This is a genomic window from Plastoroseomonas hellenica (assembly GCF_018129085.1).
Taxonomy (GTDB): Bacteria; Pseudomonadota; Alphaproteobacteria; order Acetobacterales; family Acetobacteraceae; genus Plastoroseomonas; species Plastoroseomonas hellenica.
Map to the genome: position 1 here is coordinate 55535 of NZ_JAAGBB010000023.1, position 55305 is coordinate 110839.

Below are 55305 nucleotides of genomic sequence, written 5' to 3' on the forward strand. Positions count from 1 at the left end.
CCGCGCTTGCCGCGGTTGAGGTTGTAGAACATCGCCCCGAGCCCAGGCGCGGGGGAGACCGGTAGTTGCCGCGTGGTGTCGCCCTCCGGCCCTTCCACCTTGATCACCTCGGCGCCGTGATCGGCCAGGATCTGCGTGCAGAAGGGGCCCATCAGCACCGCGGTCAGGTCCAGCACGCGGATGCCCGCGAGCGTGCCATGGCTGGCCCTGGTCTGCGTGGCGTCCTGCATCAACCCGCTCCCTCTTCCCGCGCGGCGCGCTCCAGCCCTTCGCGCGCCGCCGGGGCTGCAATGGCGATGAGGCGCCGGCGGCGTTCCGTCAAGCCGCAGCCCCGCAGATCGGCGCTGCCATGCTCGGTCACCACGAGGTCGACATCGGCGCGTGGCGTGGTCACCGGGCCGGAGAGCCGCGCGACGATGCGGCTTGCGCCGGTCGAGGCCACGGCGGGCAGGGCAATGATCGAGCAGCCGCCGGGCGAGCGGGAGGCGGCGCGCGCGAAATCCGCTTGGCCGCCGATGCCGCCGAGGATCGTCCGGCCCGCCTGCTCGGCATTGACCTGGCCGGTCAGATCGACCTCGAGCGCGGTGTTCACCGCGACCAGCTTCGGCAATTGCCCGAGCACTGCATCGGCATGGGTATAGCCACAGGGGCGCAGCAGCACCGCGGGATTGCGATGCGCGAAAGCATAGAGCCTTTCGCTGCCGATCAGGGTGGTGGTGACGCTGCATCCTGGATCGATCGGCTTCCGGGCATTGGTCAGTACGCCGCATTCGATCAGGCGCATCGCGGCATCGCCGAGAATGCCGGAATGCAGCCCGAGGTCGCGGTGGTGGGTCAGCCCATCCAGGATCGCTTCCGGCAATTCGCCGAGGCCGATCTGGATCGTGCTGCCATCCGCGACGAAGGCTGCGACATGCCGGGCGATGGCGCGGCCGGCGGCACCGATCCTGGGCGGCGGCGCGGCATAGGGCGCGCGATCGGTCTCCAGCACCGCATCCAGCCGTGATGCCGGAACAGCGTCATGGCCAAAGGTGAAGGGGATGCGCGGGCTCACCTCCGCGATCACGGTGCGCGCGGCGCCGATCGCGGCATCCATGTAGTCGACCGCGCAGCCGAGGCTGTGGGTGCCGTCCGGCCCTGCCGGGCTCAGCATCAGCAGCGCGACGTCGCAGCGGATGCGGCCGGATGCCAGCAGCCGGCCGACCTGGCCGCCATGCAGGGGCAGCACCTCCAGCACGCCCGCATTCGCGAGCGCGCGCGTGGTGCCGAGGCCGCCGAGGCCCTGCATGCGGAACTGGTCGGCATGCTCCGGCCGCAGCGCGTGCCCGAGGCCGGTGCCGAGGAAGACCGAGAGCGGGCCAAGCGCGGCCCGCTGCGCCACCAGGGCTTCCACCAGCGACGGCGGCTCACCCGTCACCTGGCCCCATAGGACGTGGTCGCCCGGCCGCACCAGGTCAGCGAGATCGGGGGCCGCCGGGTCGAGCCGGCGCGGCACCTAATAGGACTTCGGCAGGCCGAGCACACGCTCGGCGATGAAGCTCAGGATCAGCTCGCGGCTGACCGGTGCGATGCGCGGGATAAGGCTTTCCCGGAGGTAGCGCTCGACATGGTATTCCTGGGCATAGCCCATGCCGCCATGCGTCATGACAGCGGTCTCGGCGGCGGTGAAGCCGGCCTCGGCCGCCAGGTATTTGGCGGCATTCGCTTCGGCGCCGCATTCGCGGCCGGTGTCGTAGAGCGAAGCCGCCTTCATCACCATCAGGTCGGCGGCCTGAAGATGTGCCCAGCAGCGCGCGAGCGGATGCTGGATGCCTTGGTTCTGCCCAATGGCGCGGCCGAAGACGCGGCGTTCCCTGGCGTAGTCGGTCGCCTTCGTCAGCGCCGCGCGGCCGATGCCGACGGCCTCGGCGGCGATCAGGATGCGCTCGGGGTTCATGCCATGCAGGATGTAGCGGAAGCCCTTGCCTTCCTCGCCGATGCGGTCCTCGGCCGGGATTTCCACCCCGTCGAAGAACACCATGTTCGAATCCACCGCATGGCGACCCATCTTCTCGATCAGCCGCACCTCGACCTTGCTGCGGTCGAGATCGGTGTAGAAGAGGGAGAGGCCGTCGGTCTTGCGCTTCACCTGGTCGAGCGGCGTGGTGCGCGCCAGCAGCAGCATCTTGTTGGCGACCTGCGCCGTGCTGATCCACATCTTCTGGCCGTTCACGACGTAGCGGTCGCCCTGCCGCTCGGCGCGCGTCTTGAGCTCCGTGGTGTTGAGGCCGACATCGGGTTCGGTCACCGCGAAGCAGGGCTTGTCCCGGCCCGCGATCAGGGGCGGCAAGGCGCGCCGCTTCTGCGCCTCCGTCCCGAACACCACCACGGGGTTGAGCCCGAAGATGTTCATGTGGATGGCGGAAGCGCCGCTCATGCAGGCGCCGCTTTCGGCCACCGCCTGCATCATGACAGCGGCTTCGGTGATGCCGAGGCCGGCGCCGCCATAGGCTTCCGGCATCGCGATGCCGAGCCAGCCGCCCTCGGCCACCGCCGCGTGGAACTCCTCGGGGAAGCTCGCCTCGCGTTCCTTGCGCAGCCAGTACGCGTCACCGAAGCCGGCGCAGAGCCGGAGGATCTGCTCACGGATATCGGCCTGCTCGGGCGTCAGCGAGAAGTCCAACCTCGTCTCCTCCGTCGCCGGTCCGCCGGCTGTGCCTCGATGGCCAGCATGCCGATCCACCGCTGCCTGTCAATCTCCGCATTGACGGCGGTGTTCGTATTTGCAAGCCTATGTTCGAATATTCGAACGGCACCAAGGCCGCACGTAAGGAGGCAATCCATGTCCAGGCACGAGGGTGAGTTCGGGAACACATGGCTGCGGACGCTGCCCCGGCGCGCGGCCCTCGCCGCGCCGGCGCTGCTGCTGGCGGGGCGTGCGGCGCGCGCCGATTGGCCGATGCGGCCGATCCGCCTGATCGTCGCCTTTCCCGCGGGCAGTGCGACCGATGTGCTGGCGCGCGTGCTGTCGGAGCCGCTGTCGCAGGAGCTCGGCCGTCCCGTCGTTGTCGATAACCGCGCCGGCGGCAACGGCATCATCGGCACCCAGGCCGCGGTGCAGGCGGTACCGGACGGCTATACCTTCGTCGTCATCAGTACGAGCGCGGCCTCGATCAATCCGCACACGCTCCGGCAGATGCCCTTCGATCCCGTGCGCGACCTCGTGCATGTCGGCGCGCTGGCCGAGGCGCCCTACATGTTCGTGGTGCCGCCCGGGGCACCCGACACCGATCTCGGCGGCTTCTTCCAACGCGCGCGGCAGCGCCCGGGCGGGCTGACCTACAGCCACGGCAATGCCAGCAGCATGATCATGACGGAGGTGCTGGCGCGCGGCGCCGGCGCGCAACTCACGGCCGTGCCCTATCGCGGTGGCGCGGAAGCGCTGACCGATGTCGCGGCCGGGCGCATCGACTGCACCTTCACCGATATGGCGAATGGCGTGACGCAATCCCAGACCGGGCGCGTCCGTGCGCTGGCGCATTCGGGCAAGGACCCGACGCCGCTGGCGCCGGGCCTGCCTGCGGCGGCGAGCGTGGTGCCCGGCTATGACATCAAGGTCTGGTTCGGCATCTCCGCCCCGGCCGCGACGCCGGTGCCGATCGTCGCCCGCGCCAACCAGGCGATCAACGCCGTGCTGCAGCAGACGGGCGTGGTGGACCGGCTCCGCCAGCTCGGCTTCCTGCCGTTCCGCCAGACGCCGGAGCAGTTCGGGCAATATCTGCGCGAGCAGCTCCGGGTCTGGGGCGAGCATGTGCGCGTCGCCGGCGTCGAGCCGCAATGATGGATGGCGGTGCAGGCAACGCCATCCTGGATCGCGGCCACGGGCCGCGGTCCGTCGCGCGCGTGCTGCAATTGCTGGATCGCCTGGCGGGGGCGCCGCAGGGCGCATCGCTCGCCGCACTTGCCCAGGCGATGGATGCGCCGAAGACCACATTGCTGGGGCTGCTGCGGGGACTGGCCGCGGAGGGCTACGCGGTACAGGCGAATGGCGTCTGGTGCCTGGGGCCGGAGGCCTATGGGCTTGCGCGCGCCATCCTGGCGGGCCAGCAGGATGGCGGGCTCGGGGCGGCCGGCCGGCCGCTGCTCGAACGGCTGGCGGAGGAGACCGGTGAATCCGCGATGCTCTCCGTGCTGGCGCCCGATCGCAGCGCGATGGTCTATACCGAGAAGGTGGAGAGCCGGACCGCGCTGCGCTTCAGCGCCTCGGTCGGGGATCACCGGCCGATCCATTGCACCGCGTCCGGGCGCGTGATGCTGGCCTATCTGCCACCGCCCTGGCCCGAGGAATTCCTCGGCAAGGCGCGACTCACGCCCCTGACCCGCACCAGCGTGACCGATCGCCGCAGCCTCCGTCGCATCGTCGCCGAGGTGCGGGCGCTGGGCTACGCGGTGACGCTCGGCGAGGCGACGGAAGGCGTGGTCGGCATCGCGGCCCCGGTGTTCGACGCCCGCGGCGAGGTGGCCGCGGCGATCGTGCTGGCGGCGCCGCTCGTGCGGGCGCAGCCGAAGCTCGCTGGCCTGGCACGGCAGGTGCGCCGCGCCGGCCGCGAGCTCTCGCATCAGATGGGCTACCGGCCGGCGCGCCGCGACAAGAAGGAGGAATGAGATGGCAGGGTTGTATTTCGAGGAGTTCGGCGAAGGCCAGGTGTTCGAGCACGCGCTGACGCGCACGGTCACCGAGATGGACAACACCATGTTCAGCCTGATGACCATGAACCCGCAGCCGCTGCACATCGACGCGCATTTCGCGGCGGAGAGCGAATGGGGGCAGCGGCTGTTCAACAGCCTCTATACGCTCGGCATCATGATCGGCATGTCGGTCGCCGACACCACGCTCGGCACCACCATCGGCAATCTCGGCATGACCGATGTGCGCTTCCCGAAGCCGGTCTTCCACGGCGACACGCTGCGCGCGCGGACCCGGATCATCGCCAAGCGGGAGAGCAAGTCGCGTCCCACCGCCGGCTTGGTCGAGTTCGAACATGAATGCCTGAACCAGCGCGGCGAAGTGGTGGCGATCTGCCGCCGCACCGGGCTGATGCACAAGCGCCCGGTGGCCGCGTGATGCGATCCTTCCTCTTCGTCCCGGGCGACAGCGAACGCAAGTTTGCGCGCGCCGCGGCAGGGGCCGCGGACGCGCTGATCCTCGACCTCGAGGACAGCGTCGGCATGGCAGGCAAGCCAGCGGCGCGGCAGATCACCGCCGGCATGCTGGCGGCGCCGCGCGGGCGGCAGCAACGCTATGTGCGGGTGAACGCGCTCGACACCGGCATGACGCTCGCGGACCTCGCGGCGGTGATGCCGGCGCGGCCCGACGGCATCGTGCTGCCGAAATGCGCGGATGCCGGGCAGGTACGGCAGGTCTCGCTCTGGCTCGACGCCTTCGAGGCGGCGGCGGGCAGCACGCTCGGGGCCACGCGCATCCTGGCGATCGCGACGGAGACGGCGGGGTCGCTCTTCGGCCTCGGCGGCTATGCCGAAGCCGGGCCGCGGCTCTCGGGGCTGATGTGGGGTGCGGAAGACCTCTCGGCCTCGCTTGGCGCCTCCGCCAACCGGCTGGATGGGCAGTGGCTCGCGCCCTTCCGCCTGGCGCGCAACCTGTGCCTCGCCGGCGCCGCGGCGGCGGGGGTGCCGGCGATCGACACGGTGCATGTGGATATCGATGATCTGGCAGGGCTCGAGGCCGATGCGCGCGAGGCGCGGCGGGACGGCTTCGGGGCCAAGGCGGTGATCCATCCGAAGCATGTCGATGTGGTGAATGCCGTCTTCACGCCGGCGCCGGCGGAGCTCGACTGGGCCCGGCGCGTGGTGGCCGCCTTCGCCGAGGCGGGCGATGTCGGCGTGCTGCGCATGGACGGCAAGATGCTGGACCGCCCGCATCTGCGCCTGGCGGAGCGGCTGCTGGCGGCGGCGGGCGAATGACGGGGGAGGGGCCCTGGCCGGGCGGGGCCGCGCCGGCCCACGGCCCGGTCGACGCCGCCATCGCCTCGCGCCGGAGCGTGCGCGGCTTCACCTCCGAGCCGGTCCCGGCCGCGACGGTGCGGGAGATCCTGGCGCTCGCCAGCCGGGCGCCGAGCATGACGAACACCCAGCCCTGGCGTGTGCATGTGCTGCTCGGCGCGACGCGAGATGCGTTGTGCCGGGAGATCGCGGCCGCCCATGCCGCCGGCGAGCACCCCGAGCCCGAATACGCCTACTACCCGCGCGAATGGGTCAGCCCCTATCTGGACCGGCGCCGGCAGATCGGCTGGGCGCTGTACGGGCTGCTCGGTATCGCCAAGGGCGATCGGGAAGCGACGGCGCGCCAGCACCGCCGCAACTATGATTTCTTCGGCGCGCCGGTCGGCATGATCTTCACCCTGCACCGGGCGATGGACTACGGCAGCTTCCTGGACCTCGGCATGTTCCTGCAGACCATCATGGTGGCGGCGCGGGCGCGCGGGTTCGACACCTGCGCGCAGGCCGCCTTCATGAACTGGCATGGCATCATCCGCCGGCACCTGGCGATTCCGGCGGAGGAGATGGTGATCTGCGGCATGGCGCTCGGCCATGCCGACGTGGCGGAGCCGGCGAATGCCCTGGTGTCACCGCGCGCGCCGGTGGAGGCCTTCTGCACCTTCCACGGTCCGTGACGGGCTTTTTGATCTCGGCTGCAAGTCCGCAGGACCGCCTTCGCCGAACCTATACGTACTCGGCGTCGTCGGCACTATACCGCGTACGGTATCGCTACCATAGCCGGGCGAACCCTGGTCGGGGCGATTGGCCGCGGTCAAGAAGACGGCGACGCGGGATTGCGAATGCGAATCATCGCTATTGTAGCAACAACGAGCCGATCAACATTTACGTGACAATCTCCGCCGGGAGTGGTGGTTTCAATATCACGGCCGCTCGATCACTTGCCTGGCCGTTGCGGAGCAGGTCCTGCCCCGTGATGCCAGGCATTTGCCGCTGGAAGGAGGGCAGGATGAACCAGCAGCGTTCGAACCTCGGGCCCGGGCTGCGCGATGTCAGGACGCTTCTGCTGACGCCGGAGCAATGCCGCGCGGCGCGCGGGTTGCTCGACATGACCCGCAACCAGCTCGCGGCGGAAGCGCATGTCTCGCTGGCCACCCTGCTGCAGTTCGAGAACAACGAACGCCCGGTCAAGACCAGCACCCAGGCCCTGATTCGCATGGCCCTCGAAGCCAGCGGCGTCCTCTTCATCCCCGAAGGCGATGCTGGCGTCGGCGTCCGGTTCCGCGACCGCGGCGCCCAGGGCGACACGCCCGAGCACCCTGACGCCGCGGCAGAGGAGGGGCGGGACCCCGAGGCACCCGATGCGGCCGGATATGGCACATCGCCCTGGCCGGCCGGGCCGTTGCCGCGGGCGTAGCGCCGCAGCCGCCGCGCCGGCCCGCCGGAACCGGCACGGCGACAGCCTACCGGAACTCCCAGCGCTCGACCCGGAACTCGCTCTCCTCGCCATGGCGGTTCCAGCGCAGGATGTCGCCGGTGGCCTGCAGGTCGATCACCGTGCCGCTGCCCTCGTGATGCCCCGCGGGCGCGTGGGAAGGGTTCGTATGAACGATGTCGAGACACTTCTGGGCCAGCGGATCGAGGCGCTTGCCGCCCGCTTGAAGCCGCGCCATCCCGTGATCGAGCGGGTCGGTGACCAGAGCTATCTGCGCATCCCCGAGGACGGCCTTTCCCTCGTGCTGCCCGACCATGCGCATGTGGGCGCGGTGCAGCTCCATGCAGAGGGGCATGAAGGCTACGCCGGCTTCCCGCATCGGATCCCGTGCGGCCTGGCATTCGCCATGTCGCGTGACCGGGTGCGGCAGCTCCTTGGACCGCCCGAGGCTTCGGGTGAGGCGGCGCTGGTGCCGATCCTCGGCAGCAAGCCCGCCTGGGACCGCTTCGCGCTCGGCGCGACAACCCTGCATGCCGAATATGCCGATGATCTGCAGGCGGTCCAGATGTTCACCATCACGGCGTCGCAGGCAGCATGAGACTGTGCCTCGAGCACGTACGGCCGCGCGGCGATCGCTCTAATGCGACGCGGCGAGCCGCAGCAGCAGTGCGGTCAGCTCCGGTTCGCTGACCAGCGCTGCGGCCCGCTTCAGGCTGAACCATTGTCGGCGGCGCTGATGGCGTTCCGGCCAGTCCTTCAGCTCGCGGTCGACGCGCATGGCGAAGACCGCGACCGTGCAACGCATGGTCCGCTCCCGCGGCAGGCGCTTCGCGTAAACGTAGGCACCGGCCGGCTCCGCCGCCACCGCGCCGCGGATGCCGGCTTCCTCGAAGGCTTCCTTGGCCGCGAGCTCCGGCCCGGTGAGGCCCGTCTCCGCCCAGCCCTTGGGCAGGACCCAGCGCCCGGTATCCCGGCTGGTGACCAGCAGCAGCCGCGTGTCGCCACCACGCCCGCGCAGCGGCAGCGCCGCATATTGCTGCCCGGAACGGTCGGCATGGCGTTTCGCCATGCCGCGATCCGTCATCTCTCCGATGTCTGGCAGCCCAGCCATGCCGGTATTCCTTGTCCGCTGACGCGCAAGCGCCGCAGGCCGGACGGCCGGCTGCGGGTTGGTGGAGTCATAGCGCGGGCCGCGGTGGTGGCTCCGTGATCCGGCGCACAGCGGCATCGACGGCCCCCGGGTCAGACGGTGATCCCGGCGGCCGTATCCACTGGCGGGCCGGCCATGCTCTCGAACTCGCAATCGGGCGCCGTGCAGCGGTAATACCGCCGGGCCGGCTGGCCTGGCGCCGCGGCGGGCACTTCCCGGTCGAAGCGGAGGTGGCCATGGCCGCATTTCGGACAGCGCTCGGCCGCCGGGCGCTCGCGGCGCGCCTCCGGCTGCGCCCGCTTCGCGTCGGGCAAGCCCCCCAGCACCTTGGTGATGCCTGCGATGCCGACCATTCCCGCCTCCCGGCCGGAGCTGCGACCCTTGCCTCTATCCCCGGCCAGGGTCGAGCTTCACCGGAACGGCGTTAAATTTCCCTCTTCGGGCGGCCGGGCGGGGCAGGTGCGGTCGATGGCGTACCGGCCCCGGATCACTCTGCTGCCGCCAATAGGTTGGCGTCGCGCGCCAGGCGCCACTGCCCGTCACCCTCCTTGCGCAGGATCGTCAGGGTATGGCCGGCGCGTCGGATCGGCGCGTCGCCGGGCGGCGTCACCGTCACCTCGATCCGGTTCCTGATCCAGGCCCAGTCGCCCAGGATCCGGATCTCCTGGATCTCGCTGCTGCCATCCATCCGGACCCCCTTCATGCTCTCGGCCGCGGCGGCGAAGCCTTCCTTGCCGAAGGGTTCCCGGCCCGGAACCATGAAGACGACGTCGTCGGTCATCAGGCTGAGCACCGCCGCGGTATCGCCGGCCTTGCTGGCGGCGAGCCAGAAATCGATCATCGCGCGAATGGCGCGCTCGTCATCGCTCATGCCGATGCCTTTCGTCCGTCGCGCGGTGCTGTCTACACCGCCCAGGCCCGGCCGATCACCTGACGTCAGCGCGGCAGCCGGTACAGCACCTCCGCCAGGCCGAGGCAGAGCAGCCCGAGTGCCGCGAAGCCGATCGCGGCAATGACGTACATCTCGGCACTGATCCAGATCGTGTGGCCCTGCATGCGATCGGGCGCGATCTCCAGCGCCGTGGTCCAGAAGGTCACACCCCAGACGGCGGCGCCGAGTGCCAGCAGCATCAGCACCCACCCGGCGGCCAGCAGCACGCCTCGCATCATCCTGGACTCCGCGTTGCTCCCCCGCATGTTGGGCGGGCGGGGGAGGGCCGTCTAACGCTTTCGCGCCGGGATCGGTGGCGCGCGGCCGGGCCTGCGACAAAAAGCACCCGCCGCGGCGATGGCCGCGGCGGGTAAAGTGGGGAGGAAACGGGATGCCCCGGGCAGCCACCGCGGCTCGCCCAAGGGCACCCGCGGCCCGAACGTTGGGCCACGCGGGCAGTTGCCGCGCCCGGTCCGCCCCGCCATCGGTACCGGCTGAGAAAGGCGTGACAAGCTGGGCCGTGCCGCCACGCTTCCGATCCCCTCCCGGCGCGGGCCTATTTCTTCAGCGCGTCGCGGATGACTTCCTTGGTGTTGCCGGCGCCCTGCTTCGCCGCACCCGCGACCTGATCCTTGTTCATCGTCACGCCTCCGTGCTGGTCCGCGCCGCCCGAGAGAACAATGCGGATGCCGCTCCGGTTGCGGGACGATCGGGGCGATCGCGATCGTCAAAGCTCGCGCCGCACCTCCCCCGGGCGATCCGCAGCCGCGCCAGGCGCTGCCGATCGCGTGATGCCGAGCTTCGTGAAGCCTTCGGCGCGCCCACCGGGGATGCATGCGGGTCGCGACCGACTAGGTTGTAAAGACATCGCGGGCACGCAGCCGGCGCGCCGGGCCTCCGGCGGCAGGCGTGAGGAGCATGAATTGCGGCACGGTCGATTGCAGGGCGCTCTCGTCCTGGTGTTAGAGAATGAGTGGGACGTCGCCGAGGAGACCACCGGCATCCTGAGGCGGGCCGGATGCCGGGTGCTGGGACCGGCCCCGAGCGTCGCCTCGGCACTCGATCTTCTGGAAGGCGAGACGCCGGACGCGGCCCTGCTGGAAGCGGGGCTCGGGGCGCAGATGTATGTCGCGGTCGCCGACCGGCTGCAGGAACACGGCGTGCCGTTTGCCTTTCTCGGCGGCCGCGATCACGCGGCACCGGTCGGCTATGACGCGCATCGGGTCCTGGGCACGCCGGTTTCGGCAGCGACCCTGCGGGCAGAGGTGCTGGCGTTGCTGACCGATCCGGCGGTCTGACGCGGCATCCCCTACCGCTCCGCCGCGACCAGCAGGAACATCGGCCGCTCGCGCTCCTCCGCCCAGTCGGGATGGGCAGCGAGATCCGCGTCGGATGGGCTCCACTCCTCGACATGGCGGATCGCGAAGCCGGCGCCGATCAGCGTGTTGAGCGTCGTCCCCAGCATGCGGTGCTGCTTGATCACCCCCTCCGCCAGCCAGTCGGTCCGGCGCGGCCCCTCGATCCCATAGCCGTCGAGCGGCCAGGTCCGACGGCCGGTGGCAGCATCGGTCGCCCAGCCCGGCTCCGAGGGCGCCATGTAGATCGGATGCTCGATCGTGAAGACGAAGCGGCCGCCCGGCACCAGCGCGCGGTGCACGGCCGCGACCAGGCCCGCGAAATCGGCGACGTAGTGCAGTGCGAGCGAGCTGTAGGCGAGGTCGAACGCCGCCGGCAGCTCCGGCCGTTCCAGGTCGGCGATGGCGTAGGTGACGTTCGGCGCGCTGGTGTCCCGCCGCGCGCGGGCGATCATGCTGTGCGACAGGTCGAGCCCGAGCACCTGCCGCGCCCCGGCGGCCGCTGCCCAGCGGGCGAACCAGCCGAAGCCGCAGCCGAGATCGAGGATCTTGAGGCCGGTGAGGTCGGGCAGCAGCGCGCGGACCGCCGGCCACTCCGCGGCGCCATCCAGCCCCTCGACGGAGCGCGGCAGCCGGCTGTAGCCGGCGAAGAAGCCGGGATCGTCATAGATGTTCTGCGCCATGCTGCCTCGCGCCGCCTGCCATCCTTCGCGTCGCCATCATGGCGCGGGGCTGCACCCGGCGCGAGATGCGGGCCGCGCCTTCACGCCATTGCTCCGCCATGACAGGCTGGGCGTACTCGCTGGCGCAGAGCGCCGCCGTCTGAAGGAGAGTGCAGGAATGTCCGTGCCGATGTCGCCCGGGACGCTCGACATCGGCATCGATATCGGCGGCACCTTTACGGACGCGGTCTGCCGCGGCGCGGATGGCAGCGCGCGCCTGCTCAAGGTGCCGAGCACGCCGGACGATCCGTCCCGCGCGGTCGCGGAGGCGCTCCGCCGCCTGCTTGGGGATGCGGGCGGTGGCGCCGTCCGCCGTTTCCTGCACGGCACCACGGTGGCGACCAACGCCATCCTGGAAGGCACCGCCGCCCGCGTCGGCCTGATCACCACCGCGGGCTTCGCCGACGTGCTCGAGATCGGGCGGATGACCCGCGCTTCCAACTACGACCTGATCTTCGGCCCGCAGACCCCGGTCGATGTCGCCCCCTCGGCGCGGCGACTGGAGGTCCGTGAGCGGATCGATGCCGAGGGCCTGGTCGTCGAGCCGCTCGACGAGGCCGGCGTCGCCGCGGCCGCCCGGCAGCTCGCCGGCGATGGCGTGCAGGCGATCGCCATCTGCTTCCTCTTCGCCTTCCTCAACCCGGCGCATGAGCGGCGCGCGCGGGAGATCGTCGAAGCCACCTGTCCCGGCATCGCGGTGTCGCTGTCGAGCGAGGTCGATCCCGGCATCCGCGAGTATGAACGCTGCTGCGCGACGGTGTTCGACGCGGCGCTGAAGCCGGTGATGGATCTCTATCTCGGCCGCATCGAAGGCATCCTGGCCGAGAGCGGCGTGCCGGCGGCGCTCCGCATCATGCATTCCCGCGGCGGGCTGCTCGGCGCCGGCGCGGCGCGCGGAAGGCCGATCCGGCTCACGCTCTCTGGCCCATCGGCGGCGGCGATCGGCGCCGCCTCCGTGCTGCGCGATGCGGGCTTCGGGCAGGGTGTCTCGATCGATGTCGGCGGCACCAGCGCCGATGTCGCGCTGATCGAGAATGGCACGCCCGCGCTCCGCAACGACGGGCGCATCGGCCGCTTCCCGGTGCGCGTGCCCACGGCCGATGTCCTCGCCATCGCCGCGGGCGGCGGCAGCATCGCCTGGATCGACGCGACCGGCGGGCTGCGCGTCGGTCCCCGCTCGGCCGGCGCCGATCCGGGGCCCGCCTGCTACCGGCGCGGCGGCACGCGCCCGACCGTGCTCGACGCCTCGGTCGTGCTCGGCCTGGTCGATCCGGCGCGCTTCGCCAATGGCGAGCTGCGCCTCGACGCGGATGCGGCGGCGGAGGCCATCGCCCGCGACATCGCGGGGCCGCTCGGCATGGGGTTGGAAGCGGCGGCGAGCGCGATCCATCGCGTCATCAACGCGACCATGGCGGAGGCGGTGCGGCAGATGACCGTCGCGCGCGGCATCGATCCGCGCGACTTCCCGCTGCTGCCGGCCGGCGGCGGCGGCGGGTTGCACGCCGCCTGGATCGCTGAGGAGCTCGGCATGACCAAGGTCGTGGTGCCCGCGGCACCCGGAGTCCTGGCAGCCGCCGGCCTGCTGGAGGCGCCGCTGGAGCATGATGCGGCGCATGGCTTCTACCGTCCGCTCGAGCGCCTGACGGAAGACGATTTGCGGGCCGCGATCGACGCGCTGACGGCCCGCTGCGCCGCCGCGATGGCCGGCGACGGCGTCGCATCGGGCAGCGCCGTGACCGAGATTGCGGCGGCGGCGAGCTTCATGGGGCAGGGGCACAGCCTCGACGTCCAGGTGCCCCCTGGCAGCGCGCGGCCCGGCGAGGTGATCCGGACCGGCTTCATCGAGGCGCATCGCCGCGCCTATGGCCATACCCGGGACGCGCCGGTGCGGCTCGTCTCGCTGCGCGTGGTGCAGCGCCTGCCGGCCGAGACCGCGGCCACGCAATGGCGGGGCGACGACGGCCGGGACATGCGAGCACGGCGCGCCATCCTCGACGGCGTCGCGGCCGAGGTCGCCGTGCGGCACCGTGCAACCATGGCCGAAGGCGAGGTCGTCACCGGCCCGGTCATTATGGAACAGGCGGATTCCACGCTCGTCGTGCCGGCGGGCTGGCGTCTCGTGGCGCATGCGCGGCACCTGGTGATGGAAAGGATCGCCGCATGAACGCGGAGCGGATCGACCCCGCGACGCTGGAGATCGTCCGGCGCCGCCTCGAAGGCATCGCCGAGGAGATGCAGGGCATCCTGCTGCGCAGCGCCGTCTCGCCCATCGTGCGCGAGGCGAATGATGCCTCCGCCAGCATCTTCCTGCCTGATGGCACCGTGATGGCGCAGTCCGTGTCGCTGCCGCTGCTGCTCGGTTGCCTGATCCCGGCCGTGTCGCGTCTGCTCGCGGGTTTCCCGATCGCGCAGATGCAGCCGGATGACATCTACCTGATGAACGACCCCTATGATGGCGGCACCCATATCCCCGACCTCACGCTGATGATGCCGGTCTTCGCGGAGGGCCGGGTCGTGGCGCTGGCCGGCACGATCTTCCACCACCAGGACATGGGCGGCCTGACGCCGGGCTCGGTGCCCACCAACGCGACCGAGATCTATCACGAAGGTCTCCGCCTGCCGCCGCTCCGCCTCGCGCGCGGCGGTGTGGTGGACGTGCAGATCATGCGCATCATCGCCTGCAACATCCGCACCCCCGACGCCTTCGAATGGGACCTGAACGCGCAGATCTCGGCCTGCCGCACCGGCGCCGCGCGTGTCGCTGACATGGTCGCGCGCCACGGTGCCGCGCCGCTCACCGCGATGATGGAGGAGCTGGTGCGCCGCGCCGAGGCCGCGACCCGGGCCGCGATCGCCGCGATCCCCGATGGCGCCTGGCGCTACAGCGACGCCCTCGACAATGACGGTGTCGATCTCGACGTCCCGTGCCGATCGAGGTCGAGGTCAGGGTGCAAGGGGAGGAGATCACCATCGACTTCACCGGCACCGCGCCCCAGGTGCGCGGGCCGGTGAACGCGGTGCCGGCCGGCGTCATGGCAGGCGCCTTCTTCGCGATCCGCGCGGTCACCGGCCCGGAGATCCCGAACAATGGCGGCTGTTTCCGGCCGCTGCACCTGGTGCTGCCGGAAGGATCGCTGCTCAATCCGCGGCCGCCCGCCGCGGTGAATGCGCGCACCGCGACGGTGAAGATCCTGACCAATGCGATCCTCGGCGCCCTGGCTCAGGCGCTGCCGGAGCGCATTCCGGCGGCGAATGCGGGGGCCAGCGTGATCATGGCGCTCAGCGGCCGGAACCCCGATGGCAGCACCTATGTGGTGACGGAGGCGATGCAGGGCGGCAGCGGTGCATCCGCCATCGGACCCGGCGTCGCCGCCGTCTCGACCGATGTCGGCAACACCATGAACCAGCCGGTGGAGGCGATGGAGACCGATGCGCCGGTGCGCGTGCACCGCCTCGGCATCCGGCGCGGCTCGGGCGGCGCCGGCCGTAACCGCGGCGGCGACGGCGCGGTCCGGGACTATGAGGTGCTGCGCGGCCCGCTGACCCTGACCTTCCGCGGCGAGCGGCACATGCACGCCGCCCGCGGCGCGGCGGGCGGCGGCGACGGCGCGATGGCGCAAGCCTGGATCCAGCGCCGGGACGGCAGCCGGGAGGAGATCCGCTCCAAGCTCAGCACGGTCCTGCAGACCGGCGACCGGCTGGTGATGGCGACCGCCGGCGGCGGCGGATGGGGAGAGGCGGAATGAAGCGGGTTCTCGCGGCGCTGGCGCTGCTGCTGGCGGGTGCGCTGCCGGCGGCGGCGCAGCCCTGGGATGCGACGCGCACCGTCAGGCTGGTGGTGGGCTATACGCCCGGCGGGTCCTTCGACGTGGTCGCCCGCGCGCTGGCTGATGGGCTGCAGGCCCGGCTCGGCAATCCGGTGGTGGTCGAGAACCGGCCGGGGGCAGGCGGATCGATCGGCAGCGAGTTCGTCGCCCGTGCCACGCCGGACGGCTATACGCTGCTGGTCGGCGGTGCCGGCACCCATGGCGTGACGCCGGCGATCCGGCGGAACCTGCCCTTCGACACGGCGCGTGACTTCACCGCGGTCGCCCGCATCGCCGAATTCGCCAATGTCATGGTGGTGAACGCGTCCAATCCGGCGCGGGACCTCAGGGCCTTCATCGACTGGGCGAAGGCGCAGCGCCAGGGCGCCACCTTCGGCTCGCAGGGGGCGGGGACCTCGATCCACCTGACCGGGGAGATGTTCAGGCTGCGCACCGGCCTCGACATGACGCATGTGCCCTATCGCGGCGCCGCCCAGGTCCATGCCGACATGCTCGCCGGGCGGGTCGACGTGATGTTCGACAACCTGCCCTCCGTCATGGGGCAGATCGAGGCCAGGGCGATGCGGGCACTCGCGGTCACCTCCGCGCGGCGCGTACCGGGGCTTCCCGACGTTCCGACCATGGCCGAAGCCGGCATGGCCGATTTCGTGGTGACGAGCTGGGTCGGCGTCTTCGGTCCTGCGAGGATGGATCCCGCGGTGGTCGAGCGTCTCTCGCGCGCTGTCCAGGCCGCGACGGAAGCGCCGCAGGGCAGGGAACGGCTGCTGGCGATGGGCGCGCAGCTTGCCCCGGCCGGACCGGCGGAATTCGATGCGGCCTGGCGCGCCGACATGCGGCGCTGGCAGGAGGTGGTCGTGGCGGCGCGGGTCGAGTTGCTGGACTGACGGCGCGGGCGTCAGGCTCCTGTGAACGGACGCCGCGGCGAGGTGCTTCAGTTCATCATCCTTAGACGTCAGGATCCAGCCGATCTCTGTCCCAGCAATTCTTCCCGGCAGGCTTGGCTGAAGGCGCAGAGCGGGTCGAGTTCACCGGCGCGGGTGATGTCGGCGAAGAGACGCAGGTCCTTGTTCGGCTCGAAATAGACGGCGCCGATGCGGCTCATCACCCGCTCCGCTTCGTGCAGCGTGCGCGACTGGCCAAAAAGCCGCAGCGTGCTGACCATCGCGTAGAGATTGACGAGCTTCGCCGGATCGTCGAGCTCGTGCTCGAAGGCGTCGCCGAAGACGCGCGATGCCTCCCGGATGAAGTCGCAATAGAGCGCTTCGCGGCGCGCCCTGTCCTGCGCGCGTTGCGCCGCCCGCGCCTGCGACGCCTGATTCAGCCACGTCGTCGCAAGCGAGGCCAGTGCGCCGATTGCGGACCCGGCCAGGGCTGAAAGCGCGGAAAGATAGGCCGTATCCATCAATCACCTCCGACCCATCCCGATGCTTCCCGGCCCGTTAGGCCCAACTCCGCTCTCGTCCTGACAGAATCAGGCTCGGATGAACGCGAGCAGGTCGGCGTTGAAGCGGTCCTGATGCGTCGCCGTCAGACCGTGCGGCGCACCGGGGTAGTAGATTTCCGTGGCACCCCGGATGAGCCGTGCCGATTTCCTCGCCGACTCCCTCACCGGGACGATCTGATCGTCCTCGCCGTGGAGAACGAGCGTCGGGACGTCGAACTTTCTGAGATCCTCGCTGAAGTCCGTCTCCGAGAACGCCTTGACGCATTCATAGGCGTTCAGGGCGCCGGCCTGCATGCTCCAGAGCCAGAACTGATCGAGCGTGCCTTGCGGGACCGATGCATCGGGCCGGTTGGCGCCATAGAAGGCGACCGCCAGCTCCCTGTAGAACTGGGAGCGGTTGCCTGCGACTCCAGCCCGGATCGCGTCGAAGACTTCCATCGGCAGCCCTTCCGGATTGGCCGAGGTCCTCAGCATGATCGGCGGGACCGCCGCGACGAGGACCGCCTTCTTCACGCGCCGGGTGCCGTGGCGCCCGATGTAGCGCGCGACCTCGCCGCCGCCGGTGGAGTGGCCGACCAGCGTCGCGTCCCTGAGGTTGAGCGCGTCGATGACCGCGGCGAGGTCATCGGCGTAGCCATCCATGTCGTTCCGCGTCGACACTTGGCTGGAGCGCCCGTGGCCGCGCCGGTCGATGGCGATGCAGCGGTAGCCGCTCCTCACGAGGAAGAGCATCTGGGCGTCCCAGGCATCGGCGTTCAACGGCCAGCCATGGGAGAAGGTCACGACCGGGCCGGTGCCCCAGTCCTTGTAGTGGATCTGTGCACCATCCGGGGTGGTGACCATGCCCGTCGTGCCGTTCCCCCGCGGGGCATGCGTGGTCGTGGCGGGCGGGCGGGCGGCAGTCTGGGCCGCGGCAGGCTCTGCTGCGGTCATGGCGGTTGCGGCGCCGAGCCCACCCAGAAGGAGGGTGCGGCGCGCGGCTTCGCCGAGCGGGGTTCGGGCGTCGGTCATTGTCGTAGCCTTGCTTGGGAGTGGCGGAGGAAAGCCGGCGATCAGAGGTCGGTGACGCGCTCGGGATTCGCCGAGGTCAGCGCCGCGGCACGGTCGGCGCGTGGCGGGTAGATCCACACCGTGTTGATCTCGTGCTTCGTCTTCTTCGCTTCGGCGCCGACCATCTCGACTTTCCGGTCCCAGCCCCGGGTGAAGACGGCGCCCGCCGCCCCGAGATCCAGACAGGTCACATAGGCCTTCTGGTGGTAGGGCGTGGTCGGAACCCCGAGCAGTTCGGCCGCGGCGTTGTTGCCGGCGAAGGCACCCATCCGCGTCGCGTGCTGGCAGGACATCAGCGCGAAGTTCCCGAAATCATCGATCGCCGCCTTCGCGGCATCGCCGGTTGCGAAGACCCCCGGCACGCCGGGGATGCGCAGATCCCGATCGACGACCAGGCGACCGAAATTGTCGCGCTCGGCCGGGATCTGCGCGGTCAGCGGCGCGGCGCGCATGCCCGCCGCCCAGATGACGGTCTCGCTGTCGATGCGATCGCCATTGGCCAGGGTGACACCGCCTGCATCCACCGCCGCCACACCCACACCGAGCCGGGTTTCGATCCCGAGGTCCCGCAACGCGGTTTCGATGATCGGGCGCGGGCCGGGCCCCATGTCGGGAGCGATCGCATCATTGCGTTCGACGATCACGACGCGCAGCTTCGCATCCTTGCCGAGCACGGCGCGCAGCCGCGCGGGCATCTCCGTTGCGGCCTCGATGCCGGTGAAGCCGCCGCCGGCGACGACGACCGTGTTCCGCGCATCCGATTTCGGCCGCTGCGCCAAGCCCTGCAGGTGGTGGTCGAGCGTGATCGCATCCTCGAGCTGATCGACGCTGAACGCGTGCTCCGCCAGGCCGGGGATGTTGGGGCGGAACAGCCGGCTGCCTGTGGCCACCACCAGCCGGTCATAGGTCATGCTGTGAGGATGGCCATCGGCGGGAATGATCTCGACGAGGCGGGACACGGTTTCGATCGCTTCAACGCGGCCCTGCACGTACTCGACATCGATGGCCTTCAGCACGGGGCCGAGCGGCGCGGTCAGGGTCTCGGGCTTCGGCTCGTAGAGGCGCGGGCGGACCACCAGCGTCGGCTCCGGCGACACCAGCGCGATCTGCAGCTTGTCAGGCGGGACACCATGGGCTTCGCGCAGGCGGGCTGCGGAGAGCGCGGCATACATGCCCGCGAAGCCGGCGCCGATGATGATGAGTCGCTGTTGCATGGGTCGGGCTTCCGTCCGTTGACATTGAGCACCCGCTTTCAGGTCGCGTTCGGGCACCAGACGCGATGGCAGATCGCTGCTGCGACCGTGTTGCCTGGGACGGAGAATGGCCCGTCACCGCACGCGGCCGATATTGTCCGAGCGGATAGGTTGCCTTCTCCAGATGGTGGGTGCGCCTATCCGTTCCCGCGATCGCTCACGCCAAGCCGCCCGCTGCGTCGGCTCGCGGCGGAGCAGCCAGTCATCCTGCAAGTGGGCGGGATCGTGGAGAAGCGCGACGGGTGTCGAAGCCGGGGCATCCGGCTTTCAGTCGCGCGCCTCGTGGGGCTGGGCCGGAAGCGAGAAGCGAAAAATGGCACCACCTCGAGGGTGATTCTCGGCCTCGATGCTGCCGCCATGGGCGGTGATGATGGAGTGGCAGACCGAGAGCCCGATCCCCATCCCGTCGACCTTGGTCGTGAAGAAGCTCTCGAAGACACGGTCCAGGATATCCGGCGCAATCCCCGGTCCACTGTCATGGATCGAAAATCCGAGGGCGCCTGGCGGGCCGGACCCGATGCAGATCCGAATGCGACGCTCCGTCGACTCCGCCTGTGCGATGGCCTGTACGCTGTTGATGATGAGATTGACGATGACCTGCTGGAGTTGAATGCGATCCCCAAGGATACGTGGGCACGACGGGGCGGCGGTGATGGCGAGGTCGATGCGCCTGGCTTCGATTTCATGACGCACGAAGAGCAGCGCTTCCTCGACGATCTCGCTCATGTGGAGTGACGTCCGTTCCCGTTCCCCCCTTTGGGCCATGGAGCGAACGTGCTGGATGATGTCGTTCGCGCGGCTGGCGCTCGATATGATCCGGCCCGTCAGTTGCCGCAGCTTCTCGACGTTGACGTCATCGCGGGACAGCCATCGCAAGCTCGTCTCCGCATTGGTGACGATGGCCGCAAGCGGCTGCTTCACCTCATGGGCGATGGAAGTCGCCAGCTCGCCCAGCGTCGAGATGCGGGCCGCATGGGCGTGATCGGCCTGGAGCTGTCTGAGCTGCGTTTCGGTCCGCAGCCGCTCCGTGATGTCCTCGATGGTGATGAAGGTGGTGTCCATCTGTTCGGGCGGCATTGGATAGGTGACGTGGAAGAGAACGTCGCGCATCCGCCCATTGAGGGTGAGAATCCGGCCTTGCTCGGCATGGTTCCGACGCCCTTCGAAATGCGCGATCATGATCCGCTTGGCGGTATCGGGCGTGCCAGTGAAGAGATAGCGAACCGGCCTGATGAGATCGGCCGCACACCGTCCACCAAGAAGGCTGATGGCCCCGCTGTTGACTTCCGTGACGCAAACGACGTCCTTGCCGAGCTCGACGATCTCCGGGTGCTCTGTCAGGAAGCTCGCGATGTCGGTCACGCCCTCGGCCCTGAGGCGATCGAGTATCTCCCCCATGCCGCGCGCATCGACCTGCCACAGGGCCGTCGGCATATAGTGGATGAGCTTGCGGTAGCGGTCCTCGCTGGCCTGCAGCTCCCACGCGGTCCGGTCACCCGCCGCAGCGCCGTGAACCATGAGGAACGCGGTGTTGCGGCCACCGGCCACGGAGCGCCATGCCGTCAACGTGGCATCGCGCAGGACGCACTGGGCTTGATCCAGGCGCCGCCGAATGATCTGGGAGGGGCCGCACGCCGCAACCTCGGCAAGAAGCCTGGTGAGGACGCTGCGGGTTTCCGCCGGCCAGAAGTTGGCCATGGGCTGACCCACCATCTGCTTGCGATCCGCATTTCCTCCAAACAGGCGGACCGTTCTATCGTTGACGTCGACGATGCGCGCGAGGGACAGCAGGCGCTCCAGGGCATCCTCCTGGTCCGGACCGAGGGCATCGTGCGGGTGTTCGGGTGCGCTGGCAGGGCTGAGAAGCGCGTGCGCGCCGGAGATATCCAGCTCCCAACAGGCCGCGCCGCCGCCCTGCGGCTCGGCGGCGGCATGCGTGCCGATTTCGGCGACGCCGATGGAGGCGCCGCGCCCATACTCGACGACATCAAGCGCTTCGCCGAGTTCATTGTAGCGAACGGTACGCCTGACGGAGACCGTGATCTGCGATCCCGTCGCGGTACAGCGGCGCACCGGGCCATGCCAGCGCCCCTCCCGCAGCAACTGCTGCCAATGCTCCGAATCGAGGGGGATGCTTGCGGAGATCTCGCCGAGCCGGCGTCCCAGCATGGCCATCGCAGGCCAGCCGTAGAGGGCCTCTGAGGCAGGATTCCAGTACTGTATGAAGCCCTTGAGGTCGCACGCAATCACGCTCTCAGAGGCCAGATCGGCCAGTTCCGCGCCAGCGGCAGGGCATGCGCCGCGTTCAGCAACAATGCGAAGTTTTTCGGCCATGCTACGCCCCCTCTGCTGCACGTCGTCTCGACCAGCTCCGCGGCGGCCGACCCTGGAGTGATGCAAAGCGCGTCGTCCCGCGGTGGATCTGGACAGGAGTGCCGATCGCACCCTGCGGGAAGGCGGCCAAGCTGCGCGCTCTCAGCGTCCGCCACCTCGTCCTTTATCGCAGTCGTACCCCAGGGCCCTCAGGTGATGGATGAGCTCCTCGCCCCTGATCGGCTTCGTCAGGCAGGCCATCGCGCCATTCTCCATGACGTCCCGATGGGTAGAGTGATCGGTGGAAGATGTGATGACGATGACCGGCATCGGGCCGCCAAGCGCCTTCATCCGCCGCAGAAGCTCCACCCCTCCGATGCCGGGCATCCGGAGATCGGTGATGAGGCAGGTGAACGCACCGGAGGCATAGGCCGTCAGGAAGGCTTCTGCGCGGTCGAAGGAACGGCACGGAAGGTCAAGCACCTGGAGAAGGTCGGAGAGAGACTCGCGAACGGCTTCGTCGTCGTCGACGACCGCGATGCGTGGTGAATTCGACAAGCACTGGGTCCTTGCTGACGTGGCCCGTTCAGGTCGCCTGCCTCAGGTCTCTGTGAGATCGCGTTGCCCTCCGACCACGCCATTGGCTAGGCCGCTTCCGCCTCGCGCACGCTGGTCGGGATTGCCTCCCAGGCACGCACCAGGTCGCCGATATTGGTCGCCCTCATCTTCCGCATTACATTGCTGCGGTGAAGCTTTACCGTGACGTCGCTGATGCCGAGGTTGAATGCGATCTGCTTGTTGAGCTGGCCATGTGCCAGTTGGCGCAGCACCTGGCGCTCGCGCGACGTGAGCGTGGTGAGGCGCTCGGTATGCTGCTTGGCGATCCGCGCCGAAACCCTCTGCGCGATGTCCCTCTCGATTCCGATTGCGATCGCGTCGAGCAGGGCCTGGTCGCGGAACGGCTTGGTAAGAAAATCGACCGCACCTGCTTTCATCGCCTGAACGGACATCGGGATGTCACCATGCGCCGTGAGAAAGACGATGGGCTTGGTGCTGCCGCTCGACGCAAGGTGGCGTTGGAGATCAAGGCCGCTCAAGCCTGGCATGCGGACATCCAGGACCAGACATCCCGGCCTGTCCTGTGGCTCGGCAGCCAGCAATTCGCGCGTGCAGGCGAAGCACACGGCGTCTATGTCCACAGAACGCATGAGCTCCTGAAGGGCACATCGGATTGCCGCATCATCGTCCACGATCAAAACCACCGGGCGTTCCGATTCAGGTTCCCTTGTCTTCATAACAGGCCTCGCAATGCCGCCAGCTCGCCAATGGGGTGCGTGGCTTTGGCGGTTGCGTTGGCTTCGCATCCCTTGCGCTGGATGTCCCGGACCCTACCGGGGAGGACCGCCAAGGTCGTTGGTGGATTTCCTAAATCTCGCTAAGCCGACTGGCATGGCCGAGTGGGATGACCTGCAAGGGGCTGCCTGTCGCGTCAGTGCTCCGCGACACCGATCAGGCGCAGACCTCGGTAAAGGCGCTCATGTCCGGCAAGATAGGTCGGGTGGTCCGAGAAGACCTGCGCGCGCAGATGGTCGATGGTGAGATGAAACCCGCCCATCGCCTCGCACCAGGCATCGAGTGTCCTTCGCGCCTCCGCAATCCGGCCTGCATGGGCCAGTGCGCTGGCGAGGAAACTCGGGGGATAGACCAGGCTTGGTGAGAAATCGGTGGCACGCACGAAATGCGGGATCGCGAGTTCGTCACGCTCATGCCAGAACTCGCACAGGCCCAGCCAGTGGTGCCAGAGGCCGACGCCGCGGTCGCGCGGGCTGAGGGCAATCGCATACTGGACTGGTGCCTGCATCGCTTCTGGGCGCCCCGCCAGGAACTGGACATGGCCGGCATAGGCGTGCGCTTCGGCATCGCAGGGATCGAGCGCCAGGGCCCGCTCGAAGGCTGTCAGCGCCGCATCGAAGCGGCGTTGCCAGAGCCTCACATAGCCGCGGCAGAACCATGCCCGCGGCCAGGCCGGCGCCCGTGCGACCGCCCGCGTTGCCAGTTCATCGGCCCGCCGCAGCTCGGCGCGCGCCGCGTCGCCCCGTGCGGAGTCGCGAAACTGCACGGTGGCCCGTATGTTCTCAGCGACGATCGCATAGGCTGAGCCGGCCAAAGCGGGCGCATGCGATGGATCGGCGCGGAGCGCGCGGTCGAACCACCGCCGTGCCTCGGCCAGATCCTGGGGCACCGACAGCTCGCGATTGAGGGCGCTCCAGCCGCGCAGGGCGGCGTGCTGCGCGCCGATGGTGAGCGGCGCGTCTTCAGCCGGCCCCTGGGCTGCTTCCCGATCCATGAGCGCGGTGACCACCGTATGCGCCAGCCGGCTTGCGATCTCGTTCTCCACCGAGCTCACGCCGATATGCCGGTGCTCCAGCCTGTCCGCCCAGATGGTCACCCCGCTGGCGGCGTCGTCGACCATGGCGATGATGTGGGTGGAGCCATCATCCGGCCGGACGGAGGTCCGCAGGATGTACCGGGCTCCAGCCTCCCCTTGGAGGCGTTGGATTCCAGCGGATCCCGGCGTGCCGATCACGAGCAGATCGGGCACGCGGGACAGCTGCACCATGAGATGCCGCCCGATCTCCACGGCAAGCGATTGGGGGGTCTCGTCATTCATCAGGCTCTGGACAGGCGAGACCAGGACCGACGGGCGACGCATATCCGATCGGAGGCTGGAAGCTGCCGTCGCCGCGCCAGGGGCGCCACCCTGCTCGCGACCTCCGATCGTGACGGGCGTGACGAAGCGGTAGCCTCGGCCATGCTCGGTCCGGATATGGCTGTCGGCTTCTCCACCGTCGCGAAGCACGCGGCGAAGTGCTGCCATGTGCACGGTCAGATTGTTCTCCGCGACGATTCGGCCGCCCCAGCCAGCATGCAGCAGATCGTCCTTGGGCACGAGTTCACCCGCGCGCCTCAACAGCAGCAACAGGAGTTCCGTTGCGCGGGAGTTGAGCAGTACCAACTCGCCTTGTTTTTCGAGACGACGGCTGAGCGTGTGAAACACGTAAGGTCCGAAGGCGAAACTCGAAGGTGCCCCCATAACTCCCGATCCATTGCGTGGGTGTTTAGTAATTCATAGCAGCGTCAGTTCGTTGCGTCCTGGAAATCGGGGCCGCTAAGCTGGGCCTCCTGAGACGCTGCCGAGGGGATGATGAACCGTATCGGAACCGCCTATTTCGAACGGAACGAGAAGGCGCGCCTCTTCGCCGACCTCGCTTGTGCAGGCGAGCCCAACCAGGCTCGGCGGGATGAGCTGCTGGGGCGGGGATCGTGAGGGGTGACGTGCGGATCAGGTCCATGGCGCGGGAGGACGTACCCGAGTTGCTGCGGCTGATGGAGGGCGTCGTCACCTACGAGCGGGGCAGCGGCTTCCGGCTGACGGAGGCCGAGCTGCTGAATCGCGGCTTCGGAGAGCGTCCGGAGTTCGGCGCCTTCGTCGCCGACCGGGGCGACGGCAGGCTCGCCGGCATGGCCGTGCATTACGAGATCCCCTTCATGCACACGCTGCATCCGCTGCTCATGATGAAGTGGCTCTTCGTGGACCCGGATCAGCGTGGCCAAGGGGTCGGGCGACGACTGATGCAGCGCATGGCCCGCCATGCGGTGGATACGGGACACCAGAAATTCTCCTGGTTCGTCTTGAAGGACAATGCAGCGGCCCGGGCTTTCTACGGCGGGATCGGCGCCACACCCGATCCGGACTGGGACCGCTGGTTGCTGGGGGCGGAGGCGATCGGCGCCCTGACGGCGGGTGGCTGATGTCCGCGATCCGCTTTCAGGATCGCGCTCGCCGCACGCGCTGCATCTGATCGACGCCCTGCAACCTGAATAGCAGGACCTATCCGGTGGTATGCCTCGCCCTCTCCCTCGAGCCAATCGACCGCCAACACGCCTCTCCGTAGCGTTGGCGATGCCGTGTGTAAGGCGGCTGTCAGCAGGAGGCGAACATGAGCCTGGATTACACCTCACACTCCCATAGACCCGAGCCCGACGAGTTGGTTCCGTCGCGCTACGCGCTGCGGATCGGCGAGATTGACGTGCTGGTGATCAGCGATGGCGTGCTGCCGCTCCCAACCGCGATGTTGGCACACAACGTCGACCCGGCCGTCCGGGCGGCCTGGCTGAACGACATGTTCCTGCCGCCGGACGCGTTCGACTGGGCGCTGAACGTGGTCGTGGCACGGAGCGGCGGGCAGACCATACTCATCGATGCCGGGCTGGGGTTGGACCCGGACCTGAACCTGCCGCGGGCCGGGCAGTTGGTCAGGCGACTGGAGGCCGCCGGCATCGATCTTGGGTCGGTGACCGACGTGGTGCTGACCCACATGCATATGGACCACATTGGTGGGCTGCTCGTCGACGGGGTGAAGGACCGGCTGCGTCCGGACCTGCGGATCCACGTGGCGGCCGCCGAGGTCGAATTCTGGGCGTCGCCCGATTTCTCTCACGTCTCCATGCCGCCGGGGTTCCCGGACGCGCTTCGGTCGGCCGCCAAGCGGTTCGTGAAAGAGTACCGCAGTCAGCTCCGGACCTTCGAGGAGGAGCACGAGGTGGCGCCGGGCGTGGTCGTCCGTCGCACCGGCGGCCACACCCCCGGGCACAGCGTGGTCCGCTTGGCGTCCGGCGGCGACCGGCTGACATTCGCCGGCGATCTCGTGTTCGCCGTCGGGTTCGACCATCCCGACTGGTACAACGGGTTCGAACACGACCCCGAGGAGTCGGCCCAGGTTCGGGTTCGTCTTCTGCGGGAGCTGGCCGCGAACGGTGAGCTGCTGGTGGCCACGCACCTGCCGTTCCCATCCATCGGCCGGGTGGCGCTCGACGGCGACGTCTTTCGCTGGGTACCGACCTTCTGGGACTACTGACCGCTTGTAGCGGTCAGGGCCGAACTGGGGCGCGTACTCATGGCGTTCGATGAGTCCGTACCCTGCAGCATGATGCGTTCGCATCCGCTCACGCATCATGCTCCGGCTCCTTGTTTGATCGCGTGATTCGGACTTTTCGGCCGAACCGGCCTCAAGTCATCACGCTCAGTTCGCCGTCACGTTGCCCGCCCGCACCACCTCCGCCCAGCGCCGCGTCTCGACGGCGACGAAACCCGCGAATTCCGCGGGCGGCGTCGCTTCGATGATGAAGCCCTGGCTGGCGAAGCTGCCGCGGATATCCTCCGAGAGCATCGCGGCCCTGACCTCGGTGTGGAGCCTCTGCACGATCGCATCCGGCGTGCCGGCGGGCGCGAAGAGGCCTTGCCAGGAGGTCGCCTCGAAGCCCGGCAGCCCGGCCTCGGCCATGGTCGGCACCTCCGGCAGCAGCGGGTGGCGGGCCGCCGATGTGACCGCCAGCGGCCGGATGGCGCCGGCCCGGATCTGCGGCAGCATGACCAGGAAGTCGCCGAAGCTCGATTGCACCTGCCCGCCCATCAGATCGGTGAGCGCGCCGGCCGATCCGCGATAGGGGACGTGCACCAGGCTGACGCCCGCCATCTGCTCGAACAGCACCCCGGTCAGATGCATCGAGGTGCCGTTACCCGGCGTCGCGTAGGTGATGCTGCTGGGGGCCGCCTTCGCCGCGGCGATGTAGCCAGCCAGGTCCCGCACCGGCATCGCGGGCGTCACCACCAGCACCAGCGGCGCGGACACAAGGCGCGAGATTGGCGCGAAGGACGCCACGGGATCATAGGGCAGGCCGCGGAACAGGCTGCCGGCGATGGCATTGCTGCCGGTGACGCCCATCAGCAGCACCAGCCCATCGGGCGGCGCCTTCGCGACGTAGTCGGCGCCCGCGGTGCCGCCGGCGCCGGGCCGGTTCTCGACCAGCACGGTCTGGCCGAGGCTGGTGGTGAGCCGCTCGGCCAGGCGCCGCGCCAGCAGGTCGGTGCTGCCCCCCGGTGGAAACGGCACCACGATGCGGACCGGCCGGGCCGGCCAGGGCTGCGCCAGGGCGGGGGCGGCGAGGCCGGTCGCGGCCAGTCCGACGCAAAGCGCGCGGCGGGTGAGGACAGGTGTCATCTCGGCTCTCCCTGGGGGATGTCGCAAGCGGGTGCCACGCTCATCGCCCGAAGCGCGTCGGCGCAAAGGGCGTGAGGTCGATCTGCGGCGCGCGGCCCGCTATCAGGTTGGCGATCTCGCGCCCGGTGCTCGCCGCGCCGCACATGCCGACATGGCCATGGCCAAAGGCGAACCAGGCATTGTCGGCGCGCGGCGCACGGCCGATCACCGGCAGGCTGTCTGGCAGGCAGGGCCGGTGGCCCATCCAGTCGCTGGTCTCCGACACATCGAGGTGCGGGAACATCGCCTGCCCGTGCCGCAGCAGCACCTGCGCGCGCCGGTAGTCCGGCGCCGCGCGCAGCCCCGCGAATTCCACCGACCCCGCGAGCCGGAGCCCCATGCTCATGGGGTTCACCATCAGATTGTGCTCGACCGCCATCACCGTGTGGCGGAGTGCCAGGTTGTTGCTGCGGACGGTGACATGGTAGCCGCGCTGCGTCTCGAGCGGGATGCGCGCGCCGAGCTCGGCCGCGAGGCCGGCGGACCAGGCGCCGCCGGCCAGCACCGCGGCGTCGCAATCGAGCGTCTCGCCGCCCGCGAGGCGCAGCCCGGTCACACCGCCGCCCGCCTGGCGGAAGCCGGTGACGCGATGGCGCACAACTGCCGCGCCGTCGCGCTCGCATTGCGCGAAGATCGCCCGCGTCAGCGCCGCCGGATCTGTGGTGGAGCCGTTCTCCGGCGCCAGGATGCCGAAGCGGAAGCGGCCCTTCAGGTCGGGCTCCAGCGCGACCAGCTCATCCTCGGCGATATCGCGCAGATCGACCCCGAGCGAGCGCCTGAGCCCCATCCCCCAGGCCCATTGCCGCGCCGCCTCGGGCCCTGAATAGACATAGAGGCAGCCGCTGCGGGTCATCAGTCCCATCGCCCCGGCGCGCTGCAGCAAGGGCTCATAGCAATCGAAGATCGGCGCCAGCAGCCCGCGCAGTGCGGTCGCGATACGCACCACCTCCTCGCGCGAGGAATGTTTTAGGAAGCGCCATAGCCAGGGTGCGACGACCGGCGCGTACCACCATCGCACCGCCAGCGGCCCCAGCGGATCCAGCAGCCATTGCGGCGCCTTCTTCCACATCCCCGGCATGCCGACGGGCAGGCAGGCGGAGGGCGAGAGCGAGCCGGCATTGCCGAAGGAGGTCGCCTCGGCGGGGCCGAGCGGATCGACGAAACTCACCCGGTGCCCATCGCGCTGCAGCCAGGCCGCGGTCGCGGTGCCGACGATGCCATTGCCGATGACCGCGACATGCATGCCCTGTTTCCTCTCAGCCTTCGGCCTGGCGCCCGAGCGCGAACCACCAATGGATCGCGCGGCGCTCCAGCGCGAGAAAGCCGCGGTTCAGCGCATAGCCGAGCAGCGCGAGCGCCACCACGGCCGCGTAGATCTCGGGCGCCCGTCCCGCGAATTGCATCATCACCAGGTAATGGCCGAGGCCCTGCTCGCCGGCGATCATCTCGGCCACGACGGCGACGACGAGTGCCAGCGCCAGGGACACGCGGAGCCCCGCGAGGATATAGGGCAGCGCGGCAGGCAGCGTGATGCGCAGCGCGCGCCGCAAGGGCCCGATGCCGAAGGTGCGGCCCATGGCCAGTGTCTCGGCCTCCACCGCGGCAATCCCCTGCATCGTGTTGGTCAGCACCGGGAAGAACGCCGTCAGCGCCACGACCGTGACCTTCATGGCGTCATCGAGGCCGAGGAAGAGCACCAGCGGCGGCACTACCGCGGGGATCGGGATCGGCCGGATCAGCTCGACCGTCGGGCCGAACAGCCGCGCCGTCAGCGGCAGGGTCGCGAAGAGCAGCCCCACCATGACCCCGGCGGTGCCGCCGGCCGCGAGCCCCGCCGCCATCCTGAGCAGCGTGCCGCCGGCGAGCTCCGGCAATTCGCCGCTCAGTATGTCGCGGGCCAGCGCCGCCAGCACCTGGCTGAGTGGCGGCCAGTTCGGCGTCTGCATCCAGTCGAGCCGCGCGGAGACCTCCCACAGGGCAAGCAGCCCCGCCACCAACACCACGCCGGAGGAAAACCGCACCGGGCGCCGCATCAGACCGCGGCGGTACGATGGATGAGCGAGGCGGTCGCGGGATAGCGCCCGCCCAGGCCGAAATGCGTCATGGTCGTCAGCAGCGCATCGAGCTCGGCAGGCGTGACGCCCTTCGGATAGGCCGGCAGCGCGACCTGCCGCAGCCGTTCGACCGGCACGCGGGAGAAGCCGGCGATCAGCTCGAGCAGCGCCGGATCGGTCAGCCGTGCGTTGACCCAGTCGACCCCGCGGTGCAGCGCGCGCGCAAAGCGGTCGAAGAGCTCGGCATTGGCGTCCAGATCCTCCTTCATCGCCACGTACTGCGCATTGGTGCCGCCGGGCGTGGTCTCGCTGATCGGCCAGCCGATCCGCTCCAGCCGGTCGCCATGGGTCGCGAGCGCACCGGCGACGAAGGGCTCGCTGAAGATCGCCGCGTCGATCTGCCCGCCGGCCAGCGCATCGGCCATCTGCGGGAACGGCACCTCGACGGTGGTGACGCGGCGCCAGTCGCCGCCGGTCTTCTCGACCCAGGCCATGCCGCGGAGCCAGACGATGTTGTTGCGGGTGTTGGAGGCGATGCGCTTGCCTTCCAGATCCTTGCCCGAGCGGATGTCCGATCCCTTCTTCACCAGTACCGCGAAGATGTCGGGCGGCGTCTCGGTCCCGCGCGTGGCGCCCGAGACGAAGCGGAAATCGAGGCCTTCGCGGATGCCGAGCATGATCGACACGGCATTGGAGAAGGTGACGCGGAACTGCCGTGCGACTAGGCCCGGCAGGCCGGTGGCGCCGCCGGTGGTGGTGGAGGTGTCGATTTCGAGCCCTTCGGCGGCGAAATAGCCTTCGCGGATCGCTGCATGCAGCGGTGCCACGTCCAGCACCGGGATGACGCTGACGCGCATCCGGGTGAGTGTCTGGCCGAGCAGCGGGGGTGCTGCCAGCGGCAGGGCGGCGAGGGAGAGCGCGAGGCGGCGGCTGACCGGTGCCATTGGCGGGGTCCTTCGGGAGGAGGTCACGGACGGAGTGCCGGCTGCCAATGCAGCGCGCGGCGTTCGACGAGGAGAAAGAGCGCATTCAAGGCAAGGCCGAGCACGGCCAGGATGACCAGCCAGGCATACATCTGCCGGACCAGGAAGCTCCGCTGCATGTCGAGGATGAGAAAGCCGAGCCCGCCCTGGCCCGCCAGCATCTCGGCGAGCACCGCCAGCACCAGCGCGAGGCCGAGGCTGATCCGCATGCCCGCGAGGATGAAGGGCAGCGCCGCGGGCAGCACCAGATGCAGCAGGGTATGCGCCCGACCCCAGCCATGGGTGCGTGCCGCATCCAGCATGACCCGATCGACGCCGCGCACGCCCTGCAAGGTGTTCACCAGCACCGGGAACAGCACGGCCAGCGCGACCGAGGTGATCTTCATCGTCTCGCCGATGCCGAGGAAGAGCATCAGCGCCGGCACCAGCGCAGCCTTGGGGATCGGGCGCAGCAGCTCGACCACCGGCTCCAGCAGGCGGAAGACCGGCGGAAACCAGCCCATGGCGAGGCCCGCGGCGACGCCGATGGCGCTGCCGATGAAGAAGCCCGCGAAGACCAGTCGGAGGGTCGCGAGCAGCGGCGGCAGCACCGCGCCGCTGGCCAGCATGTCCCAGAGCACCGGTGCGATCGCGGAGGGCGGCGGCAGCAGCGCGCGGCGGATCAGCCCGGCATCGACAGCCGCCTCCAGCCCGCCGAGAATCAGCGCCAGCACGCAGAGGCCAGGCAGCGGGCGAAGCAGGCGCTCAGCCGTCATGGCGCAGCAGCAGGCGGTCGAGCAGGCGGCGGCGCAGCGCCAGGAACTGCGGCGCCTCGCGCGTGGCGACGGCGTCGCGCGGGCGCGGCAGCCCGACCTCCACCATTTCGGCCATCCTGGCCGGGCGCCGGGTCAGCACCGCGATGCGGTCGGCCAAGGTGATCGCCTCGTCCACGTCATGCGTGACCAGCAGCACGGTCAGGCGCCTGCGCGCCCAGATCTCGAGGATCAGCGCCTGCAGATCGAGCCGGGTCAGCGCATCCACTGCGCTGAAAGGCTCGTCCATCAGCAGCATGGCGGGCTCCGCCGCCAGGGCGCGCGCGATCGCCACGCGCTGCTGCATGCCGCCCGATAATTGCCAGGGGAAGTGATCGCCGAAGCCCTCGAGCCCGACCTGGTCGAGCTGTGCCTCCGCGACTTCCCGCGCGCGGCGGCGGCCGAGGCGATGCTCGATCGCGAAACCCACATTGTCGCGCACGTTGCGCCAGGGCAGCAGCGAGCGCGTGTATTGCTGGAAGACATAGACCGCCTCGGGCGGCGGCGCGATGATGCGGCGGCCGGCGATGCGCACCGTGCCGTCGCTCACCGGCAGCAGCCCCGCGGCCATCTGCAGCAAGGTCGATTTCCCGCAGCCGGAAGGGCCGAGCACGGCCATGAACTCGCCCTGCCGCACCGAGAGCGAGACCTGGTCCATCACCCGCGCCGGCGGGCCGGAGCGGTTGGGATACTCCTTGGTGACGGCGTCCAGTTCCAGGAAATCCACGATCGCTCCTGTCCTGCTGGCCGTAGGCTGCGTCCCCGTGTCCGGGCCGGGTCTGCCGCCCGGGCCCGCCCTTCAGAACAGCTCGAAATACTCGCGGTGTTCCCACGCCGTCACCTCGGCCTCGAAGCGCGCGATCTCGGCGCGCTTGATGCGGAGGAGGTAGTCGATGAAGCCGCTACCGAAGATCCGGCGCGCGGCTTCGCTCGCATCGAGCGCTTCCACCGCCTCGGCCAGGCTCCGCGGCAGCATCGGCGCCGCGGCCTCATAGGGCGTATCGGCCGAGGGGCCGGGGTCGCGCTTCGCGCTGATGCCGTCGAGCCCGAAGGCAAGTTGCGAGGCCAGGTAGAGATAGGGGTTCGCGGCCGGCTCGCCGACGCGGTTCTCGAGCCGCGTCGCGGCATCGCCGGGCGTGCCGAGCGCCCTGACCATCACCCCGCGATTGTCGATGCCCCAGATCGCGCGATCCGGCGCCAGCGAATAAGGCCGATAGCGGCGATAGCCGTTGATGGTCGGCGTCGAGAACACCGCCGCCGCCCGCGCGTGATGCAGAAGCCCGCCGAGGTAATGGAGCGCGGTGTCCGAGAGCAGCGCGCCGTCCCCACCGATGAAGGTATTGCGCCCGGTCACGCGGTCGACCAGCGACTGGTGCAGATGCCAGCCGCTCGACATCACATTCGGGATCTTCGGCCGGCACATGAAGCTCGCATGGTAGCCATGGCGCCGCGCGACCTGCTTCACCGCCGAGCGGAACAGCATCATCAGATCGGCCGAGGCGAGGCCGCCCTGCGCCTGGAAGGTGAATTCGACTTGGCTCGGTCCGTATTCGACCTCCATGGACCGCAGCGGCAGGCCGAGTGCCTGGATCTCCCGCCTGATGATCTCGAGCGCGGGGTCGAGCTGATCGTAGCGGAGCTCGGTCAGGTAGTTGTAGCCCTGGGTCAGCAGCGCGACCTCGGGCGGCGTGCCCGGCTGTCCCGAATCCTCGGGCGCGAGCCGCGGGTCGAGCAGCTTGAAGAGATGGAACTCGACCTCAATGCCGGCGATGAAATCGAAGCCGGCCTCGGCGGCCTCGGCGAGCACCCGCTGCAGCAGCCCGCGGGTGGAATAGGGCGCGACGCGGCCATCCGGGAAATGCGCCTCGCACAGCATCCAGCCGCTATGCGGCGCCCAGGGCAGCACCTGGAAGGTGGCGGGATCCGGGATCAGCAGGACATCGGCCCCGCCTTCCAGCGCGGGCTCGCCGATGCCGCCGCCGGCCGTGAAGACCGGGAAGACGGTGCGGTGGGAGCTGTCCTTCAGCAGCAGGGTCGTCGTCATCGCGACCCCCTCGCGCAGCGCGCGCCGTGCCTCTGAGGTGACGATGGTCTTGCCGCGCAGGATGCCGTGCTGGTCGGGAAAGACCAGGCGGATGACGCCGATGTCCTCGGCCTCGATGCGCCGCAGCACCTCGGCGCGGGCGGCCTCGCTGTGCAGGCCGTGTTGCTCGCAGAAGCTCACTCCGCGGCGAGCGCCGGCGGGCCCCAGGGGGCGGCGCTGCGGCGGCGGGTGACCGCGTCCTTCCAATGCTGCTCCCAGCTCGCGCTGGGTGCCATGCCGTCTATGGTTCCGGGGCCGGTCAGGGCGGCGGTCCCGGCCTCCTGCAGCAGCACCGGGCGGCGGCCTTCCTCGATCGCGGCCATGGCGCGCAACAGCAGCCGGCGATTGGCGGCGATCGCCTTGTCGGTGCTGGCCAGATGCTCGCGGGTGCGGTCCTGGATGCGGCCCTGCGATTCCACCGCCCATTGGTCGTGGGTGTTGATGTCCTCGCCCATGCCGGTGTAGGTCGCGCTCGCCTGTTCCTCCGCGTCGAAGCCGTAATCATCGTGGCGGCCATGCTTCGGCAGGTAGTCGGGCAGGCTGTAGGAAGCGAGGCGCTGGTGGCGCATCGCCGCATGATCCACCGGCCCGGCGAAGCTGGTGAAGATCGCGATCCAGTAGCAGCTGATGTCGTCCACCGGCATGTGCCATTGGGTGATGGTCATCTCGGCACTCATCGGAATCACGAAGGCCTGCGGGAAGAACAGGTTGGTCACCCGCACATGCATGGTGGCGTCATTGATCTGGCGCAGCGCGAAGAGCCGGAGCCCGTAATCGGTGTTCTCCACCTCGATCCGGGGACGGGAGAATTCGCGCAGCACATAGGTCATCGGCAGGTCCGACCCGTCCGATGTCGCGCGGAACTGCTTGCCATAGGCATCGGCCGCATCGCCGTCATCGAAGAAGCGATGCAGGAAGGACGCATGGGCGGGGTCGATGCCGACCTCCAGCGCCTGCAGCCAGTTGCAGTCGATCAGCCCCTTGAAGGCGAAGGTGTGGGTGGCCGGCGCCGCGAAGCAGTCGAAGGCGGGGAAGGGCGGTGCCTCGCCCTCGCCGAGATAGGCGAAGACGATGCCGCTGCGCACCTCGACCGGATAGGCGCGCTGGCGGATGCGGCTGCAGAGCGTGCTGCCCTCGGGCTCGGCGGGCGTCTCCAGGCAGGCGCCGTTGGCGTCGAAGAGCCAGCCGTGGAAGGCGCAGCGCAGCCCGCCATCCTCCAGCCGGCCGAAGGCGAGATCGGCGCCGCGATGCGGGCAGTCGCGGTCGAGCAGGCCGAGCCTGCCGGCCTGGTCCCGGAACAGCACAAAATCCTGGCCGAGGGCGCGCACCGCACGCACCGGCCGCTTGCCGTCCAGCTCCTCCACCAGGGTGATCGGCTGCCAATAGTGCCGCAGCACCCGCCCGCCGGGCGTGCCGGGTCCGACCTGCGTCAGGCGTGCATTCTGTTCGGCGGAGATCATCGGCGGAGCCCCCGGAACCAGAAACCGGTGTTCGCTGACCGAACACTTGTGCGATATTAGCGACCGCCGCGCGCCTTGCGCAAGTCTCTCATGCGCGGATCGAGGATGAGAAGGAACGGATGCCGATGGCGCGGCTGCGCCCGCAGGATGCCGAGCGGCGCCAAGCCGCGGGGCCGGACTTCCTGGAAGCCCTGGCGCGGGGCCTTGCGGTGTTGCAGGCCTTCGACGCCGAGCGGCGGCAGATGACGCTGGCCGAGGTGGCCCGTGCCGTGGACCTGCCGCGCGCGACCGTGCGCCGCGCGTTGCTGACCCTGGCCGAGCTCGGCCATCTGGAGACCGATGGCCGCCTGTTCCGCCTCACGCCGCGGGTGCTGCGGCTGGCGGCGGGCTATCTCGGCTCCAATGGCGTCTCCACCATCCTGCAGCCGCGTTGCGAGCGGCTGAGCCTCGCGATCGGCGAGCCCTGCTCGGCCGCCGTGCTGGATGGCGGGGAGATCGTCTTCATCGCCTATGGCCAGCCGACGCGCATGCTGAGCGTGACCACCATGGTCGGCTGGCGCCTGCCGGCCTTCTGTACCGCGCTTGGCCGGGTGTTGCTGGCGGGGCTGCCGGATGCGGCGCTGGAGACGTTCTTCGCGGCGCTGCGCCCGGTGGCGGCGACGCCGCAGACGACCCTCGACCCGGTGGCAATCCGCGCCCAGGTGATCGAGACGCGCCGGGAGGGGTTCGCCCTGGTGGACCAGGAGGCGGAGATCGGCTTCCGCTCGATCGCGGTGCCGCTCCGCCGCTACGACGGGCGGGTCGTCGCCGCGCTGAATGTCGGGATGCAGGTGGAGCGCGGCACCGTAGCCATGCTGCGGGAACAGGTGCTGCCGCTACTGCGGGCAGAGGCGGCAGAAATCAGCGCACTGCTCGTGTGACCGTGGTCGGTGGGCGAGACGGATCGCAAGCTGAAGACAAAATACCCGGTGCCAAAAATGAGGCACTGCTCCATACTGGGTTCGTCAATCTTTTCCATGAGTTCCGACAATTGGATCGCGTGCCCCAAGGATACTGTTCCGTCACGACCCGGCGCGCCGCCACGCGCTGGTTGTGGCTGAACCGCCGCCCTCCCCCGCTGGGAGCAGGCGCCGCACGAGACAATCGGCGATGGCAAAGTTCGGTGAAGAGTTCAGTGAAGGTGGGTGACGGGACATGATGAAATCCCGTAGCTTTCCGGCGACCACCTTCCTGGCGCGAGCAGGGCGGAGCGCAGATGCAACTTGAGGTCTACCGCGCAGCGGGTACCACCCTGGAGCTACTGGGGACCTGCGAACTCAACCGTCTGTCCGGGCGGTTCCTGGAGGTGCTGCACCAGGCCGCCGATGACGGTGCCGCCCATGGCAGCCTGCAGCCACCGGAGGCGCATGCCTTCCACGTGATCGATCTGCGGGATGAGCGTGGCCAGCGGTCGGGGCTGCTGGTTGATGGGCCGGCGGATCCGGGCGTGCTGCCGGGCTGGACGCCGGTGCCGCCGGGCCGGCTGCCTCAGTCCCCGGTGCCGATCGGGGAAGGAATGGGCTCGGGCGGCGCCGCGGCCGCCAGGCGTGGGGTCGCCCCGAGCGTCGATGCCAACTCGCGCGCATCCAGGACGACCTCACCTTCGCTGGTGTGAAGCTCGACCGCGGAGATCAATGGCAGCGCGATGATGCTGCGTGCACGGGCCAGGGCCGCCCCCTTGGTCGGGAAGCGTTCGATCCGGAACCGCTGTCGGGGAGAGGTCTGCAGCCCGGGCTGTCGCGCAGCACGTTCGACATAGGCGAGCGTATACATGGGCGGGGGGCACTCCATGCGCTGAAACGTTCCAGCACGCGCATCGTGAGCGGGCCAGATCGATGCTGCAACGCGGTAATTGACCCGAAGCGGTCAACAAATTTCGCGACGGCGCATCCTTGACAGCCAGCCTGCCATAGATTGCTGGCGAATCGGGGGTTTGCCCCCGAGAGACGAACCCATCTCTCAGAAACGATATCTGACGTGACATTTCACGATCGGCGAAATCGTGGTCGGGCAGTGGAATGACTGGCGCGGATCAACCCGCAGAATCGGAATGCCAGCACATCGGATCGGCTGGCGGCAACGGCCAACCCAGTTCCAGGGCCAGCGTCACGGTATCGAAGAGGACTTCTCCTGAATCGGCATAAAGCTCGACCGATGACACGGTTGGGGCGCCGATGATCTCGCAGGCGCGGTCGAGCGCCGCGCGGGTGGAGGCAAAGGGCTCGACGCGGAAATGCGGCGCTTCCGGCAAGGAGGCGCCGCAGCCACGCGTCGGCCTTGGGCATTCGACATAAGCCAGTCGGTACACGATGCGGTCCTTCGCCGGGGGGAACGACGGAGCGGATCAATTACGATACGGCAGCGACGAAAACAACACATTCGTTCACGGAACCGCGATACCGACGGCGCCTAAGGCATGCATAACGAGCATGACGTAATTCTCCCTGCTCCGGCATCGGCGGCACCCCTGTCCCTCCTGGACATCGGCGGGGCCGCTGCAGGGCGGCGGGCCCCCGGCAGCGCGCCCCGGGTTTCACCGGTCTGTGACCTCCGTCACCGCCCTGCCGTCCGCCCCGCGCTAAGCGGATGGGCCGCGCCCCTGGGCAGGCGCGGCGGGACAGGCGGAGACCGCGATGACGGGCGTTCGGGACACCGGCGGCGAGGGACGGGGCATCGCCCCGCCCGCGGACGGCAATGGGGGCGGCGGCGTGCTGCGGAAGGGCGAAGCCGTCCGCAATGGCGAAGCCGTCCACAAGAATGATGCCGGAGGCCCGCGGCTGGTCGCCCTCCGTCCCGTCGCGGAAGCGCGGCCCGCACTCCTCGGCGAGAGCGTCGACGGCGACGCCGTTCTCGGCCGCAGCGGCCGCGGCAGCGGCGTGGTCGGGCAATCCACCTGCGGCACCGGCGTCACCGGCCGGTCCGAGGACCGGGCGGGCACCGAGGGACGTTCCCTGCGCGGCGCCGGGATCTCCGGGCACAGCGACACCAACCATGGCGTGCTCGGCCGCAGCGAATTCGGCAACGGCGTCACCGGCCTCGCGAAGAGCGACACCGCGAGCGGCGTGCTCGGCAGCAACGAGGACAGCGGCGCCGGCGTCACCGGCTTCAGCCGGCACGGCGTCGGCGTGCTCGGACAGACCGAAGGCGGCGCCGCCTGGCAGGACATCCTGGCCGGCGTCGTCGGCGTCTCCAAGGGCAGCGGCTGGGGCGTGATCGGCAGCGGTACCGGCCGCAAGGACGCGAAGCTCGGCGAGAGCGGCGGCGTCGCGGGCTGGAGCGAGCTCGGCGACGGCGTCAACGGCCGCACCCGGCATCGCGGCGCGGTCGGCGTCCGCGGCGTGCACCAGGGATCGGGTGCGGGCGTGCACGGCACCGGCGAATGGGGCGTCTTCGGCACCTCCGCCTCCACCCATTGGGATGCCAGCGGGCTGCGCGGCGAGAGCAGCGGCTTCGCGACCGCCGGAGTGAAGGGTCTGGCGCCGGAGGGCATCGGCGTCTACGGCCTGTCGGGCGGCATGGGCGTGCCGGTAAAGCGCGCCGGCGTGCTCGGCGCCGGCGCCGGCGAGGGTTGCCCCGGCGTCGTCGGCTTCGGCCGCGGCGCACCGGGGGTCGAGGCCCATGGCGCGCCGGTCGCGCTGCGCACCATCGGCACGCATCTGGCCGAGAGCGGCGAGGATGGTGGCCCGGCCGGCTTCTTCGCCGGCGAGGTGGTGGTCGCCGGCAGCTTGGCCGCGCTCGCCAAGGGCTTCCGCATCGACCATCCGCTCGATCCCGAGAACCGCACCCTCGCGCATGGCTCGGTCGATTCCTCGGAGATGAAGACCTTCTACGACGGCATCGTGGAACTGGACGGCCAGGGCCGCGCGACCATCGAGCTGCCGCACTGGTTCGAGGCGTTGAACACCGATTGCCGCTACCAGCTCACTGCGATCGGCCTGCCGGCGCCGGAGCTGCATGTCGCGACGATGATCCTCGACAACCGCTTCACCATCGCCGGCGGCCGGCCGGGGATGCGGGTCTGCTGGCAGGTGACCGGCATCCGCCGCGATGCCTACGCGAAGCACGCGCCGCTGAAGGTGGAGGCGCGGAAGGAGGGTGCGGAGGTCGGCCGCTACCTGCATCCGGAAAGCCATGGCGCGCAGCGGGAGGCGAGCTTCGCGCGGGCGCTGCATGCGGAGGAAGGCGATGCCGACGATGCGCGGCGCGGGCCGTACCCCGCCGAATTCGAGTGATGCCGGCGGCCCGGATCGCCGAGGCGATCGAGGCCGCTTCGCCGGGCTGCCGGCCCGCCATCCTCAATCCGCGACGCGGGCGCGGTTGCGCAGCAGCACCGCCGCCGCCAGCGTCGCGATCGCCGCCAGGATGAAGCCGAGCGCGATCGGCCGCTCCAGCAGGATGCCGAGCTCGCCGTCCGAGATCAGCAGCCCCTGCCGCAGCGATCGCTCGAAGGTCGGCCCCAGCACATAGGCCAGCACCAGCGGCCCGAGGTCGAAGCCGCCACGGCGCAGCGCGAAGCCGAGCAGCCCGAAGCCCGCCGCCAGCAGCACGTCGAAGGTCGCGAGGTTGGTGCTGTAGACGCCGATGACGCAGATCGCGAGGATCGCTGCCGCCATGTAGCGGCGCGGGATCTCGAGCGCGCGCACGAATAGCCCGACCAACGGCAGGTTCAGCACCAGCAGGATGACATTGCCGAGATACATCGAGGCGATGACGCCCCAGTAGATCTCGGGCTGCCGCTCCAGGATCATGGGGCCCGGCTGCACGCCATGGATCAGGAGCGCGCCGAGCAGCAGCGCGGTGACCGCGTTCGACGGAATGCCGAGCGTCAGCAGCGGGATGAAGGCACCGGCGGTGCCGGCATTGTTCGCCGCCTCAGGCCCCGCCACGCCTTCGACCGCGCCGCGCCCGAATTCCTCCGGCCGCTTCGCCAGCCGCTTCTCGACCGCATAGGAGAGGAAGGAGGCGAGCACTGCGCCGCCGCCCGGCAGCAGCCCGACCAGGAAGCCGAGCACGGAGCCGCGCAGCACTGGCGCCACCGAGCGCTTCGCCTCCTGCTTCGACGGCAGGAAACCGAGGAGCGAGGTCGGCGGCCGCAGGATCTCGGCCTTGGTGTCCTTGACCAGCGCCAGGTAGAGCAGCTCCGACAGGCCGAAGAGCCCGAGCGCCAGCGGCGTGATGTTGATGCCGTCGACCAGTTCCGGGATGCCGAAGGTGAAGCGCGGCGTGCCGGAGATCGGGTCGAGCCCGACCGAACCGAGCATGAGGCCGAGCAGCGCCATCAGCCCGGCCTTGGCGAGGCCGGAAGCCGCGAAGAAGGCGATCAGCGACAGGCCGGCCAGCATCAGCGCCGCATATTCCCAGGGGCCGAAGGCGATCACCAGTTCCGCCAGCGGCGGCGAGAGCAGCATGACGCCGAGGATGCCGACCGTGCTCGCGAAGAAGGAACCGATGGCAGCGATGCCGAGCGCCGCGCCGGCGCGGCCCTTCCGCGCCATCTCGTAGCCGTCGATGCAGGTGACGACCGAGGATGCTTCGCCCGGGATGCGCATCAGCACCGAGGTCAGGGTGCCGCCATAGGCGACGCCGTAGTAGATGCCGGCCAGCAGGATGATGGCGCCGGTCGGGTCGAGCTTCAGCGTGATCGGCAGCAGCAGCGCGATGGTGGTGGCCGGGCCGAGCCCCGGCAGCACGCCGACCACCGTGCCGAGGAAGGCACCGAGCAGGCAAAGGCTGAGATTCTGCCAGGAGGAGAGCACGGCGAAGCCGTGCAGCAATCCGTCGATCATCAGGCGCCTCGCACTAAGCCGAGTGAGTACAGCGCGCGCTCCGCGATGCCGGAGGGGAAGGGGACGCCGAGTGCCGTGCCGAAGATCAGCACGATGCCGGCGGTCAGCAGCAGGCCGTAGAGCAGCGCCTCCCGCCAGCTTGTGCCTTCGCCGAAGCGCAGCATCGCGATGGTCGCGACCAGCATCGGCGCCACGAAGCCGAGCCAGGGCAGCGCCAGCGCGATGCCGAGCATGGCGATGCCATAGGTCAGGAAGGTGCGGTTGGCCCAGGGCCGCGCGCCGCCTTCCGGCTCGGTCGTGGGATCCCCCGGCCAGGCGAGCACCGCCAGCGCCAGGATGCCCATCAGCACCGCGAGCACCTGCGGCAGCAGCCCGGGGCCCGGGCCATCCCAGCCCCAGCTCTCGAGCTTCGCTGCCTCGCGCCAGGCCAGGATCGCGAAGATGACGCCGCCCAGGGCGACGCAGCGCGCGGTCCGCGTCATCGCCGGCTCAACGGCGCCGGGCCAGGCCGGCTTCGCGGAGTTGCGGGCCGAAGCGGTCATGCGCCTCCCGCGCCACGCGCTCGAACTCCTGCGGCTGCAGGATGGAGGGCACCATGCCGAAGCGGCCGAGGATCTCGGCCAACGCCGGCTTCTGTGCAGCTTCGAGGAAGGCGCTGGTCAGCCGCTCCACGCGGTCCTGCGGGATGCCCTTGGGGCCGATGAAGCCGATCATGGAATCGACGACGACATCGACCCCCTGCTCGCGCAGCGTCGGCACCTCCGGATATTCCTTCCAGCGGCCGGCGCTGGCCGAGGCGAGCAGGCGGAGCCGGCCGGATTCGAGTGCCGGCAGCATCTCCGGCGGGTTCTGGATCACCGCATCGACATGGCCGCCGAGCGTCGCCGTCACCGCCTCCGCGCCGGAGCCGAAGGGGACGAACTGGAAGCGGGCGCCGGTCGCGCGGGCGATGTCGAACATGCCGATATTGTTCGGCGCGCCGGTGGCGCCGAAAGTGGTGCGCCGGGCCTTCGCCGCGTTCACCAGGTCCTGGATCGTCCGGTGCGGCGATTCCGCGCGCACCGCGATGCCATAGAGGTAGCGCGCGAAGGCCGGCAGGAAGGTGAAGCTCTCGAAGCCATAGGCGACGTCCAGCATGTGCGGCGCGATCGCGAGGCCGGCGAGGCCGGTGGTGCCGATCGTGTAGCCGTCCGGCCGGGCGGCTGCGATCTGTTGCACGCCGACCGTGCCCTGGCCGCCTGGCCGGTTCACGATCTGCACGGGCACGCCGAGGATCTTCTCCGCCTCGGCGGCGATGGCGCGGGTCGAGACGTCGGTCGATCCGCCGGCGCCATACTGGACGATCACGGTGATCTCGCGCTCCGGCCAGGCGGCGAGCGCGAGGCGGGGAGCGAAGAGCGCGGCGGCGCCGGTCGCGATCAGGGTGCGGCGTTGCATGACGATGTTCCTCTCGGTGACGTTTGCTTTTCTTGGCAGGCCTGCGCTCAGGGCATGTAGCTGCCGCCGCCCACGTCGATGGTGGTGCCGGTGAGGTAGGACGCGGCGTCGGAGGTGAGGAAATGCACGACCTCCGCCACATCCTCGGGCTCGCCCAGGCGGCCGAGCGGGATGCGCGCCAGGAAGGCCTCGTTCAGGCCGGGCGCTGCGCCCGCCACCATGTCGCTGTTGATGCGGCCGGGCGCGACGCTGTTCACGGTGATGCCGAAGGGGCCGAGCTCGGCGGCGAGGTTGCGCGCGAAGCCCATCAGCCCGGTCTTCGAGGCGCCGTAATAGGCGCCGGTGATGGTGCTCGCGACCCGCGCCGCCTGGCTGGTCATCATCACGATGCGGCCCCAGCCGCGCTTCTTCATGACCGGGATCGCGGCACGGGAGAGCAGGAAGGGGCCGGTGAGGTTCACGTCGAGGACGCGGCGCCATTCCTCGGTCGGCATGTCCTCGACCATGCGCTTGCGGCCATCGACCTTGGGCGAGATGCCGGCATTGTTCACCAGCACGCCGAGGCGGTCCCACCAGTCGCCTAGCACCTGCGGCAGCGCCTGGATCGCGCCCTCATCGGCGACATCGAGGCGGATGGCGCGCGCCTCGAGGCCCTCCGCCGCGATCGACGCCGCGGTGGCGTCGACGCTCTCCAGTACATCGGCCAGCACGACGGGATGGCCCGCCGCGGCCAGGCGGCGGGCGATGGCGGCGCCGAGGCCGCGCGCGGCCCCGGTGACGAGGGCGACGCGATCGGCATTGCTCATGGCAGCAGGATCACCTTGCTGGCGGCGCGTTGGCGGGAGAGCTCGAAGCCTTCGAGCCCGCGGGCGAGGGGCAGCCGATGCGTGATCATGGGACGGAAGCCTTCGGGATCGCGCTCCAGCAGCGCCATCACGCGGCCCCAGGTCGACCGCTCCGATCCGTGCGAGGCGCGGAGCTGGTGGCGATTGCGCACGAAGGCGGTCAGCGGCAGCGAGAGCGGCGCGGCATGGATGCCGGCCACGACCAGCACGCCGGCCCGCTTCAGCACCGGCAGCGCGTCGGTGATGGAGGGCGGGTGGCCCGTCGCCTCCAGCACCACGTCGACCGGCTTGCCGCCGGTCGCGGCCAGCACCTGGTCGGCGAGCGGCGCGTCGGCGATATCGATGCAGTCGGCGAAGCCGAGCTGGCGCAGCACGTCGAAGCGCGGCGCATCGGCGCGGCCGGCGACCAGCACGCGGCCGGCGCCGGCCGCCCGCGCCATCAGCGCGAGCCCCTGGCCGATGGTGCCGGGGCCGAGTACCAGCACCGTGTCGCCGAGCCTGACCTCGCCCACCAGCACGGCCTCGGCCGCGACCGCCAGCGGCTCCACCAGCGCGCCGAGCTCGGCGTCCACAGCATCCGGCAGCGGCAGCGCATTGCCGGCGGGGATGGTGACGAAGCGCGCGAACCCGCCATCGGCGGTGAGCCCCATGGTCAGGCGTTCGGCGCCGATCCGCGCATCGCCCGGCCAGGCATGGGCGCCGCTGCCGCGGAACAGCGCCGGATGCACCGCGACGCGCGTGCCGATCGGCAGGCTGACGCCACCGCCCGCCGCATCGACGCGGCCGGCGAATTCATGGCCCATGGTCAGCGGCAGGTAGGGCACCATGTGCCCGTAGCCGTCGGTCCATTCATAGGCATGCACGTCGCTGCCGCAGATGCCGACCGCCTCGACCCGCACCCGGACCTCGCCGGGCCCGGGCGCCGGCGGCTCCGGCACCTCGAGCGCCTCCAGCCCGAAGCCTGCGGTGGTCTTGCGCAGGGCGAGCATCAGAATGGTTCCGGATAGTGCCCCTGGTACATGGTCAGTGGCGGCTTGCCGTCGGGGTCGGTGATCACCTCGATCAGGTTCGGCTTGCCGGAGGCAAAGGCGGCATCGAGTGCGGCACCCAGATCCTCGCCACGCTCCACGCGCACGCCGGCGATGCCGCAGGCCCGGGCGATCGCCGCGTGGTCCACCTCCGCGAAGTCGCAGGCGACGGTGTGGTCGCCATACTTCGTGTCCTCCGCATGCTTCTGGAAGCCGAGGATGCCGTTGTTCAGCACCACCACGGTCACCGGTACCTGCAGGCGGCGCAGCGTCTCCAGCTCCGCCCAGGAATGGCCGAAGCCGCCATCACCGCAGAGGCAGACGACACGCGCATCGGGGGCCGCGACCTGGGCGCCGATCGCCAGCGGCACGCCCCAGCCGAGGCCGGCGAGGCCCCGCGGGCTCAGGAAGCGCTGACCGGCGCGCTTGGCCGTCATGTAGATGTTGATCCAGTTGGAGGAGTAGGAGGCGTCGGCCACCATGATGCCGTCGGCCGGCAGGCGCTTGTCGATCTCGGCGGCGACCCGCTCCGGCCGCACCGGCCCGCCGCCGCGGCTGATGACGCCGGCGATCAGCGCGCGCCAGCCCGCGACCGCGCGGGCGATCTCCGCCTCCACCCGCGGCCGCGCATCGGCGCGTGCCGCGAGGTCCTGCGCCAGCATCGCCTCGCGCAGCGCGGCCAGCGTCAGCTTCGCGTCGCCCACGAGGCGCAGCGCCTCATAGTTGCGGCCGATCTCGGCGGGATCGGGGTCGATGTGGATGAAGCGCGCGGTGCGCGGATAGAGCGTCCAGGAATCGGTGCCGTTCTGGTTGGTGCGGTTGCCGACCAGCAGCACCACATCCGCCTGCTCCACCATCGGCTTCAGGTCGTGGGTGCGCGCGCCGAGGCCCATGGTGTTGCCGACGACGCCGAGCGAGAGCGGATGGTTCTCGTCGACGCCGCCCTTGCCCATGAAGGTGGTCGCGACCGGCAGGTGCGCATCCTGCTGCAGTGCGGCCAGCTCCGCCGCGGCGCCGGAGAGATGCACGCCGCCGCCGGCGATGATCAGCGGGCGCTTCGCGCGGGCGAGCAGCGCAGCGGCCTCGGCAATGCGCGCGGGGTCGGCGAGCGTCCGGTCGAGCGGGAAATGGCCGAGCACGGCGCGGCGCTCGGACGCGGCGGCGGCCTTCTCCAGCAGCAGGTCGGCGGGCAGCAGCAGCACGGCGGGGCCGGGTCGGCCGGAAGTCGCGGCCGTGAAGGCCATGTCGACGTAATCCTCCAGCCGGTCGGCGCGGTCGATGCGGCGGACGAACTTCGCCACCGCGTCGAAGAGCCTGATGTGGTCGAGCTCCTGGAAGGCGTTCCGGTCGGCGGTGTCGCGGTTGACTTCCTGCACCAGCGCGATGACCGGCACGCTCGCCTTCATCGCCTCCGCCAGCGGCGGCACCAGCAGGGTCGCGGCCGGGCCGTTCTGCGCGGTGACGACACCGACCTTGCGGGAGATGCGGGCGTAGCCGTCGGCCATGGTGCCGCCCATGTTCTCCTGCCGGTAGACGGTCTGGCTGATGCCGGCATGCGGGGCGGCGAGGTGGAAGGCAGAGGGCAGGCTCTGCCCGAAGGTCGTGGTCACGCCATGCCGCGCGAAGGCTTCCGCGAGGCGCAGGGCGACATTCGCATTCGGGGCGGCGGCGGATCCGGGCATCGGGCGTGTCCTCGTGGATTTGTTGTATTGGTATTTGCTATAGCAAACTGCAAAGCGCTTGACCGGTCAACCCTGCCCCGCGAGACTCCCCGCCTGCATGGACATGGACAGCTCCCTCGGCCCCGTCGACCGCGAGGAGACCCTCGCGGAGAAGGTGTACCGGCGCCTGCGCGACGCCCTGGTGGGCGGGCGGCTGGTGCCTGGCCAGAAGCTGGTGCACCGGATGCTGGCGGCCGATCTCGGGGTCAGTCCGACGCCCGTCCGGGAAGCGCTGCTGCGCCTGGTCTCGGAAGGCGCGCTGGAGCTCGATGCGCGCGGCATCGCCTGGGTGCCGCGGCTCGCGGTCGACCGCTACGACGAGATCATGGACCTCCGCGTCGAGCTGGAAGGGCGCGCCGCTGCGCGCGCGGCGCTGCTGGCCGCGCCGGCGGACGTGGAGGCGCTGCGCGGCATCCAGGTGCGGCTCATGCAGGGGCGCCGGGCGAAGGACATGCGCGTGGTGCTTGAGGAGAATGAGCGCTTCCACTTCGGCGTCATCGCCATCGCGCGCATGCCCGTGCTGCAGCGGGTGGTGGAAAGCCTCTGGGTGCAGGTCGGGCCGACCATCAGCCTGCTGATCGCGGTGCCGCGTCCCGTGGCGCCCGAGGATCATCCGCACGAGGCCTGGCTGCGCGCGCTGGCGACGCATGATCCGGAAGGCGCACGCGCGGCGCTGGAGCGGGATCTGCGCGAGCATGCCGCGATGCTGCGCCCGTTGCTGGCGGAAGCACCGCCGGCCGAGGCGGCGCTGCGCGCGCCGCGGCGGGCGGCGGCGGGATAGGGCCGGCCCGGGAACCTCGCCTGCCGGTTTTTTCGTGCACGCATGTCACAGGCGCCTATCCCGTCTCGTCATGGGGTCGGAGACCAACGAAAGGGACCCTGCCCATGATGGCCAAGCTCAACCCCTTTGCCGCCGCGCCGGCGCTCATGAAGACCTGGATGAGCAGCTCCCGCGCCTTCGTCGACAGCGTCGAGCCCGGCCTGGCCGAGCTCGTGGAGATCCGCGTCTCGCAGATCAATGGCTGCGCGAACTGCCTCAACATGCACATGGCCTGGGCGCGGGAACGGGGAGAGAGCCAGCAGCGCCTCGACCTGCTCCCGGCCTGGCGCGAGGCGCCTTGCTACACCGCGCGCGAGCGCGCGGCGCTCGGCTGGGCGGAAGCCCTGACGCGCCTGTCGGAAGGCCACCAGCACGAGGCCGCCCATGAAGCGCTCCGGGCGCAGTTCAGCGAGGAGGAGCAGGTGAAGCTCACCTTGGCGATCAACGCCATCAACGGCTGGAACCGCCTCGCCGTCGGCTTCGGCCTCTGGGTCGAGCCGGAGGAGGCAAGGGCGGCGCAGAAAGCGGCCTGAGGGAACGAAGGTTGCGCGAGGGCCGATCGGGCCTAGACCTGTCCGCAGGATGTCGATCGGTCCAGGCCCGCGTGCATCGCCGCCATGCGACACGCGGGTCTGGCCGTCGCGGCGCAGGCGCCTATCGTGCATCGTCCCGGCAGATGGACGACCGCCCGTGAGCCAGAACACCGAAGCCGCCGCCGCGGCGCCCGCGCCCTCCAGCGCCGCCAGCACGACCACCTTCGCGGTGATCCTCTCGCTCAGCTTCTGCCACCTGCTCAACGACATGATGCAGTCGCTGGTGCCGGCCCTCTATCCGCTGCTGAAGACCAACTATGGCCTCGATTTCGGGCAGGTCGGGCTGATCACGCTCGCCTTCCAGTGCACCGCCTCGCTGCTGCAGCCGGTGGTCGGGATCTACACCGACCGCCATCCCTGGCCCTATTCGCTGCCGGTCGGCATGAGCTCGACCCTGATCGGGCTGCTGCTGCTGGCGCAGGCGCATTCCTACCCGGTGATCCTGCTGGCCGCGGCGCTGATCGGCATCGGCTCCGCCGTCTTCCACCCGGAAGCCTCGCGGGTCGCGCGGCTTGCCTCCGGCGGGCGCTACGGGCTGGCGCAGTCGCTGTTCCAGGTCGGCGGCAATACCGGCTCCGCCGCCGGGCCGCTGCTCGCCGCCTTCATCGTGGTGCCGAGCGGGCAGGGGAGCCTGTTCTGGTTCTCGGGCGTCGCGCTGCTCGCGATGCTGATCCTGATGCAGGTCGGCGCCTGGTATGCGCGCAACCGCGTCGGCCACGGCGGCACGCGGGGCCGGAGCGGCGCGGCTGGGCACGGGCTGTCGCGCGGCCGGGTCGCGGCCGCGATCCTGGTGCTGGTGGCGCTGCTCTTCTCGAAGAACGTCTATACCGCGAGCCTGAGCTCCTACTTCACCTTCTATCTGATCGACCGCTTCGCGCTGTCGGTGCAGGCGGCACAGGTCATCCTGTTTGTCTTCCTGGGCTCGCTCGCCGTCGGCACGCTGCTCGGCGGCTTCGTCGGCGACCGGGTCGGGCGCCTGCCGGTGATCTGGTTCTCGATTCTCGGCGCGCTGCCCTTCACGCTGGCGCTGCCCTACGCGAACCTCTTCTGGACGGTGGTGCTGTCGGTGGCGATCGCGCTGATCATGGCCTCCGCCTTCTCGGCGATCCTGGTCTATGCGCAGGACCTGCTGCCGGGGAAGGTCGGCCTGGTGGCCGGCGTGTTCTTCGGCTTCTCCTTCGGGCTCGGCGGCCTCGGCGCCGCGGCGCTTGGCGAGCTCGCGGACCTCACGAGCATCGCGACCGTCTACCAGGTCTGCTCCTACCTGCCGCTGCTGGGGCTGCTGACCGTGTTCCTGCCGCGCCTGCGGGAGCCACCACGGCCGACGGCGGCACCGGCGGCCGCGAAGCAGGCGGCCTGATGGCAGCGTCTCAGGCGGTTCCCTTCACCGCCCAGGCGCGGGCGGCGAGGGGAATGCTGCCGTCCGGCGCTGCGGGCAGGGATGCGCGCAGTCGCTCCCGCAGCGCGGCGCGGCGATCCTCGTCGAGCGCCATGCAATAGCCGGGCGCCGGCGCCTGACCGCTGAGGAAGGGCGTCCAGTAGTCGTCGAAGCTCCGGAACAGCGTCGGCACGGTGATGGCGGTCACCGTGACGGTGCCGATCCCGGCGCCTTCGAACAGCGCGCGCAGCGGATCGGGCCGGCAGAGCGGGAAGCGCCGCCCCTCGTCCTTCTCGGCCGCCGCCGGATCGAGATCGATGGCGGCATCCCAGAAGCGGCGCATCATCTGCATGCCCTCGGCGTAGTCCCAGACATAGGCCGCGACCGTTGCGCCGGGTCGGGCGGCGCGGCGCAGTTCCGCGGCGGCCCGCGCCTGGTCCGGCACGAAGTTCAGCACCAGGCCGCTGACAACAGCGTCGAAACCCGCATCCGGCACCGGCAGGGCCTGGGCATCGCCAAGCCGGAACTCGGCCCGCGGATTGGTCACCTGGCGCCGTGCATGCGCCAAGAAGCCTTCGGAGGGATCGATGCCGAGCACCGCGGCGGGTGCCTGCCGGTCGAGGATCGCCTGGCTCAGCGCGCCGGTGCCGCAGCCGACATCGAGCCATGCGGCGCCCGCCGGCACGCCGAGCCAGGCGAGGAACTCGGCCGCCACCAGGCGACTCCAGCGTCCGACATAGGGTTCGTAGAGATCGCCCGCCGCCCAGACGTCAGCCCGGCCGATGGCCTGGTTCGGGTCGTCCTTGGCCGTCATCGCGCGTCTCCTGGGAGCGGGCCGAAGCCGCCGGAGTGTGATGGCTTCCGCGGCGGTGCGCCAGCGTCGCCTGGGCGGCGGAGGGCGGTGCCGGCTCCCAGCCGAAGACGCTGCGGCCGCCATACTCGTGGGAGCGGCGCCGCTCCTCACCGACATGGTCCGGCAGGCTCGGGCCGGTGGCATGGCGCTCCAATCGGCGGGTCTGATCGTCGAGGCGGCGGATCGCCTCCAGCCTTTCGTCGTTGCCGAGTTTCGCCTGGTCGATCGCCGATTTCAGCACGGTGATCGTCTGGTCGTAGACCTTGGTCGGCACCGGAAAGGGATGCCGGTCCTTGCCGCCATGGCTGAGCGAGAAGCGCGCGGGATCGGCGAAGCGGCAGGGGGTGCCATGCACCACCTCGGCCACCATCGCGAGCGATCGCACGGTGCGGGCGCCGACGCCCGGCACCAGCAGCAGCTCCGTGAAATCGGTCGGGCCGCGATCCGCCGCCGCGGCCAGCGCGCCATGCAGCCGGCGCAGCATCACATCCTTTGGCCTGACGTCGTGATGCGCCGGCATGACGAGGTGCGGCAGCAACGATTGCTGCGGCGCCGGCGGCGCGGGCGGCACGCCATCGAGTGCCGCCGCCTCGCGCAGGATGCCATCCGGCCCGATATCCTGGAGCAGCGCGAGCTGGCCGCGGCGCGAGGCTTCCGCCCGATGATCGGTCAGGTTGACGATCACGCCCTGACCGTGGCCCTCGATCGCCGCATGCGGCGCCGCGACGAAGCTCGTCAGGCCCTCGGATAGCCAGTGATAGCGGCGCGCATAGCGGGTCGCGTCGTTCATGCCCTGCTGCACCACCACCCAGGTGCCGTCATCGGCGACGATGAAGCCATGGAGATAGAGGTCGAAGCCGTCCTGGACGGCGGCGCTGTCGACCTTGGCGACGAGACGGCTGGCCTGCGCGAGTGCCGCGCCATCGAAGCCGACGCGCTCGCCGATCGCGATGAGCTCCTGCGGCGTCTGCCGCGAATGGCTGCCGCGGCCGCCGCAGACATGGAGGCCGAGCTCACCGGCGAGCGGCTGCAACCCGCGCTTCAGCGCGCCGATGACCGAGGTGGTGATGCCGGAGGAATGCCAGTCCATGCCCATGACGGCGCCGAAGGACTGGAACCAGAAGGGATGCGCCAGCCGGCGCAGGAACTCGTCGCGGCCGTAGTGGTGGATGATGGCCTCGGCGATCACGGCGCCGAGCCGTGCCATGCGCTGGCCGAGCCAGGCCGGCACCCGTCCATGGTGCAAAGGCAGGTCGGCGCTGCCGGCGCGTCGGGCCACGGGCTTCTCCGGAACAGAATGGCAACATGCTTCTAGCATGCCGCCTGGCGGCTCGCGACCCGGTTCCGCCCATGGCATGGATACTGCTTGATCTGCCGCGCCCGATCCTTCCCATGATGGGGCCGCCGCGCCGCACGCGGATGCGGCCTTGCCTTCCGCCACAGGAGATTTGCCAGCATGCGTCGTCGTTCCCTCATGATCGCCGCCGGCGCAGGCGTCGCATCTTCGCTGGCGGGCCCGTCGCTGGTGCGCGCGCAATCGGCGAGCACGTTGCGCTTCACCCCGCAGCAGGACCTGGTGACGCTCGATCCCGTCACCACCACCGCCTATGCCAGCCGCAACCACGGCTACATGGTCTTCGACACGCTCTACGGCATGGACGCCAATTTCCAGGCGACGCCGCAGATGGTCGATGGCCACCGCATCGAGGATGACGGCAAGCGCTGGGACCTGACCTTGCGCGAAGGCCTGCTGTTCCACGACGGCGAGCGCGTGCTCGCGCGCGACTGCGTCGCGAGCCTGAAGCGCTGGGCGAAGCGCGATCCCTTCGGCGGCATGCTGATGGAAGCCACCGAGGAGCTCTCCGCGCCCGACGACCGCACCATCCGCTTCCGCCTGAAGCATCCCTTCCCGCTGCTGCCGATCGCGCTCGGCAAGGCCTCGGTGCCGGTCTGTGCGATGATGCCGGCACGGCTCGCGGAGACCGATCCCTATCGCCAGGTGCCGGAGCTGATCGGCAGCGGCCCCTTTCGCTACAAGGCGGATGAGCGCGTGTCGGGATCCCTCAATGTCTACACCAAGTTCGAAGGCTACGTGCCGCGTCGCGACGGTGCGCTCGCCTGGACCTCGGGCCCGAAGGTCGTGCATTTCGACCGCGTCGAATGGCGCGTGATGCCGGATGCCTCGACCGCCACATCCGCGCTGCTCGCGGGTGAGGCGGATTGGCAGGAATACGCCTATCACGACCAGCTCCCGCTCATGCGGCGCTCGCGCAACGTGCGGGTGCAGGTGCTGGACCGCACCGGCTTCGTCGGCCAGTTGCAGGTCAACCATCTGCAGGCGCCGTTCAACAATCCGGAGATCCGGCGCGCCCTCTGGGGCGCGATCGACCAGACATCCACCATGCAGGCGCTGGTCGGGCCGCAGGAGACGAGCCTCTTCCACGTGCCGCTCGGCTATTTCTGCCCCGGCACGCCGATGGCCTCCACCGACGGCCTCGCGCCGCTCACAGCCCCCCGCGACTACGGGCGCACCAAGGAAGCGCTGCGCGCCGCTGGCTATCGCGGGGAGACGGTGCTGCTGATGGTGCCCTCGACCTCCTCGGGGTCGCTCGCGATGGGCACGGTCGCGGCGGACTCGCTGAAGCAGGCGGGGCTGAATGTCGAGGTCTACACGGTCGAGTTCAACGCCATGCTTCAGCGCCGCAACCGCAAGGGCCCGGTCGCGGAAGGCGGCTGGAGCGCCTTTGTCACCAACTGGGCGGGCATGGACTGGCTGAATCCGGCCGGGCACATCGCGCTGCGCGGCGCCGGCGAGGCGGGCTATGCCGGCTGGGCCACCATCCCGCGGCTCGAGGAATTGCGCAGCACCTGGTTCACGGCACCCGACCTCGCCGCGCAGCAGACGATCTGCCGCGAGATGCAGGCCGTGGCGCTGCAGGAGGTGCCCTATTACCCGCTCGGCCAATACCTGCAGCCGACCGCCTTCCGGAGCAACCTCACCGGCGTGCTGGACGGCTTCGCGACCTTCTGGAACCTGCGCCGGAGCTGAGGGCGAGGCCGCCTGCTCATGGTCGCAGGAGCACGCGGCCGAAGGCCTGGCGGCTCAGGACATGGCGATGGGCATCCGCGGCCTCGGACAGGGGGAAGACCCTGTCGATGATGACCCGCAACTCGCCACGCGCGACCTGATCGAGGAGCTGCTGCACCATCGCATGCACGCGCGCATGCTCCCGGTCGAGAAGGGTCGGGAAATAGACGCCGTGCAAGCTGTTGCCGCGGCGCCAGAGCGACACGGGGTCCAAGCCTTCCGCATCGCGGCCGGAGACGCCGACCGTGATCGCCCGTCCACGCCAGGCGAGGGCTTCGATGCTGCGGGCCAGGTTGCGGCCGGCGATGCTGTCGATCACCAGATCGACGCCCCTGCCGTCCGTGTGCCGGCGCGCGACTTCGACGAAATCGTCGCTGCGGTAGTCGATGCCGAGATCCGTGCCGAATGGCCGGAGCAGGTCGAGCCTCGCCGCGCCCGATGCCGTTGCGAATACCCTGGCGCCCGCGCGCTTGGCGAGCTGAATCGCCGCAAGCCCCAAGGCACCGGCGCCGGCATGGATCAGGACGGTTTCCCCAGCCTGGAGGCGGCCGAATGCGAACAGGCATTCATGCGCGGTTCCCCAGGCGACGGGAACCGCGGCCGCTTGGTCGATATCCATGCCGTCGGGCAGGACCCAGGTATCGCCTGCGGGCGCCGCGGCGAGTTCGGCATGCGAACCCCAGTCCAGGATCGCCACCACTTTCTGGCCGATGCGGCGACCCCGGACTTCCTCCCCGACCGCGACGATGGTGCCGGCGCATTGGTAGCCGACGATATGGGGGATGTGGGCGAGGGGGCGGATCTCCCGGTTGATGAGGTCGCCGCCTTCGACGGAGACGCTTGCGACCTGGATGACGACATCCTCCGCGCCGCAATCCGGCGCCGGGACATCCTCGTACCGGAACACCTCCGGGCCGCCATTGGCGTAGTAGACTGCTGCTTTCACGGGTTGCTCCTGCGCTGTCGCGGCTATTGCGCCGGCACCGGGACGATGGCGGCGACGCGCCAGCCATCGCCGCTTCGGATGGCGAATTCGTTGATGAGGAAGAGCTGGGTCGTGACGGCGCCGCCAGGCGCGAAGGTGACGCGGGCCGGGACGAAGATCTGCGCCGCATCGGCGCCGAGCGGGACGATGCGCATCGCGTCCAGGTCGGGTTCGAAGCGCCAGGTGCCGCGGAAGGTCGCCCGGAAATGCTCCATCACCGCCTCCCGGCCCCAGAACCGGTAGGCGCGGGCGACGAAGCTGACCGGGTCCGGCTGGCCCGGCGCGGCATGGGCGAGGACCGCGTCGATGGCGCCGATGTCATGCGCATTCTCGCCGGCGGCCTGGCGCAGGAAGAGCGCCCGGATCGCCTCCCGGTCGTCCGGATGGGCATCCTCGGCCGCGTGCGCGGGGAGTGCCTGCGCGAGCAGCAGCAGGATGGCGGCGACACCGCCGCTTCTCTTGATACGGATCATCGTCTTTCCTTCCTCAAATAGTCTTATATGCCCCTGTAAGGAGCGACGGCGGTGTGCCTAGCCGGTCCAGGCGCCCGGCGAGCGGGGCCGCCGGGCGGTTCCATCAGTTGGCTATTGCGCCGGCACCGGGACGATGGTGGCGATGCGCCAACCATCGGTGGTGCGGATGGCGACCTCCTCGACAAGGAAGGGCTGGGTGGCGGGAGCGCCGCCGACATCGAGCGTGACGCGGGTGGGCGCGAAGATCTGTGCCGTGTCGGCACCGAGCGGGACGATGCGGATCGCGTCCTGGTCCGGTTCGAAGCGCCAAGTGCCGCGGAAGATCGCCCGGAAATGCTCCATCACCGCCTCCCGGCCCCAGAACCGATAGGCGCGGGCGATGAAGCTGACCGGGTCCGGCCGTCCCGGGGCGGCATGGGCGAGCACGGCGTCGATACCCCCGATATCATGCGCCGTCGCGGCCTCGGCCTGCCGCAGGAACACGGCGCGGATCTCCCGCAGGTCGTCCGGGCCGACGGCTTCGGCCGCGCTGGCCGGAAGGACCTGCGAAAGCAGCAGCATGGCGGTGACGCCGATGCTTCGAAGACGGGTCATCATGCTTCCTTTCCTCATTGATCTCATATGCCCCTATCTGGATGCCCACTGGGTGGCGCGACGGCCGGCTCCGGCGAGGCTTCCTGGATGCGTTCGCTTCCGCTCATGCACCATGCTCCAGTGCCTTGTTTGATCGCGTGACTCAGACTTCTCGGCCGAACGGCCTCACGCTCTGGACGTCCAGCTCCATCGCCGCGATGCGGGCCATCACCCGCCGCATTGCCTTCGCATCCTCCGCGCCGAAAGCCTGTTCGAAGCGCCTCTGCGCCTTCAGCCAGAGGGTCTTGCCCTCCGCTTCGCGTTGCCGGCCGAAATCCGTCAGCGAGACTTCGCGTTCGCGCCGGTCGCTGCGGCCGACCTCGATCGTGATCAGCCCGTCGCGTTCCAGCGGCCGCAGGTTGTGCCCCATGGTCGCCCGGTCCATGACTAGCAGTCCGGCGAGCGCCGCCATCGTCATCGGCCCGCGATCCGCGAGCAGGTTCAGGATTGCATACTGGGTCGTGCGCAGGCCGCTTTCCGCCATGCAGCCATCGTAGAACCGCGTCACGTGACGCGCCGCCTTGCGCAGCGCCGTGTTGTTGCAGCGGCCCGGCTCGGCCTCTTTCCGCGAAGCGGGCATGCTCGATCCATCCAAGGCGATGCCAATGAATAATATGGGCATATGAGACCATATGCAAGGGCGCTTGCCTGGATGAAGACGCACGAGCGATTCCGACAGA

General features: G+C 70.0%; 57 protein-coding genes (1 of these 57 running past the window's edge). 21 read left to right on the forward strand and 36 right to left on the reverse strand.

The window, feature by feature from the left end; translation table 11 throughout:
- The 3 genes in view from GXW71_RS19000 to GXW71_RS19010 are tightly spaced (each overlapping or abutting the next) and all read right to left on the reverse strand, a layout consistent with a single transcriptional unit that may run on beyond the window.
- On the reverse strand, window positions 1–230 hold the start of the coding sequence (locus tag GXW71_RS19000; RefSeq protein ID WP_211854132.1) for a CaiB/BaiF CoA transferase family protein. 1000 nt of this gene lie to the left of the window's left edge; only the first 230 of its 1230 coding nucleotides appear in the window; its start codon is at window positions 228–230; its stop codon lies off the left edge, out of view.
- Complete coding sequence (locus GXW71_RS19005) at window positions 230–1495, reverse strand: acetyl-CoA hydrolase/transferase family protein (protein ID WP_211854133.1); 1266 nt, start codon at window positions 1493–1495, stop codon at window positions 230–232. The genes GXW71_RS19000 and GXW71_RS19005 overlap by 1 nt, the downstream gene beginning before the upstream one ends.
- Complete coding sequence (locus tag GXW71_RS19010) at window positions 1496–2662, reverse strand: acyl-CoA dehydrogenase family protein (RefSeq protein ID WP_211854134.1); 1167 nt, start codon at window positions 2660–2662, stop codon at window positions 1496–1498.
- Between the two features lie 159 nt (window positions 2663–2821).
- Here GXW71_RS19010 and GXW71_RS19015 point away from each other — a divergent pair, with 159 nt between their 5' ends.
- The 7 genes from GXW71_RS19015 to GXW71_RS19045 all read left to right on the forward strand — a co-directional run bounded on the left by GXW71_RS19015 (window position 2822) and on the right by GXW71_RS19045 (window position 8027).
- Window positions 2822–3820: a Bug family tripartite tricarboxylate transporter substrate binding protein gene (locus GXW71_RS19015; RefSeq protein WP_211854135.1), complete on the forward strand. Its 999-nt coding sequence runs from the start codon at window positions 2822–2824 to the stop codon at window positions 3818–3820.
- Window positions 3820–4644 carry an IclR family transcriptional regulator gene (locus GXW71_RS19020; RefSeq protein ID WP_211854136.1) on the forward strand — a complete coding sequence of 275 codons (825 nt, stop codon included), beginning with the start codon at window positions 3820–3822 and terminating at the stop codon, window positions 4642–4644. The genes GXW71_RS19015 and GXW71_RS19020 overlap by 1 nt, the downstream gene beginning before the upstream one ends.
- A 1-nt stretch (window position 4645) precedes the next feature.
- Window positions 4646–5104 (forward strand): MaoC family dehydratase, encoded by a 459-nt coding sequence (locus tag GXW71_RS19025; protein WP_211854137.1) that lies wholly within the window; start codon window positions 4646–4648, stop codon window positions 5102–5104.
- Window positions 5104–5961: an HpcH/HpaI aldolase/citrate lyase family protein gene (locus GXW71_RS19030; protein ID WP_211854138.1), complete on the forward strand. Its 858-nt coding sequence runs from the start codon at window positions 5104–5106 to the stop codon at window positions 5959–5961. The genes GXW71_RS19025 and GXW71_RS19030 overlap by 1 nt, the downstream gene beginning before the upstream one ends.
- Window positions 5958–6671 (forward strand): nitroreductase, encoded by a 714-nt coding sequence (locus GXW71_RS19035; RefSeq protein WP_211854139.1) that lies wholly within the window; start codon window positions 5958–5960, stop codon window positions 6669–6671. The genes GXW71_RS19030 and GXW71_RS19035 overlap by 4 nt, the downstream gene beginning before the upstream one ends.
- Window positions 6672–7003: 332 nt before the next feature.
- Window positions 7004–7411, forward strand: coding sequence for a helix-turn-helix domain-containing protein (locus tag GXW71_RS34840; protein WP_246526700.1), 408 nt, complete (start codon window positions 7004–7006; stop codon window positions 7409–7411).
- 187 nt (window positions 7412–7598) lie between these two features.
- Window positions 7599–8027 (forward strand): hypothetical protein, encoded by a 429-nt coding sequence (locus GXW71_RS19045; RefSeq protein WP_211854140.1) that lies wholly within the window; start codon window positions 7599–7601, stop codon window positions 8025–8027.
- Between the two features lie 39 nt (window positions 8028–8066).
- Here GXW71_RS19045 and GXW71_RS19050 read toward each other — a convergent pair whose 3' ends face one another.
- The 4 genes from GXW71_RS19050 to GXW71_RS19065 form a co-directional block, all read right to left on the reverse strand.
- Window positions 8067–8540, reverse strand: coding sequence for an NUDIX hydrolase (locus tag GXW71_RS19050; RefSeq protein WP_246526701.1), 474 nt, complete (start codon window positions 8538–8540; stop codon window positions 8067–8069).
- 131 nt (window positions 8541–8671) lie between these two features.
- Window positions 8672–8932 carry a hypothetical protein gene (locus tag GXW71_RS19055; RefSeq protein WP_211854141.1) on the reverse strand — a complete coding sequence of 87 codons (261 nt, stop codon included), beginning with the start codon at window positions 8930–8932 and terminating at the stop codon, window positions 8672–8674.
- 134 nt (window positions 8933–9066) lie between these two features.
- Window positions 9067–9450 carry a YybH family protein gene (locus GXW71_RS19060; RefSeq protein ID WP_211854142.1) on the reverse strand — a complete coding sequence of 128 codons (384 nt, stop codon included), beginning with the start codon at window positions 9448–9450 and terminating at the stop codon, window positions 9067–9069.
- A 65-nt stretch (window positions 9451–9515) separates the two neighbouring features.
- Window positions 9516–9749: a hypothetical protein gene (locus GXW71_RS19065; protein ID WP_211854143.1), complete on the reverse strand. Its 234-nt coding sequence runs from the start codon at window positions 9747–9749 to the stop codon at window positions 9516–9518.
- A gap of 552 nt (window positions 9750–10301) precedes the next feature.
- Here GXW71_RS19065 and GXW71_RS19070 point away from each other — a divergent pair.
- Window positions 10302–10808 carry a response regulator gene (locus GXW71_RS19070; RefSeq protein ID WP_211854144.1) on the forward strand — a complete coding sequence of 169 codons (507 nt, stop codon included), beginning with the start codon at window positions 10302–10304 and terminating at the stop codon, window positions 10806–10808.
- A gap of 11 nt (window positions 10809–10819) precedes the next feature.
- Here GXW71_RS19070 and GXW71_RS19075 read toward each other — a convergent pair whose 3' ends face one another.
- On the reverse strand, window positions 10820–11548 hold the full coding sequence (locus GXW71_RS19075; RefSeq protein ID WP_211854145.1) for a class I SAM-dependent methyltransferase: 729 nt from the start codon (window positions 11546–11548) through the stop codon (window positions 10820–10822).
- A 157-nt stretch (window positions 11549–11705) separates the two neighbouring features.
- Here GXW71_RS19075 and GXW71_RS19080 point away from each other — a divergent pair, with 157 nt between their 5' ends.
- Genes GXW71_RS19080 through GXW71_RS19095 form a run of 4 tightly spaced genes read left to right on the forward strand, consistent with a single transcriptional unit; the run spans window position 11706 to window position 16298 of the window.
- On the forward strand, window positions 11706–13751 hold the full coding sequence (locus tag GXW71_RS19080) for a hydantoinase/oxoprolinase family protein (protein ID WP_211854146.1): 2046 nt from the start codon (window positions 11706–11708) through the stop codon (window positions 13749–13751).
- A complete protein-coding gene (locus GXW71_RS35220; protein ID WP_211854147.1) occupies window positions 13748–14599 on the forward strand; it encodes a hydantoinase B/oxoprolinase family protein in 852 nt (283 codons plus the stop codon). Before GXW71_RS19080 ends, GXW71_RS35220 begins: the two co-directional genes overlap by 4 nt.
- Window positions 14512–15333: a hydantoinase B/oxoprolinase family protein gene (locus GXW71_RS35225; protein ID WP_211854148.1), complete on the forward strand. Its 822-nt coding sequence runs from the start codon at window positions 14512–14514 to the stop codon at window positions 15331–15333. The genes GXW71_RS35220 and GXW71_RS35225 overlap by 88 nt, the downstream gene beginning before the upstream one ends.
- Window positions 15330–16298 carry a Bug family tripartite tricarboxylate transporter substrate binding protein gene (locus tag GXW71_RS19095; protein ID WP_211854149.1) on the forward strand — a complete coding sequence of 323 codons (969 nt, stop codon included), beginning with the start codon at window positions 15330–15332 and terminating at the stop codon, window positions 16296–16298. Before GXW71_RS35225 ends, GXW71_RS19095 begins: the two co-directional genes overlap by 4 nt.
- A gap of 68 nt (window positions 16299–16366) precedes the next feature.
- Here GXW71_RS19095 and GXW71_RS19100 read toward each other — a convergent pair whose 3' ends face one another.
- The 7 genes from GXW71_RS19100 to GXW71_RS19130 all read right to left on the reverse strand — a co-directional run bounded on the left by GXW71_RS19100 (window position 16367) and on the right by GXW71_RS19130 (window position 24532).
- Window positions 16367–16816 (reverse strand): hypothetical protein, encoded by a 450-nt coding sequence (locus tag GXW71_RS19100; protein WP_211854150.1) that lies wholly within the window; start codon window positions 16814–16816, stop codon window positions 16367–16369.
- A gap of 69 nt (window positions 16817–16885) precedes the next feature.
- A complete protein-coding gene (locus GXW71_RS19105; protein ID WP_211854151.1) occupies window positions 16886–17869 on the reverse strand; it encodes an alpha/beta fold hydrolase in 984 nt (327 codons plus the stop codon).
- 41 nt (window positions 17870–17910) lie between these two features.
- Window positions 17911–19122 (reverse strand): NAD(P)/FAD-dependent oxidoreductase, encoded by a 1212-nt coding sequence (locus tag GXW71_RS19110; protein WP_211854152.1) that lies wholly within the window; start codon window positions 19120–19122, stop codon window positions 17911–17913.
- 306 nt (window positions 19123–19428) lie between these two features.
- A complete protein-coding gene (locus GXW71_RS19115) occupies window positions 19429–21495 on the reverse strand; it encodes a PAS domain-containing sensor histidine kinase (protein ID WP_211854153.1) in 2067 nt (688 codons plus the stop codon).
- Between the two features lie 141 nt (window positions 21496–21636).
- Window positions 21637–22032 carry a response regulator transcription factor gene (locus GXW71_RS19120; protein WP_211854154.1) on the reverse strand — a complete coding sequence of 132 codons (396 nt, stop codon included), beginning with the start codon at window positions 22030–22032 and terminating at the stop codon, window positions 21637–21639.
- An 86-nt stretch (window positions 22033–22118) separates the two neighbouring features.
- Window positions 22119–22838 carry a response regulator transcription factor gene (locus GXW71_RS19125; RefSeq protein ID WP_456315990.1) on the reverse strand — a complete coding sequence of 240 codons (720 nt, stop codon included), beginning with the start codon at window positions 22836–22838 and terminating at the stop codon, window positions 22119–22121.
- Between the two features lie 125 nt (window positions 22839–22963).
- A complete protein-coding gene (locus GXW71_RS19130; RefSeq protein WP_211854156.1) occupies window positions 22964–24532 on the reverse strand; it encodes a winged helix-turn-helix domain-containing protein in 1569 nt (522 codons plus the stop codon).
- A 293-nt stretch (window positions 24533–24825) separates the two neighbouring features.
- Between GXW71_RS19130 and GXW71_RS19135 the strand changes: the two genes are divergently transcribed.
- Both GXW71_RS19135 and GXW71_RS19140 read left to right on the forward strand, forming a co-directional pair.
- Window positions 24826–25287, forward strand: coding sequence for a GNAT family N-acetyltransferase (locus GXW71_RS19135; RefSeq protein ID WP_211854157.1), 462 nt, complete (start codon window positions 24826–24828; stop codon window positions 25285–25287).
- A 188-nt stretch (window positions 25288–25475) separates the two neighbouring features.
- On the forward strand, window positions 25476–26393 hold the full coding sequence (locus tag GXW71_RS19140; RefSeq protein ID WP_211854158.1) for an MBL fold metallo-hydrolase: 918 nt from the start codon (window positions 25476–25478) through the stop codon (window positions 26391–26393).
- Between the two features lie 165 nt (window positions 26394–26558).
- On the opposite strand, the gene GXW71_RS19145 is transcribed toward GXW71_RS19140, so the two are convergent.
- The 8 genes from GXW71_RS19145 to GXW71_RS19180 form a co-directional block, all read right to left on the reverse strand.
- The gene (locus GXW71_RS19145) at window positions 26559–27536 is read right to left on the reverse strand and encodes a tripartite tricarboxylate transporter substrate binding protein (protein WP_211854159.1); all 978 of its coding nucleotides are present in this window, start codon (window positions 27534–27536) and stop codon (window positions 26559–26561) included.
- A gap of 40 nt (window positions 27537–27576) precedes the next feature.
- Complete coding sequence (locus GXW71_RS19150; protein ID WP_211854160.1) at window positions 27577–28818, reverse strand: NAD(P)/FAD-dependent oxidoreductase; 1242 nt, start codon at window positions 28816–28818, stop codon at window positions 27577–27579.
- A gap of 13 nt (window positions 28819–28831) precedes the next feature.
- On the reverse strand, window positions 28832–29596 hold the full coding sequence (locus tag GXW71_RS19155) for an ABC transporter permease (RefSeq protein ID WP_211854161.1): 765 nt from the start codon (window positions 29594–29596) through the stop codon (window positions 28832–28834).
- A gap of 11 nt (window positions 29597–29607) precedes the next feature.
- Window positions 29608–30573 (reverse strand): ABC transporter substrate-binding protein, encoded by a 966-nt coding sequence (locus tag GXW71_RS19160; RefSeq protein ID WP_211854162.1) that lies wholly within the window; start codon window positions 30571–30573, stop codon window positions 29608–29610.
- A 23-nt stretch (window positions 30574–30596) separates the two neighbouring features.
- Complete coding sequence (locus GXW71_RS19165) at window positions 30597–31367, reverse strand: ABC transporter permease (protein ID WP_211854163.1); 771 nt, start codon at window positions 31365–31367, stop codon at window positions 30597–30599.
- Entirely contained in the window at window positions 31357–32130 is a 774-nt protein-coding gene (locus GXW71_RS19170) for an ABC transporter ATP-binding protein (RefSeq protein ID WP_211854164.1), read from the reverse strand. The genes GXW71_RS19165 and GXW71_RS19170 overlap by 11 nt, the downstream gene beginning before the upstream one ends.
- Before the next feature lie 72 nt (window positions 32131–32202).
- Entirely contained in the window at window positions 32203–33627 is a 1425-nt protein-coding gene (locus GXW71_RS19175; RefSeq protein WP_211854165.1) for a glutamine synthetase family protein, read from the reverse strand.
- Complete coding sequence (locus GXW71_RS19180) at window positions 33624–34946, reverse strand: aromatic ring-hydroxylating dioxygenase subunit alpha (RefSeq protein WP_211854166.1); 1323 nt, start codon at window positions 34944–34946, stop codon at window positions 33624–33626. The genes GXW71_RS19175 and GXW71_RS19180 overlap by 4 nt, the downstream gene beginning before the upstream one ends.
- Window positions 34947–35071: 125 nt before the next feature.
- On the opposite strand from GXW71_RS19180, the gene GXW71_RS19185 reads away from it, so the two are divergent.
- Together GXW71_RS19185 and GXW71_RS19190 are read left to right on the forward strand one after the other, a co-directional pair.
- Entirely contained in the window at window positions 35072–35866 is a 795-nt protein-coding gene (locus GXW71_RS19185; RefSeq protein WP_211854167.1) for an IclR family transcriptional regulator domain-containing protein, read from the forward strand.
- Window positions 35867–36201: 335 nt separating this feature from the next.
- Window positions 36202–36600 carry a hypothetical protein gene (locus GXW71_RS19190; protein ID WP_211854168.1) on the forward strand — a complete coding sequence of 133 codons (399 nt, stop codon included), beginning with the start codon at window positions 36202–36204 and terminating at the stop codon, window positions 36598–36600.
- Window positions 36601–37017: 417 nt separating this feature from the next.
- Here the strand turns inward: GXW71_RS19190 and GXW71_RS19195 are convergent, their stop codons facing one another.
- Window positions 37018–37236, reverse strand: coding sequence for a hypothetical protein (locus GXW71_RS19195; RefSeq protein ID WP_211854169.1), 219 nt, complete (start codon window positions 37234–37236; stop codon window positions 37018–37020).
- 382 nt (window positions 37237–37618) lie between these two features.
- Between GXW71_RS19195 and GXW71_RS19200 the strand changes: the two genes are divergently transcribed.
- Entirely contained in the window at window positions 37619–39217 is a 1599-nt protein-coding gene (locus tag GXW71_RS19200) for a hypothetical protein (RefSeq protein ID WP_211854170.1), read from the forward strand.
- Window positions 39218–39280: 63 nt separating this feature from the next.
- On the opposite strand, the gene GXW71_RS19205 is transcribed toward GXW71_RS19200, so the two are convergent.
- Genes GXW71_RS19205 through GXW71_RS19230 form a run of 6 tightly spaced genes read right to left on the reverse strand, consistent with a single transcriptional unit; the run spans window position 39281 to window position 45763 of the window.
- Entirely contained in the window at window positions 39281–40771 is a 1491-nt protein-coding gene (locus tag GXW71_RS19205; protein ID WP_211854171.1) for a tripartite tricarboxylate transporter permease, read from the reverse strand.
- Window positions 40771–41253 (reverse strand): tripartite tricarboxylate transporter TctB family protein, encoded by a 483-nt coding sequence (locus tag GXW71_RS19210; protein ID WP_211854172.1) that lies wholly within the window; start codon window positions 41251–41253, stop codon window positions 40771–40773. Before GXW71_RS19210 ends, GXW71_RS19205 begins: the two co-directional genes overlap by 1 nt.
- A 7-nt stretch (window positions 41254–41260) precedes the next feature.
- Window positions 41261–42208, reverse strand: a complete 948-nt coding sequence (locus GXW71_RS19215) for a Bug family tripartite tricarboxylate transporter substrate binding protein (protein ID WP_211854173.1) — start codon at window positions 42206–42208, stop codon at window positions 41261–41263.
- 47 nt (window positions 42209–42255) lie between these two features.
- Window positions 42256–43014, reverse strand: coding sequence for an SDR family NAD(P)-dependent oxidoreductase (locus GXW71_RS19220; RefSeq protein ID WP_211854174.1), 759 nt, complete (start codon window positions 43012–43014; stop codon window positions 42256–42258).
- Window positions 43011–44042 carry a zinc-dependent alcohol dehydrogenase gene (locus GXW71_RS19225; protein ID WP_211854175.1) on the reverse strand — a complete coding sequence of 344 codons (1032 nt, stop codon included), beginning with the start codon at window positions 44040–44042 and terminating at the stop codon, window positions 43011–43013. The genes GXW71_RS19220 and GXW71_RS19225 overlap by 4 nt, the downstream gene beginning before the upstream one ends.
- On the reverse strand, window positions 44042–45763 hold the full coding sequence (locus GXW71_RS19230) for an acetolactate synthase catalytic subunit (protein WP_211854176.1): 1722 nt from the start codon (window positions 45761–45763) through the stop codon (window positions 44042–44044). The genes GXW71_RS19225 and GXW71_RS19230 overlap by 1 nt, the downstream gene beginning before the upstream one ends.
- 97 nt (window positions 45764–45860) lie before the next feature.
- Here GXW71_RS19230 and GXW71_RS19235 point away from each other — a divergent pair, with 97 nt between their 5' ends.
- The 3 genes from GXW71_RS19235 to GXW71_RS19245 all read left to right on the forward strand — a co-directional run bounded on the left by GXW71_RS19235 (window position 45861) and on the right by GXW71_RS19245 (window position 48575).
- Window positions 45861–46583 carry a GntR family transcriptional regulator gene (locus GXW71_RS19235; protein WP_211854177.1) on the forward strand — a complete coding sequence of 241 codons (723 nt, stop codon included), beginning with the start codon at window positions 45861–45863 and terminating at the stop codon, window positions 46581–46583.
- A gap of 104 nt (window positions 46584–46687) precedes the next feature.
- Window positions 46688–47155 (forward strand): carboxymuconolactone decarboxylase family protein, encoded by a 468-nt coding sequence (locus GXW71_RS19240; RefSeq protein WP_211854178.1) that lies wholly within the window; start codon window positions 46688–46690, stop codon window positions 47153–47155.
- Between the two features lie 157 nt (window positions 47156–47312).
- Window positions 47313–48575: an MFS transporter gene (locus GXW71_RS19245; protein WP_367617330.1), complete on the forward strand. Its 1263-nt coding sequence runs from the start codon at window positions 47313–47315 to the stop codon at window positions 48573–48575.
- A 10-nt stretch (window positions 48576–48585) separates the two neighbouring features.
- Here GXW71_RS19245 and GXW71_RS19250 read toward each other — a convergent pair whose 3' ends face one another.
- Window positions 48586–49407, reverse strand: a complete 822-nt coding sequence (locus GXW71_RS19250) for a class I SAM-dependent methyltransferase (RefSeq protein ID WP_211854180.1) — start codon at window positions 49405–49407, stop codon at window positions 48586–48588.
- Complete coding sequence (locus GXW71_RS19255) at window positions 49364–50725, reverse strand: DUF763 domain-containing protein (protein ID WP_211854181.1); 1362 nt, start codon at window positions 50723–50725, stop codon at window positions 49364–49366. Before GXW71_RS19255 ends, GXW71_RS19250 begins: the two co-directional genes overlap by 44 nt.
- Window positions 50726–50902: 177 nt before the next feature.
- On the opposite strand from GXW71_RS19255, the gene GXW71_RS19260 reads away from it, so the two are divergent.
- Window positions 50903–52495 (forward strand): ABC transporter substrate-binding protein, encoded by a 1593-nt coding sequence (locus GXW71_RS19260; protein WP_211854182.1) that lies wholly within the window; start codon window positions 50903–50905, stop codon window positions 52493–52495.
- A 16-nt stretch (window positions 52496–52511) separates the two neighbouring features.
- On the opposite strand, the gene GXW71_RS19265 is transcribed toward GXW71_RS19260, so the two are convergent.
- The 4 genes from GXW71_RS19265 to GXW71_RS19280 all read right to left on the reverse strand — a co-directional run bounded on the left by GXW71_RS19265 (window position 52512) and on the right by GXW71_RS19280 (window position 55205).
- Window positions 52512–53480 (reverse strand): quinone oxidoreductase family protein, encoded by a 969-nt coding sequence (locus GXW71_RS19265; protein ID WP_211854183.1) that lies wholly within the window; start codon window positions 53478–53480, stop codon window positions 52512–52514.
- 23 nt (window positions 53481–53503) lie between these two features.
- Window positions 53504–53992 carry a YybH family protein gene (locus GXW71_RS19270; protein WP_211854184.1) on the reverse strand — a complete coding sequence of 163 codons (489 nt, stop codon included), beginning with the start codon at window positions 53990–53992 and terminating at the stop codon, window positions 53504–53506.
- 111 nt (window positions 53993–54103) lie between these two features.
- Window positions 54104–54589 (reverse strand): nuclear transport factor 2 family protein, encoded by a 486-nt coding sequence (locus tag GXW71_RS19275; RefSeq protein WP_211854185.1) that lies wholly within the window; start codon window positions 54587–54589, stop codon window positions 54104–54106.
- A gap of 139 nt (window positions 54590–54728) precedes the next feature.
- Window positions 54729–55205, reverse strand: a complete 477-nt coding sequence (locus tag GXW71_RS19280) for a MarR family winged helix-turn-helix transcriptional regulator (protein ID WP_211854186.1) — start codon at window positions 55203–55205, stop codon at window positions 54729–54731.
- Between the last annotated feature and the right edge of the window lie 100 nt (window positions 55206–55305).

Coding starts and splice junctions, on each gene's coding strand:
- GXW71_RS19015 (WP_211854135.1), top strand. CDS start 2,822: ATGTCCAGGCACGAGGGTGAGTTCGGGAACACATGGCTGCGGACGCTG.
- GXW71_RS19020 (WP_211854136.1), top strand. CDS start 3,820: ATGGATGGCGGTGCAGGCAACGCCATCCTGGATCGCGGCCACGGGCCG.
- GXW71_RS19025 (WP_211854137.1), top strand. CDS start 4,646: ATGGCAGGGTTGTATTTCGAGGAGTTCGGCGAAGGCCAGGTGTTCGAG.
- GXW71_RS19030 (WP_211854138.1), top strand. CDS start 5,104: ATGCGATCCTTCCTCTTCGTCCCGGGCGACAGCGAACGCAAGTTTGCG.
- GXW71_RS19035 (WP_211854139.1), top strand. CDS start 5,958: ATGACGGGGGAGGGGCCCTGGCCGGGCGGGGCCGCGCCGGCCCACGGC.
- GXW71_RS34840 (WP_246526700.1), top strand. CDS start 7,004: ATGAACCAGCAGCGTTCGAACCTCGGGCCCGGGCTGCGCGATGTCAGG.
- GXW71_RS19045 (WP_211854140.1), top strand. CDS start 7,599: ATGAACGATGTCGAGACACTTCTGGGCCAGCGGATCGAGGCGCTTGCC.
- GXW71_RS19050 (WP_246526701.1), bottom strand. CDS start 8,540: ATGGCTGGGCTGCCAGACATCGGAGAGATGACGGATCGCGGCATGGCG.
- GXW71_RS19055 (WP_211854141.1), bottom strand. CDS start 8,932: ATGGTCGGCATCGCAGGCATCACCAAGGTGCTGGGGGGCTTGCCCGAC.
- GXW71_RS19060 (WP_211854142.1), bottom strand. CDS start 9,450: ATGAGCGATGACGAGCGCGCCATTCGCGCGATGATCGATTTCTGGCTC.
- GXW71_RS19065 (WP_211854143.1), bottom strand. CDS start 9,749: ATGATGCGAGGCGTGCTGCTGGCCGCCGGGTGGGTGCTGATGCTGCTG.
- GXW71_RS19070 (WP_211854144.1), top strand. CDS start 10,302: ATGCCGAGCTTCGTGAAGCCTTCGGCGCGCCCACCGGGGATGCATGCG.
- GXW71_RS19075 (WP_211854145.1), bottom strand. CDS start 11,548: ATGGCGCAGAACATCTATGACGATCCCGGCTTCTTCGCCGGCTACAGC.
- GXW71_RS19080 (WP_211854146.1), top strand. CDS start 11,706: ATGTCCGTGCCGATGTCGCCCGGGACGCTCGACATCGGCATCGATATC.
- GXW71_RS35220 (WP_211854147.1), top strand. CDS start 13,748: ATGAACGCGGAGCGGATCGACCCCGCGACGCTGGAGATCGTCCGGCGC.
- GXW71_RS19095 (WP_211854149.1), top strand. CDS start 15,330: ATGAAGCGGGTTCTCGCGGCGCTGGCGCTGCTGCTGGCGGGTGCGCTG.
- GXW71_RS19100 (WP_211854150.1), bottom strand. CDS start 16,816: ATGGATACGGCCTATCTTTCCGCGCTTTCAGCCCTGGCCGGGTCCGCA.
- GXW71_RS19105 (WP_211854151.1), bottom strand. CDS start 17,869: ATGACCGACGCCCGAACCCCGCTCGGCGAAGCCGCGCGCCGCACCCTC.
- GXW71_RS19110 (WP_211854152.1), bottom strand. CDS start 19,122: ATGCAACAGCGACTCATCATCATCGGCGCCGGCTTCGCGGGCATGTAT.
- GXW71_RS19115 (WP_211854153.1), bottom strand. CDS start 21,495: ATGGCCGAAAAACTTCGCATTGTTGCTGAACGCGGCGCATGCCCTGCC.
- GXW71_RS19125 (WP_456315990.1), bottom strand. CDS start 22,838: ATGCGAAGCCAACGCAACCGCCAAAGCCACGCACCCCATTGGCGAGCT.
- GXW71_RS19135 (WP_211854157.1), top strand. CDS start 24,826: ATGGCGCGGGAGGACGTACCCGAGTTGCTGCGGCTGATGGAGGGCGTC.
- GXW71_RS19140 (WP_211854158.1), top strand. CDS start 25,476: ATGAGCCTGGATTACACCTCACACTCCCATAGACCCGAGCCCGACGAG.
- GXW71_RS19145 (WP_211854159.1), bottom strand. CDS start 27,536: ATGACACCTGTCCTCACCCGCCGCGCGCTTTGCGTCGGACTGGCCGCG.
- GXW71_RS19150 (WP_211854160.1), bottom strand. CDS start 28,818: ATGCATGTCGCGGTCATCGGCAATGGCATCGTCGGCACCGCGACCGCG.
- GXW71_RS19160 (WP_211854162.1), bottom strand. CDS start 30,573: ATGGCACCGGTCAGCCGCCGCCTCGCGCTCTCCCTCGCCGCCCTGCCG.
- GXW71_RS19165 (WP_211854163.1), bottom strand. CDS start 31,367: ATGACGGCTGAGCGCCTGCTTCGCCCGCTGCCTGGCCTCTGCGTGCTG.
- GXW71_RS19180 (WP_211854166.1), bottom strand. CDS start 34,946: ATGATCTCCGCCGAACAGAATGCACGCCTGACGCAGGTCGGACCCGGC.
- GXW71_RS19185 (WP_211854167.1), top strand. CDS start 35,072: ATGGCGCGGCTGCGCCCGCAGGATGCCGAGCGGCGCCAAGCCGCGGGG.
- GXW71_RS19190 (WP_211854168.1), top strand. CDS start 36,202: ATGCAACTTGAGGTCTACCGCGCAGCGGGTACCACCCTGGAGCTACTG.
- GXW71_RS19200 (WP_211854170.1), top strand. CDS start 37,619: ATGACGGGCGTTCGGGACACCGGCGGCGAGGGACGGGGCATCGCCCCG.
- GXW71_RS19205 (WP_211854171.1), bottom strand. CDS start 40,771: ATGATCGACGGATTGCTGCACGGCTTCGCCGTGCTCTCCTCCTGGCAG.
- GXW71_RS19210 (WP_211854172.1), bottom strand. CDS start 41,253: ATGACGCGGACCGCGCGCTGCGTCGCCCTGGGCGGCGTCATCTTCGCG.
- GXW71_RS19215 (WP_211854173.1), bottom strand. CDS start 42,208: ATGCAACGCCGCACCCTGATCGCGACCGGCGCCGCCGCGCTCTTCGCT.
- GXW71_RS19220 (WP_211854174.1), bottom strand. CDS start 43,014: ATGAGCAATGCCGATCGCGTCGCCCTCGTCACCGGGGCCGCGCGCGGC.
- GXW71_RS19225 (WP_211854175.1), bottom strand. CDS start 44,042: ATGCTCGCCCTGCGCAAGACCACCGCAGGCTTCGGGCTGGAGGCGCTC.
- GXW71_RS19230 (WP_211854176.1), bottom strand. CDS start 45,763: ATGCCCGGATCCGCCGCCGCCCCGAATGCGAATGTCGCCCTGCGCCTC.
- GXW71_RS19235 (WP_211854177.1), top strand. CDS start 45,861: ATGGACATGGACAGCTCCCTCGGCCCCGTCGACCGCGAGGAGACCCTC.
- GXW71_RS19240 (WP_211854178.1), top strand. CDS start 46,688: ATGATGGCCAAGCTCAACCCCTTTGCCGCCGCGCCGGCGCTCATGAAG.
- GXW71_RS19250 (WP_211854180.1), bottom strand. CDS start 49,407: ATGACGGCCAAGGACGACCCGAACCAGGCCATCGGCCGGGCTGACGTC.
- GXW71_RS19260 (WP_211854182.1), top strand. CDS start 50,903: ATGCGTCGTCGTTCCCTCATGATCGCCGCCGGCGCAGGCGTCGCATCT.
- GXW71_RS19270 (WP_211854184.1), bottom strand. CDS start 53,992: ATGATCCGTATCAAGAGAAGCGGCGGTGTCGCCGCCATCCTGCTGCTG.
- GXW71_RS19275 (WP_211854185.1), bottom strand. CDS start 54,589: ATGATGACCCGTCTTCGAAGCATCGGCGTCACCGCCATGCTGCTGCTT.
- GXW71_RS19280 (WP_211854186.1), bottom strand. CDS start 55,205: ATGCCCGCTTCGCGGAAAGAGGCCGAGCCGGGCCGCTGCAACAACACG.